Source organism: Streptomyces sp. NPDC086989 (assembly GCF_044745505.1).
GTDB lineage: Bacteria > Actinomycetota > Actinomycetes > Streptomycetales > Streptomycetaceae > Streptomyces.
Window position 1 is genome coordinate 115,773 of the sequence record NZ_JBIVAL010000008.1, and the last position, 56,917, is coordinate 172,689.

General features: G+C 71.1%; 47 protein-coding genes and 1 pseudogene (1 of these 48 running past the window's edge). 18 read left to right on the forward strand and 30 right to left on the reverse strand.

Annotation, left to right across the window (positions count from 1 at the left end):
- Positions 1 to 150 precede the first annotated feature (150 nt).
- Positions 151 to 2,901 carry an OmpL47-type beta-barrel domain-containing protein gene (locus tag ACIPK4_RS20775; protein WP_402314639.1) on the reverse strand — a complete coding sequence of 917 codons (2,751 nt, stop codon included), beginning with the start codon at positions 2,899 to 2,901 and terminating at the stop codon, positions 151 to 153.
- 306 nt (positions 2,902 to 3,207) lie between these two features.
- Complete coding sequence (locus tag ACIPK4_RS20780) at positions 3,208 to 4,623, reverse strand: helix-turn-helix domain-containing protein (RefSeq protein WP_402314641.1); 1,416 nt, start codon at positions 4,621 to 4,623, stop codon at positions 3,208 to 3,210.
- A 276-nt stretch (positions 4,624 to 4,899) separates the two neighbouring features.
- On the opposite strand from ACIPK4_RS20780, the gene ACIPK4_RS20785 reads away from it, so the two are divergent.
- Positions 4,900 to 5,286, forward strand: a complete 387-nt coding sequence (locus ACIPK4_RS20785) for a hypothetical protein (protein WP_402314643.1) — start codon at positions 4,900 to 4,902, stop codon at positions 5,284 to 5,286.
- A gap of 62 nt (positions 5,287 to 5,348) precedes the next feature.
- Here ACIPK4_RS20785 and ACIPK4_RS20790 read toward each other — a convergent pair whose 3' ends face one another.
- The 4 genes from ACIPK4_RS20790 to ACIPK4_RS20805 all read right to left on the reverse strand — a co-directional run bounded on the left by ACIPK4_RS20790 (position 5,349) and on the right by ACIPK4_RS20805 (position 9,232).
- Positions 5,349 to 5,666, reverse strand: a complete 318-nt coding sequence (locus tag ACIPK4_RS20790; protein ID WP_402314645.1) for a hypothetical protein — start codon at positions 5,664 to 5,666, stop codon at positions 5,349 to 5,351.
- A gap of 34 nt (positions 5,667 to 5,700) precedes the next feature.
- Positions 5,701 to 6,378 carry a DUF4232 domain-containing protein gene (locus ACIPK4_RS20795; RefSeq protein ID WP_402314647.1) on the reverse strand — a complete coding sequence of 226 codons (678 nt, stop codon included), beginning with the start codon at positions 6,376 to 6,378 and terminating at the stop codon, positions 5,701 to 5,703.
- A gap of 251 nt (positions 6,379 to 6,629) precedes the next feature.
- Positions 6,630 to 8,315, reverse strand: coding sequence for a serine/threonine-protein kinase (locus ACIPK4_RS20800; protein ID WP_402315189.1), 1,686 nt, complete (start codon positions 8,313 to 8,315; stop codon positions 6,630 to 6,632).
- A 395-nt stretch (positions 8,316 to 8,710) separates the two neighbouring features.
- A complete protein-coding gene (locus ACIPK4_RS20805; protein WP_402314649.1) occupies positions 8,711 to 9,232 on the reverse strand; it encodes a MarR family winged helix-turn-helix transcriptional regulator in 522 nt (173 codons plus the stop codon).
- A gap of 36 nt (positions 9,233 to 9,268) precedes the next feature.
- On the opposite strand from ACIPK4_RS20805, the gene ACIPK4_RS20810 reads away from it, so the two are divergent.
- On the forward strand, positions 9,269 to 9,682 hold the full coding sequence (locus ACIPK4_RS20810; protein ID WP_402314651.1) for a carboxymuconolactone decarboxylase family protein: 414 nt from the start codon (positions 9,269 to 9,271) through the stop codon (positions 9,680 to 9,682).
- A 94-nt stretch (positions 9,683 to 9,776) separates the two neighbouring features.
- Here ACIPK4_RS20810 and ACIPK4_RS20815 read toward each other — a convergent pair whose 3' ends face one another.
- The 5 genes from ACIPK4_RS20815 to ACIPK4_RS20835 form a co-directional block, all read right to left on the reverse strand.
- Positions 9,777 to 10,232, reverse strand: a complete 456-nt coding sequence (locus tag ACIPK4_RS20815) for a GNAT family N-acetyltransferase (protein ID WP_402314653.1) — start codon at positions 10,230 to 10,232, stop codon at positions 9,777 to 9,779.
- A gap of 231 nt (positions 10,233 to 10,463) precedes the next feature.
- Positions 10,464 to 11,063: a GTP-binding protein gene (locus ACIPK4_RS20820; protein ID WP_402314655.1), complete on the reverse strand. Its 600-nt coding sequence runs from the start codon at positions 11,061 to 11,063 to the stop codon at positions 10,464 to 10,466.
- On the reverse strand, positions 11,050 to 11,370 hold the full coding sequence (locus ACIPK4_RS20825; RefSeq protein ID WP_376193743.1) for a DUF742 domain-containing protein: 321 nt from the start codon (positions 11,368 to 11,370) through the stop codon (positions 11,050 to 11,052). The genes ACIPK4_RS20820 and ACIPK4_RS20825 overlap by 14 nt, the downstream gene beginning before the upstream one ends.
- Positions 11,371 to 11,423: 53 nt before the next feature.
- Positions 11,424 to 11,846, reverse strand: coding sequence for a roadblock/LC7 domain-containing protein (locus ACIPK4_RS20830; RefSeq protein WP_402314656.1), 423 nt, complete (start codon positions 11,844 to 11,846; stop codon positions 11,424 to 11,426).
- Positions 11,843 to 14,173: a nitrate- and nitrite sensing domain-containing protein gene (locus ACIPK4_RS20835; RefSeq protein ID WP_402314658.1), complete on the reverse strand. Its 2,331-nt coding sequence runs from the start codon at positions 14,171 to 14,173 to the stop codon at positions 11,843 to 11,845. Before ACIPK4_RS20835 ends, ACIPK4_RS20830 begins: the two co-directional genes overlap by 4 nt.
- Positions 14,174 to 14,871: 698 nt before the next feature.
- On the opposite strand from ACIPK4_RS20835, the gene ACIPK4_RS20840 reads away from it, so the two are divergent.
- Genes ACIPK4_RS20840 through ACIPK4_RS20850 form a run of 3 tightly spaced genes read left to right on the forward strand, consistent with a single transcriptional unit; the run spans position 14,872 to position 16,855 of the window.
- The gene (locus ACIPK4_RS20840) at positions 14,872 to 15,090 is read left to right on the forward strand and encodes a hypothetical protein (RefSeq protein ID WP_054226891.1); all 219 of its coding nucleotides are present in this window, start codon (positions 14,872 to 14,874) and stop codon (positions 15,088 to 15,090) included.
- The gene (locus ACIPK4_RS20845; protein ID WP_054226892.1) at positions 15,087 to 15,992 is read left to right on the forward strand and encodes a sigma factor-like helix-turn-helix DNA-binding protein; all 906 of its coding nucleotides are present in this window, start codon (positions 15,087 to 15,089) and stop codon (positions 15,990 to 15,992) included. The genes ACIPK4_RS20840 and ACIPK4_RS20845 overlap by 4 nt, the downstream gene beginning before the upstream one ends.
- Positions 15,989 to 16,855, forward strand: coding sequence for a hypothetical protein (locus ACIPK4_RS20850; protein ID WP_402314661.1), 867 nt, complete (start codon positions 15,989 to 15,991; stop codon positions 16,853 to 16,855). Before ACIPK4_RS20845 ends, ACIPK4_RS20850 begins: the two co-directional genes overlap by 4 nt.
- A 213-nt stretch (positions 16,856 to 17,068) precedes the next feature.
- On the opposite strand, the gene ACIPK4_RS20855 is transcribed toward ACIPK4_RS20850, so the two are convergent.
- The 4 genes from ACIPK4_RS20855 to ACIPK4_RS20870 form a co-directional block, all read right to left on the reverse strand.
- A complete protein-coding gene (locus ACIPK4_RS20855; RefSeq protein ID WP_402314663.1) occupies positions 17,069 to 19,069 on the reverse strand; it encodes an RICIN domain-containing protein in 2,001 nt (666 codons plus the stop codon).
- A 131-nt stretch (positions 19,070 to 19,200) separates the two neighbouring features.
- The gene (locus ACIPK4_RS20860; RefSeq protein ID WP_402314664.1) at positions 19,201 to 21,654 is read right to left on the reverse strand and encodes a trypsin-like serine protease; all 2,454 of its coding nucleotides are present in this window, start codon (positions 21,652 to 21,654) and stop codon (positions 19,201 to 19,203) included.
- A 151-nt stretch (positions 21,655 to 21,805) separates the two neighbouring features.
- On the reverse strand, positions 21,806 to 23,449 hold the full coding sequence (locus tag ACIPK4_RS20865; RefSeq protein ID WP_402314666.1) for a S1 family peptidase: 1,644 nt from the start codon (positions 23,447 to 23,449) through the stop codon (positions 21,806 to 21,808).
- Between the two features lie 89 nt (positions 23,450 to 23,538).
- On the reverse strand, positions 23,539 to 24,054 hold the full coding sequence (locus tag ACIPK4_RS20870) for a hypothetical protein (RefSeq protein WP_402314668.1): 516 nt from the start codon (positions 24,052 to 24,054) through the stop codon (positions 23,539 to 23,541).
- A gap of 466 nt (positions 24,055 to 24,520) precedes the next feature.
- On the opposite strand from ACIPK4_RS20870, the gene ACIPK4_RS20875 reads away from it, so the two are divergent.
- The 3 genes from ACIPK4_RS20875 to ACIPK4_RS20885 all read left to right on the forward strand — a co-directional run bounded on the left by ACIPK4_RS20875 (position 24,521) and on the right by ACIPK4_RS20885 (position 30,905).
- Complete coding sequence (locus ACIPK4_RS20875; RefSeq protein WP_402314670.1) at positions 24,521 to 27,883, forward strand: hypothetical protein; 3,363 nt, start codon at positions 24,521 to 24,523, stop codon at positions 27,881 to 27,883.
- Between the two features lie 148 nt (positions 27,884 to 28,031).
- Complete coding sequence (locus tag ACIPK4_RS20880; protein ID WP_402314672.1) at positions 28,032 to 29,966, forward strand: DNA/RNA non-specific endonuclease; 1,935 nt, start codon at positions 28,032 to 28,034, stop codon at positions 29,964 to 29,966.
- Between the two features lie 30 nt (positions 29,967 to 29,996).
- Positions 29,997 to 30,905, forward strand: a complete 909-nt coding sequence (locus ACIPK4_RS20885; protein ID WP_402314674.1) for a hypothetical protein — start codon at positions 29,997 to 29,999, stop codon at positions 30,903 to 30,905.
- Positions 30,906 to 30,935: 30 nt separating this feature from the next.
- Here the strand turns inward: ACIPK4_RS20885 and ACIPK4_RS20890 are convergent, their stop codons facing one another.
- Positions 30,936 to 31,559: a TOPRIM nucleotidyl transferase/hydrolase domain-containing protein gene (locus ACIPK4_RS20890; protein WP_402314676.1), complete on the reverse strand. Its 624-nt coding sequence runs from the start codon at positions 31,557 to 31,559 to the stop codon at positions 30,936 to 30,938.
- A gap of 103 nt (positions 31,560 to 31,662) precedes the next feature.
- Entirely contained in the window at positions 31,663 to 32,523 is an 861-nt protein-coding gene (locus ACIPK4_RS20895; RefSeq protein ID WP_402314678.1) for an MBL fold metallo-hydrolase, read from the reverse strand.
- A 355-nt stretch (positions 32,524 to 32,878) separates the two neighbouring features.
- Between ACIPK4_RS20895 and ACIPK4_RS20900 the strand changes: the two genes are divergently transcribed.
- On the forward strand, positions 32,879 to 34,546 hold the full coding sequence (locus ACIPK4_RS20900; protein WP_402314680.1) for a M4 family metallopeptidase: 1,668 nt from the start codon (positions 32,879 to 32,881) through the stop codon (positions 34,544 to 34,546).
- Positions 34,547 to 34,924: 378 nt separating this feature from the next.
- Here the strand turns inward: ACIPK4_RS20900 and ACIPK4_RS20905 are convergent, their stop codons facing one another.
- From ACIPK4_RS20905 to ACIPK4_RS20915, 3 genes and pseudogenes are all read right to left on the reverse strand, one after another.
- A complete protein-coding gene (locus ACIPK4_RS20905; RefSeq protein WP_402314682.1) occupies positions 34,925 to 35,746 on the reverse strand; it encodes an ATP nucleotide 3'-pyrophosphokinase in 822 nt (273 codons plus the stop codon).
- Between the two features lie 177 nt (positions 35,747 to 35,923).
- Positions 35,924 to 36,084 (reverse strand): annotated as a pseudogene (locus tag ACIPK4_RS20910) (MATE family efflux transporter); the annotation flags it as partial.
- 147 nt (positions 36,085 to 36,231) lie between these two features.
- Entirely contained in the window at positions 36,232 to 36,894 is a 663-nt protein-coding gene (locus ACIPK4_RS20915; protein WP_376203503.1) for a DedA family protein, read from the reverse strand.
- Between the two features lie 153 nt (positions 36,895 to 37,047).
- Here ACIPK4_RS20915 and ACIPK4_RS20920 point away from each other — a divergent pair, with 153 nt between their 5' ends.
- On the forward strand, positions 37,048 to 37,419 hold the full coding sequence (locus ACIPK4_RS20920; protein ID WP_402314684.1) for a BlaI/MecI/CopY family transcriptional regulator: 372 nt from the start codon (positions 37,048 to 37,050) through the stop codon (positions 37,417 to 37,419).
- Positions 37,416 to 38,354: a M48 family metalloprotease gene (locus ACIPK4_RS20925; RefSeq protein WP_402314686.1), complete on the forward strand. Its 939-nt coding sequence runs from the start codon at positions 37,416 to 37,418 to the stop codon at positions 38,352 to 38,354. The genes ACIPK4_RS20920 and ACIPK4_RS20925 overlap by 4 nt, the downstream gene beginning before the upstream one ends.
- A gap of 364 nt (positions 38,355 to 38,718) precedes the next feature.
- Here ACIPK4_RS20925 and ACIPK4_RS20930 read toward each other — a convergent pair whose 3' ends face one another.
- Positions 38,719 to 39,375 carry a phosphatase PAP2 family protein gene (locus ACIPK4_RS20930; RefSeq protein ID WP_402314688.1) on the reverse strand — a complete coding sequence of 219 codons (657 nt, stop codon included), beginning with the start codon at positions 39,373 to 39,375 and terminating at the stop codon, positions 38,719 to 38,721.
- Between the two features lie 556 nt (positions 39,376 to 39,931).
- Positions 39,932 to 40,768: an undecaprenyl-diphosphate phosphatase gene (locus ACIPK4_RS20935; RefSeq protein ID WP_376191761.1), complete on the reverse strand. Its 837-nt coding sequence runs from the start codon at positions 40,766 to 40,768 to the stop codon at positions 39,932 to 39,934.
- Positions 40,769 to 40,977: 209 nt separating this feature from the next.
- On the opposite strand from ACIPK4_RS20935, the gene ACIPK4_RS20940 reads away from it, so the two are divergent.
- On the forward strand, positions 40,978 to 41,379 hold the full coding sequence (locus ACIPK4_RS20940; protein WP_402314690.1) for a BlaI/MecI/CopY family transcriptional regulator: 402 nt from the start codon (positions 40,978 to 40,980) through the stop codon (positions 41,377 to 41,379).
- Positions 41,380 to 41,613: 234 nt separating this feature from the next.
- Here ACIPK4_RS20940 and ACIPK4_RS20945 read toward each other — a convergent pair whose 3' ends face one another.
- On the reverse strand, positions 41,614 to 42,648 hold the full coding sequence (locus ACIPK4_RS20945) for a helix-turn-helix domain-containing protein (RefSeq protein WP_402314692.1): 1,035 nt from the start codon (positions 42,646 to 42,648) through the stop codon (positions 41,614 to 41,616).
- 283 nt (positions 42,649 to 42,931) lie between these two features.
- Here ACIPK4_RS20945 and ACIPK4_RS20950 point away from each other — a divergent pair, with 283 nt between their 5' ends.
- The 4 genes from ACIPK4_RS20950 (at position 42,932) to ACIPK4_RS20965 (ending at position 46,755) form a co-directional block, all read left to right on the forward strand.
- Positions 42,932 to 43,369, forward strand: coding sequence for a hypothetical protein (locus ACIPK4_RS20950; protein ID WP_159044582.1), 438 nt, complete (start codon positions 42,932 to 42,934; stop codon positions 43,367 to 43,369).
- Between the two features lie 212 nt (positions 43,370 to 43,581).
- Positions 43,582 to 44,295 carry a hypothetical protein gene (locus tag ACIPK4_RS20955; protein WP_402314694.1) on the forward strand — a complete coding sequence of 238 codons (714 nt, stop codon included), beginning with the start codon at positions 43,582 to 43,584 and terminating at the stop codon, positions 44,293 to 44,295.
- A gap of 208 nt (positions 44,296 to 44,503) precedes the next feature.
- On the forward strand, positions 44,504 to 45,865 hold the full coding sequence (locus tag ACIPK4_RS20960; protein ID WP_402314696.1) for a chloride channel protein: 1,362 nt from the start codon (positions 44,504 to 44,506) through the stop codon (positions 45,863 to 45,865).
- A 245-nt stretch (positions 45,866 to 46,110) separates the two neighbouring features.
- Positions 46,111 to 46,755 (forward strand): GAP family protein, encoded by a 645-nt coding sequence (locus ACIPK4_RS20965; RefSeq protein ID WP_402315191.1) that lies wholly within the window; start codon positions 46,111 to 46,113, stop codon positions 46,753 to 46,755.
- 95 nt (positions 46,756 to 46,850) lie between these two features.
- Here the strand turns inward: ACIPK4_RS20965 and ACIPK4_RS20970 are convergent, their stop codons facing one another.
- From ACIPK4_RS20970 to ACIPK4_RS20985, 4 genes are all read right to left on the reverse strand, one after another.
- Positions 46,851 to 47,279, reverse strand: coding sequence for a nuclear transport factor 2 family protein (locus ACIPK4_RS20970; protein WP_402314698.1), 429 nt, complete (start codon positions 47,277 to 47,279; stop codon positions 46,851 to 46,853).
- Between the two features lie 124 nt (positions 47,280 to 47,403).
- Entirely contained in the window at positions 47,404 to 48,051 is a 648-nt protein-coding gene (locus ACIPK4_RS20975; RefSeq protein WP_402314700.1) for a lysophospholipid acyltransferase family protein, read from the reverse strand.
- 273 nt (positions 48,052 to 48,324) lie between these two features.
- Complete coding sequence (locus ACIPK4_RS20980; RefSeq protein WP_402314702.1) at positions 48,325 to 48,975, reverse strand: fasciclin domain-containing protein; 651 nt, start codon at positions 48,973 to 48,975, stop codon at positions 48,325 to 48,327.
- Positions 48,976 to 49,068: 93 nt separating this feature from the next.
- Entirely contained in the window at positions 49,069 to 50,661 is a 1,593-nt protein-coding gene (locus ACIPK4_RS20985) for a molybdopterin-dependent oxidoreductase (RefSeq protein WP_402315193.1), read from the reverse strand.
- Positions 50,662 to 50,969: 308 nt separating this feature from the next.
- Here ACIPK4_RS20985 and ACIPK4_RS20990 point away from each other — a divergent pair, with 308 nt between their 5' ends.
- Complete coding sequence (locus ACIPK4_RS20990) at positions 50,970 to 51,788, forward strand: methyltransferase domain-containing protein (protein WP_402314704.1); 819 nt, start codon at positions 50,970 to 50,972, stop codon at positions 51,786 to 51,788.
- A gap of 43 nt (positions 51,789 to 51,831) precedes the next feature.
- Here the strand turns inward: ACIPK4_RS20990 and ACIPK4_RS20995 are convergent, their stop codons facing one another.
- Together ACIPK4_RS20995 and ACIPK4_RS21000 are read right to left on the reverse strand one after the other, a co-directional pair.
- Entirely contained in the window at positions 51,832 to 51,996 is a 165-nt protein-coding gene (locus tag ACIPK4_RS20995) for a hypothetical protein (protein WP_402314706.1), read from the reverse strand.
- A gap of 52 nt (positions 51,997 to 52,048) precedes the next feature.
- Positions 52,049 to 54,091, reverse strand: coding sequence for a M4 family metallopeptidase (locus ACIPK4_RS21000; RefSeq protein WP_376191741.1), 2,043 nt, complete (start codon positions 54,089 to 54,091; stop codon positions 52,049 to 52,051).
- Between the two features lie 467 nt (positions 54,092 to 54,558).
- Here ACIPK4_RS21000 and ACIPK4_RS21005 point away from each other — a divergent pair, with 467 nt between their 5' ends.
- Complete coding sequence (locus tag ACIPK4_RS21005; RefSeq protein ID WP_402314708.1) at positions 54,559 to 55,956, forward strand: S8 family serine peptidase; 1,398 nt, start codon at positions 54,559 to 54,561, stop codon at positions 55,954 to 55,956.
- A gap of 113 nt (positions 55,957 to 56,069) precedes the next feature.
- Here ACIPK4_RS21005 and ACIPK4_RS21010 read toward each other — a convergent pair whose 3' ends face one another.
- Positions 56,070 to 56,917, reverse strand: the 3' portion of a protein-coding gene (locus ACIPK4_RS21010) for a purple acid phosphatase family protein (protein WP_402314710.1). 736 nt of this gene lie beyond the right edge of the window; only the last 848 of its 1,584 coding nucleotides appear in the window; its start codon lies off the right edge, out of view; it ends in the stop codon at positions 56,070 to 56,072.

Consider the following 56,917-nt stretch of genomic DNA (forward strand, 5'->3'; position numbering starts at 1 on the left):
CCCCGGGGTCTTCCCCGGCCCTTCCCCCTGTCACTGTCCCCCCGGGGGCAACGTGAGGGCGCGGTGGGGGGGGGGGGGCCCGCGGGGGGGGGCGGGGGGGGCCCCCCCCGGGGGGGGGGCCGGCCCACGACCGGATGGCAGTTGCGGTTGTCAGCTGAGGGTGAAGGGCGCCACGTGGGTCGTGGTGTCCGCTCCGCTGATGGTGAATTCGAGGTTGTAGTTGCCGTTGGGCAGGCCCCGCGTACTGACGGGGAGGCTGTAGCCGGAGACCAGCGGCGTGTACGGCATCCGGGCGCCGACGGTCCTGGTGACGGGGCCGGTGATACGGGTGGCCGTCACGGTGATGCCGGAGCTGGAGAGGTTGTTGCCGTTCGCATCACAGATCCGCAAGGAGATCACGACCTGACCGAGCAGGCGGACCGGCCGCGTCGGGTCGTAGAGCAGACAGATCCGGTAGGCGACGGTGTACGTGACGCTCTTGGTGGCCGGGTTCGTGGCGACGTCCTTGGCGTTCACCGTGAACGTGTGGGAGCCGAGGGTGGAAGTGTCGACGGCGCTGCCGTTGGGGGGCGTGCCGACGCAGCTTGCCAGTCCGGAGGTGGCATCGGTGCACGAGTAGGACGCCGTGACCGCCTGGCGGTACAGGTAGGTGCCTGCCGCCGGACGGACGATGGTGATCACCGGTGCCACCGTGTCGAGGCGCACCGTGATCGTCTGCGGCGCGGAGGTGTTGCCGGCGTTGTCGGTGGCGGTGTACGTCAGGGTGGTCACACCGTTCACCGTGATCGGGACGGCGGCAGTGGCGGCGGAGACGACGGTGGATGCGATCGGCTGGGCGCCGGCGGCGCTGTAAGTGATCTTCTGGACCCCGGAGGCGCAAGCCCCTTCGGTGGCGCTGATGTTGACGGTCGCCGGGCTGGTGGTGTTCCAGCCCGCTCCGTTCGCCGCGGGCGAGACGCTCGCGGAGACGGCCGGCGCGGTCGTGTCCGGGTCGTAGGTGAACGCGTCGGCGGACGTGGTCGGGCTGGTGCCGTTCGGGGTGGTCACGGTGACGTCCACCGTGCCGCGTGCCTGTGGGGGCACCTGAGCGGTCAGCTCCTCCGGCCCGGTGACGTTCACGTTCGTGGCGGCCACGGAGCCGAACTTGAGGGTGGTGCCGCTGGTGGGGAACTCCGTTCCCCGTACGGTCACGGTGTTGACGCACTGCGCGAGTTCGGGCGCGTGGTTCGGGGTGACGCCGGTGACGGTGGGCGGGGACAGCGTGACGCGGTCCATGGCGGTGCCCCAGTCGCCGCCGAAGATCCCGGTGTTGCCGGTGGCTCCGATCTGCTGCACCGTCCAGACGTCCTTGGGGTTGCTCGGGTCGCGCGCGGTGCCGGAGTAGTCGCCCCAGCGGCTGTCGCCGCTGCAGCGGCAGGAGTAGGCCTCCGTGCCGGCGGCGTAGAAGTCACCGAAGGTGGTGGACGGGAAGTTGCCGCCCGGAACTCCGATCGCGACCCCGCCTGCGAACAGGGAGGACGAGGAGGCGGTGAATCCCGCGAACAGGTCGTCCTCGTCGTTCAGGGTCAGCGAGCCGTAGTAGATGTCACCGCCCACGAGGCCGAGGTTCAGGTTGGTGGACAGGGTCTGGGTCCCGCCGGTCGCGATCTGGACGAAGCGCTGGCAGGCGTGGACCGCGGTGTCTCCGACGGGGGTGCAGCTGACGTTGAAGACGCCCCACAGGCGGTTGTTCTGCCAGGCGACCGACAGCATCCGGGCGTCGTTGGTCTCGATCGTCGCGTCACCTCCGGTGGGCTGGACCGCTGCCGGCGGCGGATCGGCCGAACCGATGGCGACGGTGTTCACGGTGCGGTTGACCGGACTGACACCGGGCACGCCGGTGATGGTGGTCACCACGACGTCGGTGCCGTCGTGCTTCATCGAGAGCTGGTCGTTGATCCCCGACAGCGAGGTGGCCGGTACGGCGTCGTCCAGGGCGGTGTCCTGGGCGAACGTCGTGAGGCTGATCGTGCCACCGGCCAGCAGGTCCGCCTTGTTGACGACCACGGTCACCGCCCCCAGGAACGGCGGCGGCGCGGGCGCGCTCATGTCGAAGTTGTTCCAGCCCAGCGTGACCTTGTCGTTGGTGTAACCGAGCAGGGGCCGGTCCTGCAGGACGTTGGAGGTGTTGCTGCCGATGTTGTAGACGGTCCAGTGCCCCCGCGGGTCGGAGGTGTCGCTGACCGCGACGTCGTTCTCGTCGCCGCCGGGCAGGAGTCCCTCGTACGAGGCGAAGAACCGGCCGGATCCCGCGTCGTAGTGCACGCGCGGGTCACCGCCGGTGTCCGCAGCGAACCCGAAGAAGGTGCCCAGGTCGAACGGGGAGCCCACGGCGTGGCCGGCCTTGTCGTAGATCTGGCCGGCGCGGTTGACGAACTCGACGATGTAGGTGGGGCCGACCGCGAGATTGGTGTCGGATGGGGCGGTTTGGGAGGCGACGTCGTTGTCGCCGTTCCCGAGGGTGCGGAAGGTCTTCAACCGCTCCACCACCGCCGAGGAAGGCACCGCCCTCCGTGGCGTCGCACCCTTCGGGGTCAGCTGTGCGGTGGTCACCGGCAGACTCGGCTGCCGCAGCGGTCCCACGGGCGCCCGCCGTGTCGGTGGGACGAGGTGCGGTCGCACCTGGGGCTCGGCGGTGCGCTTCGGGCGGGGCAGCGCGCTCACGTCCACGTGCAGCTTGGCCTCGGCACGCGACAGAGTCCCCTCGCCACCCGAAGGCGAGGGGCTGTGCGCCGGGGGCGGGGCCGTGGCCGGGACGCTGGGCCCCGGGTCGGCGGCCGCGCCGACGGGTGCGGCCACGGTGAGTGCCAGGGTGAGAGCGAGCACGAGCGCCCGCGGCCGGCCGAGCACGGCGCGGGTCATCCGTCGGTTCATTCGGAGGGGCGGTCGCAGCGACACGGGCCCACCCCTTCGACTGTTCTGCGGTAGCTGTTGATCACGGGCGGTGTCTATCGGAATGCCCCGGCCAACCGTCACGGTCGGCGGCGTGCCGTGCCGACGCTTCCCCCGCATGGCTCACCGCCCAGGCGCACGGTTGCGCAGCAGGTTCGTTTCTGCTTGCGGAGCTCGTTTCTGCTTGCAGAGCGGGGCAGTTCGGCGACGACGGCGACCGCGGGCGGGACCTCGCGGTCGGCCGTCACCCGGCACGCCCGGGCGCGCTGGGCGCGCTCAGCGGAAGACCACCGCCGCCGCGGCCCACTGGGCCGTGGTGGTCCCCGTGGCGGCACAGGTCTGGGCCGCCGGGACGACCCGGTAGGCGGTGGTGAGCCGGTAGGACGAGAGCTGGAGCATGGGCATCGGCGTCCACTCGGCGGTGAAGACCGGTGCGGAGCCGGTGTTGGTGCCGACCGCGCCCACCATGAGGTCCCCGGCGGCGCAGTCCAGCCGGGTGGAGCCGGTGCTGAAGGCCGTCCCGCCCGTCTCGCCGTGGGCCTGAGCGTATCCGACGGCCGCGCCGATGCCGCGGAACTCATCGACGGCGATGTGGTACTTGCTCGCGTGCGGGTACGTCGCGCGCAGCGAGTCGGCGGTGCCGAGAGGGTGGGCTCCGAAGGCGGCCAGGATCAGTGTCCGGTGCCGGGCGGCGTCGGTCTCGTCGCCGACGATGCGGAAAGTGTCGCCTTGCGTGTCGGTGACCGCGACCGGGCCGGGGCAGGAACTGGTCAGCATGATGCTGACGACCAGGGCGTCCCCCTCGGTCACCGGCGACAGGACGGGCAGTACCACGTCGGTACCGGCGAGGATCTCCTGCCCGGAGGCGATCCGGCCCACCCAGGAGGGCGGTTCCCCCTTCGCCGTGCGGACCGCTCCCGCCTTCGGTGCCCGCAGGGAGGGGCGCGGGTTCGCGGTGGGGGGCGGGCAGGGCTGCTCCTCCACCGGGAACCCGGCCTTGGCCCCGACCGGGGCGCCCCCGCTCAGCGCCAGCACCGCGCCGGCCCCGAGACAGGCGCCGAGCACCAGGGTCGCGACGTGCGCGGCGAGCCGCTGCCGTGACAGTCCCCGCCGCCGTCTCGACCGCTCGTCCGGCTCCCCGCGAGTGGAAGCCTCAGCGCCGGTACAGCCGGGCCCGTCGGTACCACCAGGCCCGTCGGTACCACCGGGCCCGTCCGGACCGCCGGGCCCGTCCGGACCGCCGGGCCCGTCCGGACCGCCGGGCCCGTCCGGACTGCCGGGCCCGTCGGGACCACCCGTACTGGACGGCCCACCCGGCCCGTTCGGCTCTCCCGTAATACCGTCCGGACCCCCAGGCCCACCTGACCCCTCCGGTGTTCCCGGCCAGGGCTCGGGCCGCCCGTCCTCCGGGGCCAGGCGGAGCCGCGTCCAGTCCTCCTTCCACCCCGGAAGTGCCGTCTCCGGCACGCCCAGCGCGCGCAGCAGACCCGCCACGCGGTCCCACGGCGGCAGCGCCGTGCGGTCCGTCTGCAGCGCGTGCGCGATGGTGGACCGGGGCAGCCCCGTGCGTCGCTGCAACTCCCGTAAGGACAGCCCCTCCACCACTTTGAGTGCCCGGAGTTCACCGATGAACTCCGCGACCGACTCCGGCCGCCGCCGCGGCCGCTGCTGCTCATGCCCCTGCATCGTCATGACTTTCCCCCGCTCCGTCCCCCGGACCGGCCTGTCCGAAGGTGTCCCACGGCGGCCGGGTGGCCGGATCCTACGAGGGTTGCGCCCGGTCCCGGAACGGCTCGACCGGCCAACTCCGTCGTGCCCCGGAGATCGTCCCGTCCAAGGCCGTCCAGGCTTGTCCCAGCACGTCGAAGGGCCTTGTCGGACACCGGCGCCGCTGCCGATGGTTGGCCCCGTCGCCGGACCCGGTGGAAGTGGACGGGCCCGGCATTCGTCTTCCGACAGGAGAGAACCATGAAGTTCACGCTCGGGCGCCGCGGCGCCATGGCAGCGACGGTCGCGGTCCTGACCGCCGGCGCGCTGGCCACGGGGATCACCACCGCCTCCGCCACCAGCGGCTGGACCCGCCTGACCACCGCGCACGGGGCGGGCATCTACGCTTACCACTCCGCGTCGTCCGGCAAGGTCACCCTCTCGGACGTCTTCAACGGCGACTACGTCGACGTCCTGTGCTGGAAGCGTGGCGACAACATCGCGAACCAGGGCAATGTCTGGTACTACATCGACAACGAGTGGCATGCGAGCGGCTGGTACGGCAACAGCGCCGGCTGGGTGTACGCGCCCTACGTGGACGACTCCAACGCATGGCGCACCGGCCTCACCGAGTGCAACTTCGGCTGAGTTTCCGACACCGGCCGGAACCGGGTGGCTCCGGCCGGTACGTCCCCTTTCCCCGCTGCCGGTCAGTCCACCCGCTTGGGCATCACGATCCGGCTTGCCCGCTCTCCCGGCCCTGAGATGAGGCACCACGTCGCGTGGTCCAGGATGCCGTCCCTGTCGGGTCGCGCATCCACCGTCTGCGGGAACGTCACCTCGGCAGCCAGCAGGTCGAAGTCCAGCGGTAGCTCCAGCTCGCATGCCGCGCCGCCGCGAGGGTCCACGATGAAGCCCTCGCGGCCCGGCACGAAGTGGTTTCCGTGGGCGAGCAGCAGCTGGACCACGGGAAGCAGGTTGCCGTAGGGCGCCGCGCTCTCCGGATCCCCAGGAGCGATCTCGATCATCCTGTGACTCTCGATCATTCCCGACCGATACGGATCACGAGGGCTTCTTCGCCGAATACGCGGTGACCGTGGCCTTGTTGTCGCACAGGGCGAACACTCCGTCGTCGAGGGCGGTCTGGTGCGCGCCCGCGCCCGGGACCCCGACGACGAGCGTGGGGTACGAGGCCGGGGTCGCGCCGGACTCGCAGTATCCGTCGGCCTCGCCCTGTACGTTGACGAAGGTGATCTTGGTCCAGGCGCGGGCACCCGGGGCCAGGGGCACCGCGGCAGCCGCGCCGCTGTGGGTGGTGGCGAGCGGCGCGTTCTTGCCGGGGGACCCGTTGCCCGCACCCGCGACGGTGGGAAATCCCTGCACCGTGCAGGTGCTCTTCGAGACGTTGGCGACGGCGATGACGGCGGCACCGGTCCCCGTGCCGGTCGGCCGCACGGCGGCCTGGCGGGCCTCCGCGATCTTTACGTCATCGATCGTGCAGGGCTTTGTCTGACCGCCGGACACAGTGGGGGAGGCCGGGGCGGGCTTCGCCTGGCCCGTGCTGCCGGAGCTGCTGCCGCCCGCGGCCGCCCCGGGAGCCGGTGACTGCACGGACTGCGAGGGTCCGTCGGCCGCCGGGCCAGCCTCGCCAGACGGTGTGCAACCCGTCATCAGGGCGGCTGCCGCGGCCGCGACCACCAGTGCGGCCGCGGACCGTCGGATGCGTGCTGTGTACTGCATGGGGAGCCTCCCGAGGATTGCGGCCGGTCGCCCGCCGGCCCGCACGCAGACAGGCACGGCGAAGCGCCCCACAGGAGTTCCCGCGGCTACAGCGCCGTACCGCTCCGGTGACACAACCATGACGTACCGGCCCCGCCGCAAGCCGCCGCGCCGACGGGGCAAGAGCTCCCGCAGACGCGCATGCAGACGGACCTCACGCGGAGGGGGGCAGGACTCCAGGCCCGCAGCGCGGGACTCCTGGCGGCCGGACGCTAGCAGGCGGGGGACGAGCCCTTCTGGCCGGTGAGGTCGCGGTTGTACAGCCACCCGGTGGTGTTCGTGCCGTCCACGCGCACGAACGTCCACTGGTTGCCGTACGAGTTGACCACGTAGCAGTGGTACCAGAGCTTCGTGCCGTCCTTGACCAGGGCGCCGGCGGGGCAGTTCTGGTACGGCGCGGCCAGCAGGTGGTGGTCGCCGGATATGTAGCCGTAGGTGCCCGGCTTCGGGTCCTTGTGGGTCCAACCGGCGCAGCCCGTCGGTACGGGGCTCGGCCTGGCCGGGACGGGCGAGGCCGCCGCCGAGGAGGGCGGTGCCGTGTGCGGCTTGTTCGAGGTGGCGGCGGACGGCTTGGCCTTCGGCCCGGAGCCCGAGGGAGAGGGAGAGGGCTGCTGGGTGTCCGGGCCCGGCAGGCCGCCGGCCGCGGGCGAGCCGCTGCCGGAAACCGGAGTCGGCGCCGCCGCCCGGTTGCCGCCGCCCCCTGTCGTCAGGGCGTACGCGATGCCGCCGGCAGCGAGTACCGCGACGGCCGCCGCGGCCACCGCAACTCGGCCGCGGCGCCGCGCCCGGCCCGCGAGCGCGGAGTGCTGTGCGGCGGTCGACTGCAGGCCGGGCGGAGGGAACCCGGTGTAAGGAGTCGGGACATGGGGTTGGGGAAACGATACGGCGCCCCCACCGCCATCGCCGGCACCACCGATGACCGGCGGGGGACCGAAGCCGACGGGCGGCCCCACGACGGGCTGCCCCACGACGGACGGAGCCGTCGGGCCCGGCATCCGGGCGGCGGGACCCGCCTGCACTCCCGGCTGCACTCCGGCGGCGGGACCCGCCTGCACTCCGGCGGCGGGACCCGGTTGCACTCCCGGCTGCACTCCGGCGGCGGGACCCGGCGGAGCGGGCTGCGCCCCGGGCCCGCCCGCCGCCACCTGCTCCAGCATCGCGCGGGCCTGGTCGGCGGTGGGCCGGCTCGCCGGCTCCTTCGCCATCAACGCCCGCAGTACCGGGGCGAGCGGTCCTGCCCGCCGGGGCTCCGGCAGGGGCTCCGCGACGATCGCGGCCATGGTCGACCACGCCGAGGTGCGGCGGAACGGCGACACGCCCTCCACCGCCGCGTACAGGGTCATCCCGAGCGACCAGATGTCCGAGGCCGGGCCGGGCTCCTTGCCCTGGGCGCGCTCCGGCGGCAGGTAGTCGAGCGAGCCGACCAGCTGACCGCTGCGGGTCAGTTTCGCCATGGCCTCGTCCTCGGAGGCCTCCATGGTGGCGATGCCGAAGTCGGTGAGCACCACCCGGCCGTCGCGCTCCAGCAGCACGTTCGCCGGCTTGACGTCGCGGTGCAGGACGCCCGCCCGGTGCGCGGCGTCGAGGGCCTCCATGAGCTTGGCGCCGATCGCGGCGGCCTCGTACGGGTCGAGCGCGCCGCGCTGCGTCACCACGTCGTCGAGGGAGGGTCCGTCGACGAGCTCCATGACGATGACGGGCCTGCCCTGCTCCTGGGTCACGTCGTGCACGGTGACCACCCCGCCGTGGCGGATGCGGGCGGCGGCCTGCGCCTCACGTTCCATCCGGGTGCGCAGACCGGCCAGTTCGGACTCGCTCGCGTCGGTGTAGGTACGCAGCACCTTGACGGCGACCTCCCGGGCGAGCAGTTCGTCGACGGCCCGCGCGACCACTCCCATGCCGCCGCGGCCTATGACGGCAGTCACCCGGTAACGCCCCCCGAGTACCTTGCCGACGAGGTTCCCGTCGTTGTCTCGCCCCTCTTGGCCCGCTGGCACCACACGCTCCGTTCCGCGACCGGTCACTCGCGACGATGTGACCGGACACCAGCGTAGAGGCAAGATCGGCGGCCATGCCGTGCGGGCCATGCCCGTGCCTGTACCCGTACCGGTACCGCACCGGTACCCGTGCCGTACCCGTGCTCACGTCCGGGTCCGCGCCTGAATCCGGAGGCTGACCGCTCGCCACCTCCCTGTGGCCGACCGCCCGTCGTGTCCCGGCCCGTTTCGCGCACCGACGGGCCGCGGCCGTCAGGGACCGGACCGCGCTCGCCGCGACGGCCGGGGCTCGGTCGTCACGCCCCGCCGAGCCAGCTCGTGGCGTCCAGCCGGTACGCCGTCTCCGCCGGTACGACGGTCCGCAGCGCGGCCTCCATATCGCGTACGCGGTCGATGCCGAGGGTCGTGGCCCACTCCGCCCTCAGCTCGTCGAAGATCGCCGCCGATCGGGCCAGGGCGTCGTAGCCGCGTGGGGTAAGGCGCACGAGCTTGCGGCGCGCGTCGGCGGGGTCATCGGTGCGCTCGGCGTAGCCGACGGCGAGGAGGCGGTCCACGGTCTTGCCCGCGGCCTGCTTGGAGACCCCGAGTCGGCGCCCGATGTCGCTGGCCGTGGCCCCTTGCGCGCCGATGGCCTGCATGGCGAAGCCGTACGCAGGGCGCAGGTCGGGGTGGCCCTCGGTGGCGAGGCGGGCGTGCAGGCGATCGATCAGGGTGCGGAAGCCGGCGAAGAGGAGGAGCGGCAACTCGTATCCCGGTTCATATCCCTTGCCATCATCGACAACCTGGTTTACGTTTTCCTCGTCAGCGTGGTCAACCATGTTGTCCATTTTAATCCATCCCAGTCTGGAGCTTCCTTGCGCACCGACCTGACCGGCCGCACCGCGAACGCCGTGGCCCTCCTGAAGGACTCGCCGCACACCCTGGACGGCTTCCTGAAGCTCAGCGAGATCTTCGAGTCCACGACGCTGGACCCGCACTCCCGTGAGACCGTCATCCTGACGGTCGCCGCCCGCAACCAGTGCCACTTGTGCGTGGACATGCACGAGGCGAAGCTGGCCTCCCTGGGGCCGGCGCCGGACCCGGAACGCCTCGTGGCCGTGGCGCAGTTCACCCTCCAGGTCCTCGCCTCGTCGGGTGCGGTGAGCGACGAGGAGCTGGAGCGGTTCCACGCCTTCGGCTACACGCGCCAGAACGCCCTGGAGGTGGTCCTGGGCATCGGCACCTACACGGTGTCGACGCTCGCGAACCGGCTCACGCGCGCCGCGTGAACGCGTACGCAGGCGGCCCGGGTGGTCTTGGCGGCCCCGGCGGCTCATGCGGCTTTGGTGGCCGGTGTGAGGTGGCCGGGAGCGGAGCCCGGCCTCAGAGGCCGGGAGCCATGTCGTACGTGACCCACATGGTGCGGGTGGCCACCTGGTCGTACTTCGACCGTGCGCGGTGGTTGTCGTCCGCGGTGATCCACCGGACCACGCTCCAGCCGCGCGCCGCGGCAAGTTCGCGCAGCGCACCGAGCAGCTGGTCGGCCGCGCCGGAGCCGCGGTGTTCGGGTGCCACGAAGAGGTCGTCGAGGAAGCAGCCGACCGTCGCGGAGAGCGGCCGGGAGAACGGGCGGTAGTGGGCCAGGCCGATGAGCCGGCCGGCGGCGTCCTCGGCGACGAGGGCGCTGACCTCGTGTCCGGGGTCGGTCACCCAGGCCCACACGGTGGCGGCCGCTTCCTCCGTCTGCTCCACTTCGTAGAAATCGGCGTAGCCGCGGTAGAGGACGCGCCACTGCGCGAAGTCCTCGGCGTGCACGGCGCGCACGGTGATGTCGGACATGTGGCGGGGCTCCCGTGAGCGAAGGAATGGGGCGGGAGGAGCGTCGGCGCTCCTCCTCGGGTGGTGCAGTGCATCGATCATGCTGGAGCTCGGCGGGCGCGGCAGCTGCCGACGCGGAGCAAAACGGCCCGCCGGAGCACCACGGTGTACGGGTGGCCCGGTGGGCCGAGGCTGCTAGGGAGCACCTGGTGGGCGGCGCGGCCATGCGGGGGCGCCGCTTCCGACGCCCGGTCAGGCGCTCGCCGACGTCCGCGCCTCGGCGATGACCGCGTCGAGCAGGGTCAGCAGGGCGTCGCGGGCGTCGGAACGGGAGCGGGCGTCCAGCAGGAGGACGGGCGTGGCGGGGTCGCGCAGGTGCAGGGCGGCGGCGATCTCCTCCGCGGTGTACGGCTGCTCGCCGTGGAAGCAGTTCGCGCCGACGACGAACGGCAGGCCCCGGCTCTCGAAGAAGTCGATGGCCGGGAAGCCGCGGTCCAGGCGCCGCGTGTCGACGAGCACGAGTGCACCGAGGGCCCCGTTCAGCAAGTCGTCCCACATGAACCAGAACCGCTCCTGGCCGGGTGTGCCGAACAGGTAGAGGACGACTCCGGCGTCGGCGAGGGTGATCCGCCCGAAGTCCATCGCGACGGTGGTCAGCGTCTTGGACTCGATGCCGTCGAGGTCGTCGACACCGATTCCCGCGCTGGTGAGGCGCTCCTCGGTACGCAGCGGCTCGATCTCGGAGACCGCCTCGACCAGAGTGGTCTTGCCGACTCCGAATCCACCGGCAATGAGGATCTTGACAGGGGATGGTTCCCGGGCAGGGGCATCGGAGGTGTCATATCCGGGCAAGGTTGTCCCTGATTTTCATGAGCAGGTGGACATTGGTGGTCTCGGCCCTCTCCAGGGGCGGCCGGTGGCGGACGAGCCCCCGGTCGGCGAGTTCGCCGAGGAGAAGCGTCATCGGAGTGAGACGCATCTGCATGCGTGCGGCGATCTCGGCGACCGCCAGTCCGCCCGAGGGCGCGCACATGGCCAGGATGGCGCGCCATTCGGTGGGCAGGCCGCTGAGGGCGTCGTCCTCGGTGACCGCCGCCACGATGGTGGTGTCCATGGTGAGGACGGTCTGCGGAGCGGCGGCCGTACGTCCGTCGGTCAACGCGTACAGCCGGGTCCGGCGGAGGCTTCGGCGACGCTGCGGCTCGTCCGGCATTACGACGTCGACGCCGGTGCCGACGTCGGCTGCGAGGAGCGGTCGGGGGTGCCCAGCCATTCGCCGAGCGCCTGGGCGGTCCGCACCGCCTCGCCGCCCAGTTCCCCGAGGCGTGCCTTGCGGGACGTCACCACGATGAGCGTGCTGCCCTCCCCGCACCCGACGATGCAGAGGTAGCGGTCGCTCATCTCCACCAGCTGGCGGATGACCCCGCCGCCGCCCACCTCCCTCGATATCGCCTTCATCGTGGCGGCGATCCCGGAGGACGCGGCCGCGATGCGCTCCGCCTGGTCCCGTTCGAGCAGGTAGGCGCTGAGCTTGATCCCGTCGTTGGACAGGAGCACGGCTCCCTGGATGCCGGCGATCCGGCTCAGGTTGTTGTCCAGGACGCTGTAGATCATGTCGTTGGCTGTCGTGGTCATGGCTGATCCTGTCTGAGCTCTGCTTCCACTTTCTGGGTCCCCTCTTCGTAGTCGGCCCAGGCGTCGGCCACCTCTTCGGGTGTCGCCGCGTCCGGGCCGGCGTCCGGTTCCGGGGCGCGTGGCCCGCGGAGTTGCCGGGTGAGGTGGGTCTGAGGGACGCGCTCGGGCAGGGGCGGCCGCCCGCCCTCCCCGTCTCCGACGCGAGCGGGCAGCGCCCGTCCGGTCTGCGCTCGCCCGGTCTTCGGCCGCACGGGCTCGGGTGCGACGGCCGGCCGGACGTCCAGGGCGCGTGCCCGTACGGGGGCGAGGACGGCGGCGGGCTCCGGATCCCTGCCGGGCCTCGGCCCTGGCTCCGGATCCCGGTCAGGTGTCGGCCCTGGCTCCGGATCGTGGTCGGGTGCGGTCCCGGGCTCCGCCGCAGGCACTGGCAGCCGCTCGCCATCCCGTTCGGCCGGCACGAGCAGCTCGCCGGGCAGGTTCACCACGGCCGCGGTCCCCCCGTACACCGAGCGCCGCAGCGTGACCCGGGCCTGGAGCTGGTCGGCGAGGTGGCCCACCACGAAGAGGCCCAGCCGGTGCGCGTTCTCCGCGAGGACCGAGTACGGCGGCGCGGTGTGCAGGCGCCGGTTCATCTCCTCGTACCCGGCAGCCGCCACGCGTGGTCCGCGGTCCTCGATCTCGATCGACAGCCCGTCCGCCGCCAGTTCGGCGCGCACGACCACCTTCGAGCGCGGCGGCGAGAACCGGGTCGCGTTGTCCAGCAGCTCGGCCAGGAGGTGGCTGATCTGACTGATCACGTGCGGCTGCACGCTCGCCTCGTCCAGCGCATGGCGTTCGATCCGCCGGAAGTCCTCGACCTCGGCAGCGGCTTCCCGCAGCAGGTCGGCCAGGCGCATGGGCTCGGTGTGCGGGTCCGGGATCTCGCCCCCGGCGAGGATGAGGAGGTTCTCTATCTGGCGCCGCATTCCCACCGTCAACTGGTCGGACCGCATCAACTGGGCCAGGAGCGCCTCGTCGTGGCCGAAGGCGTCCTGGAGTTCCTCCGTCAGGCTCAGCTGACGGCTGACGAGGTTTCCGGTGCGTGAGGCGATGCCCGAGGCGAAGAGGCCGAACCCGTGGCGCTCGGCCGCGAGCTGCCGGTGTCCGTCGACGGACACGGCGACGACCCGGGCGAAGGCGTCGCTGATCCGCCCGACCTCGTCCTCGTGCCCGCGCACGGCCGGCAACGCCTCGGCGTCGACGGCCTGACCGCTCTGGAGCCGGTCCACCACCCGGGGCAGCGTCTCCTCGGCGATGGCGACCGTACGGGTGTGCAGGCGGCTCAGCCTGCGCAGCACCGACCGCGTGGTGAGGACGACGACCGCGATGACCAGCAGGAGGGCGCCGCCGCTCCCGCCGACCAGCCAGTACACCTCGGTCTCCAGCTCGGAGGCCTTCGCATCGGCGTGTGCGAGCACGCTCCGCGACCGGTCGGCGTTGAGTGCGGCCAACTGCGGTGCGAACGCGTCGTGCGCGGCACGCCAGCCGGCGACATCGGCCGGCAGTTTCACTCCGGACGCGGTGTCCTGGTGGTTGCTGACGACCGCGTTCTCGATGCGGATCTTGGTGCGCCAGGCGTCCGAGGCGGTGAGCTTGTCGTACGAGGCCTGTTCCGTGGGTGACAGGTACGGCACGATCCAGGTGTCGTACAGGTACCGGTGGGTGCCGAGGGCATCGAGCAGCCCGGAGAAACCGGTGGACGCCAGCTCCTTGGACGGCCCGGCCAGGGCGAGGAGGGTGTCCTCGCGCGCGACCATCTCCGCCGCGGAGAACAGGGCGACGGCGGGCCTGCTCTCCTGGGCGAGGTCCGCGTCGTCTGCGTGGCTGAATTCATACTGGTAGGCGCGGATGATGTCGTCGATGAGCCCGGTGTAGTAGTCCACCACCTGGTCGGCGCTGCCGTTGTGGGCGTCCGCGCGCTTGCGGAACGCGGTCAGCTGCTCGAGGCGGACGCTCACCCCGTCGAGCCGGCCGTCGGTCTGCCCGGAGGGTTGCGCGCCGCCGCTGCTGCCGCCGGCGGCCTGCCGGAGCGCCGCCGCCGCACGGTCCGTCGCCGCCCGCTTCTCCCGGAGGTCGTCCTCGGGGACGGAAGTGCCCGCCCACCGCGCCGCCGTGGTCGCCCGCTCCGCCTGGAGCCGGGTCATGAGCCCGACCAGTGGTACGCCGATCCGCTCGCCGGCTTCCACATCGGTGCGCAGGTGCTCGGACTGGGTCAGCAGCCGCTGGGCGGTCACGGTCACCTGGGCGGCCATCGCCACGGTCGGGACGACGGCCAGGCAGATCAGCATCGTCCGCAGGCGGACGGTGCGGCGGCGCCGAAGTGGCGGCCGGCTTGGTGGACCTTCGGGTTCCATCGGAGACATCGGTCCTCGGGGGCGGTGGAACGGGGAGGGACCCACGGACGGCCGAGCTCGGTCCTCGGGAGAGGGCATGGGGGAACTGCTCACGCGGCCCCGTGGGGTGAGGGTGCCGACCGATCATATCCAGCCATTCCGAATATACGGAGAGCTGACTTCCCTGATCATGCAGGGCAGGGCGTGTGTCGGTGGTGTGGGCTACCGTCATGGCGTCCCGCGGGACGCTCCGTTCCCGCCTGGCCCCTACGTCAGGTCAGGCGGGAACGTCTGAGCTGAGCCACGCCCCTCTTATCGGCACGGAGGCACGGCTTCTTCCGGATGGAAGACCGACACCGAGGTGTCCTGTGTCCATTGGTAGGGGTGCGCGCGTGGAATGCAAGGAAAACCGGGAACTTTCGCTGTTCCGTGGGACTGATGTGTTGCCACCTGGGCAGGAACGGTCGGCCTTGTTCACGGAACCGACATTTCGTGGACGCCATTGTTCCGCGAATCCATGATCACGTGGCGTAGCGCCGAGGTGACGGTCCATGATGTGCCTCTCAACTACCGGCTCGGCACCTGGTAGTTGGGGTGACTTCGACGCGGGCCCCGGATGGCCGCGCACCCTCGACCGATACCTGGAGGTCTGCATGGACCGAAAGCACGTAGTGATCCTCCTCGCCTTGCTCATAGTGCTCACCTGGAGCGTGGCGATGACCATGATGGGGCAGGTCGCCGCGATCACCGCGCTGGCACCCGCCCTGGGCCTGACGGTCCAGCAGGTCTTCCACGTGACGCGCTCGCGTGCCGCGACGGCCTCGGGGCACCGCGTGACGGCGGTGCCCGACAAGGAGGACGACGCCCCGTGAGCACCCCCCTCGAGCCCGAGTACTCGGCCTCCGGGCCGGTCCCCGGCGGGCGTCCGGGCCGTAAGCTCGGCCCGATCGCCACCGGCGTGAGCAGCACCCACCGGGCCTGGCTGGAGCCGACCCGCGACCGCTACCTCGCCAGCGGTCTGACACTCGCCGAAATGAGCGGCCGGGTCCCGCTCGCGAAGTCCAAACTGTCCGAGCTCATGCGCGGTGTCGGTCTCTATCCGCGGTGGGAACTCCTGGAGGGGATCGCCGGCGTCCTGGAAATGCCGGTCTGGCCCCTGCAACGCCTGTGGCGGCAGGCGGCCCTGGACGCGCAGAAGAGCCGGGAGTGGATCGAGAGATCCGCGGGCAGTCCCCCGGTGACCACGAGCGCGGTCGTACCGCCGCTGGAGCACGGCGCGTTCCGCGAGACCGTCGAGGACTCCTACCGGCGCTACTGCCAGGTGTTCCTCTTCGACGACCCGTGCGAGGCCGCTGTCGCGGACACCTTCGACCTGCTGTGGCTGTCCTGGAACGGCGCCTTGGCCAGCCCGGACATGCGCAACTACGCGTGGAAGATCCTGCGGGCCACCGTCATGGCGAAAACCCCGCACGTGGACGGCCGCCCCGACCTCGGCCACGCCGCGTTCGACACCGTCGCCCTGCGGACCATGACCGACGTGGCGGCCGGCATGGCGCAGATGGCCGAGAGCCTGGAGCTGTTCAAGGCGATCAGCCGACTGCCCGAAGTCCCGCTCGACGTCGTGGTCCTGCGGAGCCTGTGCGGGTTCACCCCCGAGGAGACATCAGGGCTGCTCGGGCTCTCCAAGCCCACGGTGCAGTCCTCGGAGCGCTACGCCGAAAGGTTTCTCGACAACATCTTCAACCCACCCGACACCGAAGGGCCCACCGAATGACCCCCGTACAAGACCTGCTCTCCCGGGCGCTCCTCGTCCGTGAGCGAGCTGCGGTGCCCCGGGACGTCGTGCAGCCCCCGGCCGTCCCCTGCGACACCGACCCCCGCCGGAGCGCCCCACCGGCGGACGCCGCCCACGGCTTCAACGCCGCGGCCGAGGACCTGCGCGTCCTGTGCGAGACGCTCGTCAGCCACACCCCGGCCGAAGCAGTTGCGGGTTTCGTCACCGAGCAGGTGCCCGAGCCCCGCAGCGCGCTGGTCCTGGCCTGCGTGCTGCAGCTGACCGAGAGCGATGACGGGGCTCGGTTCTGGTGGCAGTACGCGGCCGGTGCGGGCCAGGCGGCCGCCGCGTACTGCCTGTACCTGCACCACCTGTCCCTCGGCGAAGACGACGCGGCCAGCTGGTGGCACGGCCAGACCGACGACGTCCAGCCCCCGCCCCAGGACCCGAAGGACCGCATCACCAGCGCCTCCACCACCACGATCCTGCGGGTCCTGCACCACCTCGCCAAGCAGATCACCCGCACCCGCTCCGCCACCGTCACCGGGCTCATGGACTACGTGCCCAGCGCCGTCGCCGCGGCCTACCTCCGCGAGCCCGACATCGAACTGCCCATGCCCGGGCCCGGCTTCTCCGGCAAGGTCAGGTCGCTGCTCGCCGAGGCCTACGACCCGCCCAGGCCTCCCGGCAGCCTGCCCGAACGCCCCGAGCGCCGGGCACGCTCCGGGCGACGGCGTTCCGGTCCTCCTCACGGGCCTGTCGCACCCGCACCCGCTGCCGTCCGGAGTGATCACTGCCTCATGAGCGCCTTCGAGTCGCCCTTCGAAGACGACGCGACCGCCGAGCCGAGGGGCGGCCCGTGACCGAGCAGGTGCCGGCGAACTAGCGCGGAGGGCGGAGCGGTGAGCACAGTGCGGCGGGAGGTGTACGTCATGCATACGTGATCTGCGGCGCCGCTCCCCGAACAGGGCTTGATCATCCGGGGAGTCGGAGCAGACCGGGGCATGGAGGAGCCGGCCGCCCCGTGTGTTGACGGGACGGCCGGCCTTCGGAGGGCGCCCGGGGGCACCAGTCGGTTACAGGTACCAGCTCTGACCCGGGTAGGCGGGGTCGGAGGCGTGTGCCCACTGCTGGGCGGGGGCGCCGTCCTCCTTGCTGGAGTTGTTGATCTCCAGCGTCTTGCCGCTGTTGACGTTGCTGATGTCCAGGCTCACGGTGCTGCCGGCCTGCTTGACCGTCCACTGCATGGTGGGGATGTCGTGGCAGGTGTACTGCTGCGCGCGGGCCCCGTTGTCCTTGCTGGAGTTGATGATCTCCAGGCACTTGCCGCTGTTGACGTTGACGATCTGGTAGACGCCCGCGGTGGCGGTGGGACGGTACTCCCACTGCGCGCCGGCCTGTCCCACACAGGACCACTGCTGGGCGAGGGCGCTGTTGTCCTTGCTGGAGTTGACGATCTCCAGGCACTTGCCGCTGTTGGCGTTGCGGATCTGACCGCGGGCGGGCACGACGGGGGAGGGCCAGGCGTTGGTACCGGCGGCGAGGGCGCCCTGACCGTTGCCCTTGTAGAGGCCGAAGCGCTGCTGGTTGCTCCACAGCCGGCCGATGTCGGTCTTGCCATCGCCGTTGAAGTCACCGGCCAGAATGATCGGCGTGTTGTTCCAGGTGGTGTCGGGCCACATGGAGACACCGGCGTCGAGGCCGCCCGCCGTGTTGCCGCTGTAGCGTCGCAGGGCACCGTCGGGGGCGATGGCGACGACGTCGTCGCGACCGTCGTTGTTGAAGTCACCGGTGGTGATCTTCTGGATGCCCGTCCAGGTGTTGTCCGGCCACATCGTGCGGCTCTGCTCGTTCAGCACGCCGTTGGGGCCGGCGGAGTAGGCGTGCAGGGACCCCTTGCTGCCACCCGTGCCCCACACGGCGAGGATTCCGTCGCGGTCGGAGCCCGTCATGCGGTACCTGTCGAGCTGGAGCATGGAATTCCAGTTGGTGCCGTCCGGCCACATCGCCTTGCCTTCCGCAAGGCTGCCGTCCGGTCGCCCCGCGTACAGGCGGAGCCCGCCGCCGCTCCAGACGGAGGCGATGTCGGTGATGCCGTCGCCGTTGAAGTCGCCACCGATGATCTTCGTGGCGCCGCGCCAGCTTCCGTCGGGCCGCCACATCGGGCGGCCGTATTCGAAGGTGCCGTCGGGACGGCCCGCGAAGGTGTGCAGGTTGCCGTCGGCGGTGACCGCGGCGACGTCGTCACGCCCGTCACGGTTGAAGTCACCCGAGGCCATCACCTGCGTGACGTTGGGCACCAGCGACTGGAGCAGCACCGCGGGGGTGGTCTTGGCAACCTGGTTGACCCAGGCCGCCACGTCGTCCACGCGGACGTCGAGTGCGCCGGTGCGGGTCTCGGCCGCATCCATGCCGAGACAGCCGCCCTGCCAGGAGCGCGAGTTGACGGCCGCCAGCTCCACGCTGCCGTCCTTCCGGCGCACGGCCGGTCCACCGGCGTCACCCTTGCAGACCACGGCGTCACCCGACGCGGTCAGGCCGAGCACACTGCCGTCGAGGGTGGCCACGGTGAAGACGCCCGTGTGTGCCCTGTCCGGGACCCACTCCGTCTTCGTCCGGCCGAAGCCCAGCGCGGTGAGCTCCTCGCCGGCCACGGGAGCCGTGGTGGCGACCTTCACCGGGGCGACCCCGACGACCGGCCAGCCGAGTTTGACCATCACGAGGTCCCGGTCCGCGTGGGGAACCAGCTCCACGGCGTCGACCACGGTGCCCGTGGACTGGGTGAGATCGGTGCGGCCCACGGTCACCGTGATCTTCATCCCGGGCTTGCCGGCCGGGACGGGCGCGGAGCCGCTGCGGAAGCAGGACGCGGCGGTGAGCACCCACCGGGCGTCGACCAGTGCGCCTGAACAGGACGTCCTGTCGTCGATGTTGAGCTTCGCCGCGAAGGCGTAGCCGGTGTTCGGGGCATCGCTCCCGCTCAGGGCCGTGGCGGGACCCGCGGTGAGGAGACCGCCTCCCACCGCGGTGGCCAGTAGCGTGGCAGCCCACGCGAGGCGTGAACCGGTTACGGGCATGGTGTTCCTTCTGGTGTGTGACGCGGCGGGCGGCGCAGGAACCTGCGCCGCCCGCCGCGTCGCGGGTGTGACCGGAGTCCGTCCGCGCCGGGAAGGTGGTCCCGGCGCGGACGGGCCGGCGGTGCGGGGTGTTACCGGGTGGCGGTGGCGCTGAGGTCGGTCGGCGCGGTGAGCGTGCCGGGAACCGGACGCCAGGCGGTCCAGTCGCCTACGGTGGTGTCGAGGGTCGTGCTCTGGACCGTGCCGGCGGCGCCGATGGCGTAGACGCTGATGTTGCCGGCGGCGGAGGTGCTCGAAAGGCGGGTCAGTCCGCTGCCGCCGATCCTGGTCCAGGACGGCTGGAAGGCGCCGGCGAGATAGTCGCCCGCCTGGCTGTAGAGGGCGCCGTCGGAACCGATGACCTGGATCTGGACCGTGGCACCGGCGCGGGCGACCGTGATGTCCTTGGCGCCGGTGAAGCCGCCGGGGATGTCCCCCCAGTTGTTCCAGGTGTTGCTGCGGGTGTCGAGGTCGCGGCCGTAGACCTTGCCGCCCGCGATGCCGTAGAGGCGTACGTACGGGCCCGCCTTCACGGAGGTGAGGCCGGTCAGCCCGGTGAATCCCGGGACGGCGGTCCAGTGGGTGTTCCACCGGCCGGCGTTGTAGTCGCCGACCTGCGTGTGGAGGTCGCCGTTGGATCCCACGATCTGCACGTACAGCACGTTGTCGATCATCGTGGCGGAGACGTCCTTGACGCCTGCCGCGCCACCCGGCACCTCGGTCCAGCTGCCCCAGACGCTGGTGGAGGGGTTGTACTCACGGTCGTAGACTCGGCCGCCGGCGACACCGACATAGCGGATCGTGCTGCCCGTGTCGACGCTGGTCAGGTTGGTGACCGCGAGCCCGCCGACGGTGTCCCACCGGGGCGCGAAAACACCGGTGGCCAGGGCGCCGTTCTGGATGGCCAGCGCGTTGGGCGCGGTCGCCGCCAGCGTCACCCTGGAAGGTGCGGCCAGGATCGCGGCGGACACGTCGGTGGTGCCGGAGATGCCGCCCCTGAGTTCCTGGAACGCGCTCCAGATACCGGTACCGGTGTCGAGCCGGGCGTTTTCGACCCGGCCGCCGGCGTCGGTCGCGTAGAGCTCGACGGCGTTGCCCGAGGGAGCGCTGGTGACGTTCGTCAGACCGGTGCCGCCGACCCTGCTCCACGCGTCGTTCCAACGGCCGGCGTCGTAATTGCCGAACTGGGTCCACACGGCGCCGTCACCGCCGACGATATGCACCTGGACGTTGTTGCCGATCATGCTGGAGGCAATGTCCTTGACGCCGCTGGCGTTGCCGGGAACCTCGCCCCAGCGCGTCCAACTGCCGTCGCGGGTGTCGAAGTCGCGACCGTAGACGCGTCCGTCGCCGACGGCCTGTACGCGCACGATGGGGCCGGCGGGCGCGCTGGTGACGCGCGTCAGCCCCGACGCTCCGACCGCGGTCCACAGGGCGTTCCAGCGGCCGGCCCGGTAGTCGGCGACCTGCGAGTAGAGGTTGCCGTCGGCGCCGACGATCTGCACGTGGACGCTGGCTCCGACCAGAGAGGCGGCGATGTCCTTGGCGCCGGCGGCGCCACCGGGCACCTCGCCCCAGCCGGACCACCTGCCGTTCGATGCCAGGTGGAGATCCTGGCCGTAGACCCGGCCGTCGACGATCGCGTAGGCGCGCACCACGTCGCCGTCGCGGACGGTGACCACGCGGGACACGTCCTTGCCGTCGACCTTGGCCCAGGACTGGCCGTACTCCCCGTAGCCGAGGTCCCCGAACTGGGACCACATCGCTCCACCGCCACCGGCCAGCAGGGACACCTGGCCGCCGGTGCGCGGAGCGGTGATCGTCTCGATCCACGCCATGAGGTTGTCGGTGCGGGCGGAAATGGCGCCGGTACGGGTTTCGCCGGGATCGGTGCCGAGGCAACCGCCTTGCCAGGAACGGCTGTTGACACCGACGAGTTCGCCGGCCGAGTTGAAGAGGGGGCCGCCGGTGTCGCCCTTGCAGAGGGCGTCGGTGCCCTTGCCCGTGAGGGAAAGGGTGGCCCCGTCGGACGTGTTCAGCGTGAACGCTCCGGTATGGGGCTTGCCGGGTACCCAGTCGGTCCTCGTCCTTCCGAAGCCCGCCGCGGTCACATCGGCGCCCGCCGCCGGAGCCGTCGCGGCGAACTTGGCGGTGGGGACGCCGACGGCCGGGGTGGCGAGGCGGGCGAGGAGCAGGTCCCGGTCGGCGGCGCCGGCGGAGACTTCGACGATCTCGCGGCTCTGGCCGTCGCTCAACGTCGCGGTCGCCTTCAGTGCGGGCTTTCCGGCCGGGACCGCCACGCCGGGAGTGGCGGAGAAGCAGCTTGCCGAGGTCAGGACCCAGCGCGGGTCGACCAGTGTCGCGGTGCAGCCGCGACCGTTCACTTCGTCGCCGAGTGCCAGCCGCACGAGGGAGGCGTACGGTCCGGCGGGGGCTTCCGGGCCGGTGACGGCCCGGGCGGTGCCGGCGGTGACCAGACCCGCGGCGACCGCGGCCGCCGTCAGCGCGAGGCCGGCCCGCGCCGAGCGGGGGTGGAGAACTGACATGCGGAGCATCCTTAAGCAGCAGGATCAGGTTCGGGGTGCGCGGGGCGCGCGCGAAGGGCGGGCCCGGCTCGTCGGCCCTGACGCCCACGGCGGCGGCGGCCCCGTGACCGGGATCGCGGAGCCGCTGCCGTCGCGGGAACGGGGAGTCGGATCAGCTGTGCAGGGTGGCCGTGATGGCGAGCGCGCCGGGGGCCCCGGGCAGACCCTCCAGGGGCACGGTCGCGGGAGCGCCCCAGGTGCGATCGGTGTGACGGGTGATGTGGACGACCCTGCCGTCATCGGTGGTGACGGCGAGCTGGAGTTCACCGTTGACGGCTGCGGTGGACAGGGCCTTGGCGTTGATGCCGCCGAGGTAGGGCTTCAGGTCTCCGAACGGGCTCCACGTACCGTCGAAGTTGCGGAGCGAGTGGTACTGGTGCGCGCCGTTGTCGGTGGCCACGGTGAAGTGCGTCCCGTCGTCGGCACCGGCCATGCCGATGGCGGTGATGGGTCCGGTGCCGCTTGCGGCCTGGGCCACGTTGCCCCAGCCCAGCCAGTTCCCATTGGTCCGGCGGATGCTGTGGTAGGGCTTGCCGCCGCTGACGAGACCGACCTGGAGCTCGCCGCGGACGCTGGCGGTCGCGGCGGCGGTGACGTTGCCGAGGGATCCGCTGCTGATGTCCCGGAAGGGGGTCCAGTTGCCCGTCGCGTCGCGTACGGTGTGAAAGGCCTTTCCGTCGGCGACGGCCACGACGTGGAGGTCGTAGCCGATGGAGACGGCTGAGACCTGGGTGAGGTTGCCGAGGGTGCTGGCCGCGGCGAAGACGTCTCCGAACCGGCCCCAGGTGCCGTCCGCCTTGCGGATGGTGTGGAAGAGGCCGCCGCTGGTGCTGATGGCCAGGACGTGCGTGTCGCCGTTGATGCCGGCAGCGGCGGAGCTGCGGATCCCGCCCAGGCCGTTGACCTTGGACTGGACGTCGGTGAACCCGGTCCACGAGCCGTCGGGCAGGCGAATGCCCTGGTAGAGGCTGCCACCGGACTGGACGAGAGCCTCGGTCTGCCATCCCCGAGTTGTCGCACGGTATCCGTCGATCCACTCACGCAGGTCGTCGACGCGGGCTGCGATCGCGCCGGTGCGGGTTTCGGCGGGATCGCCGGCGTAACAACCACCCTGCCAGGAACGGCTGTTGACGCCGACAAGCTCGCCGGCAGCATTCAGCAGCGGACCGCCCGTATCGCCCTTGCACAGGGAGTCGGTGCCCTTGCCGGTGATGGTGAGGCCGGTGGCATCCGCGGCGTTCACGGTGAACGAACCGGTGTGGAGCTTGCCGGGCACCCACTCGGTCCTGGTCCGCCCGAACCCGGCCGCCGTGACATCGGCGCCGGTCACCGGTGCCGCGCCGGCGCGCTTGACGCTTGCGGGGGCGGCTGCGGGGGTGGCCAGGCGGGCGAGGATGACATCGCGGTCGGCGCGCGGGGCGATCTCGGTGATCTCGACGGTCTTGCCGTCACCGAGGGTCGCCGAAGCCTTCAGCGCCGGCTTGCCGGCGGGCACCGTCGTACCCGGGGTGGCCGCGAAGCAACTGGCTGCGGTCAGGATCCAGTTGGCGTCGATCAGCGTGCCGGTGCAGCCACGGCTGTTGGCCTCGTCGCCGATGACCAGCTTCGCGGCGAAGGCGTACTGGCCGGCGGGCGCCTCGGGGCCCACGACGGCCTGAGCCGGGCCGGCGGATACGAGGCCCGCGGCGACGGCCGTGGCGGTGGCGGTGACGAGCAGGCCCGTCACTCGTGAAGGGAGGAGACGCGTTTCAGGCATGGTCTTCTTTCAGAGCAGGAAAAGTGAGCCGACACGTCGGCAGTGAGTGTGCTTTCTGTTCGACGCGCGAGGGTGCGACCCTGCAGGGGCTACTTGGAAGTCCTGATCTCCAGAAGCATGAAATCGCGGCCCTGGTCGTCCGCGGTCTCGCCCACAGCGGTCCAGGCGTTCTTGTCCACGGTGAACGTCTTTTCCTCGGTTCCGGCCGACATGTTGACCTGGGCGGCGTAGTTGTTCCCCTTGACTCCGAAGACCGACGGGATCTCCAGGCTCAGATATCCCTTGTCCCCGGTGACCCGGAAGCAGACCTTTTCGTTCTTGTGGGAGAACACCTCCATCAGTTCGGGCGCACCCGTGCACTCGGCGAGGAGGATGTGACCGTCGCCGCTCTTCAGCTTGATCTTCTTCTCCGCGAGGATTTTATCGGCGTTCGGATAGGCGAAGTCCTCGATGGCGTACCCCGGGCCCTCGTCGGCGATCGACTTCGTCGCGATGCCTTCCGTACCGACCTGGCCGGTCACGCCGCCGACGACAGCGGCCCAGGCCAGAGCACCCGCGCCCACAGCCGCGCCGACGATCCGCAGGATAGCGCTACGTGCCTTCATGTTCATCCTTAGTGTCGAATCCAGGTGATTCTCGAACGCGCCCACATGCGCGGCGATGGAAAGTCGCCAGGTCATTGAATTGGTGTGCACATGGTTTTGTGCACACCTCAGGGCATGGCTGATAAACGCAGTCGAAAGGGGAATGCGACGGCGTTTTGCAGTGGCTGGCGATCTCCTGAATGAAACCAAGCCATTCGCCATCCAGCCAAGCGAATAAATGGGGCGTTCAGGTAGATATCGCCCATCAGGGGCGTGACTTGCGCCACTTCGCACAATGGTTGTGGCGGTTTTGCGAAAACATGAGGGTGAGATTCAGCCATCTTTCGGCGGTAGTGCCGGTTGAGCTGAAGCCAGGTGTGTTCCGGGCGTGTGTCCTGCTTAAGGTCAGTTCACCGCCGTCCCGGTGAGATTTCCCGGGCGTGATTTGACCTCGGCCTCGAGGAATCAAAATCAGAGAGGTTCTTCCGTGCAGGAAACGTTTTGGAGCCGACGCCGGTTCGCCACCGCCGTCGCGGCGGGCGCAGCCGCCGCTTCCACACCCTGGCTGTTCACCACGCCCGTACGGGCCGCCACGGCCACCGCCACCGCCACCGGCGCCGGCCCGGCCGGCGACGCCCTGGCCCTCCCGGACACGGAGCGCGCCAAGGCCGTCAAGGCATGGATCCTGGGCGGACGTTCGGTCAAGGAGGCGGCCGCCTACGCGCTGAGCGGCACCGACCAGGAGATCACGGCCTTCCTCGCCGAGGAGCTGCCGAAGGCGACCCGGATCGACAACCGCGTCGCCGCCTTCACCTACCTGGGCTACGGAGGCAAGAGCGTCCGAAGGGACGTCAGCGCAGCCCTCAGCGGTGGGGACGAGGCGATATCCACGTTCGTGAAGGACGGGTTCCGCCCCTCGGTCACCGAGGACATGCGGGTCTCCACCCTCAGCGTCATGGCCAACGGCGGAAAGAGCGTCAAGCGGGACGGCAACGCCGCGCTGAGCGCCGGCACCGACCAGGCGCTGGAGCAGTTCCTGCTCACCGGCCAGTACGACGCCAGGCTGGAGGACATGCGGGTGGACATCATCCGCAGCCTCGCCACGGCCGGCCCGGAGCTCAAGAAGTACGCGAACCGGGCCTTGAGCGGCACCGCGGACGACGTGCAGTGGTACCTGGACACCGGCCAGCACATCGCACGGGCCCGCGACCAGGAGTCCGCGACCATTGGCCAGTTGGTAGCCATCGTCGTGCGCGAGAGCGCGCGGGCCCGGGAGCAGACGGACCTTGCCGTTGAAGCCTCCGAGCGTGCGACGACCGCCGCGAGCAAGGCCAAGGAGAAGGCCGAAACGGCTGCGGCCGAGGCCGAGAAGGCGAAGGACGACGTCCGCAGGTCCGCCGAGGCGGCCCGCCAGGCCGCCACCGCCGCCGGAGGCGCCGCGTCCGCCGCCCGCACCGCCATCGCCGCCTCGTCCGCCGCGGTCCAGGCCTCGCAGCGGGCGTCCTGGGCGGCCACGGCAGCCTCCCAGGCGGCGGCCGCTGCCGGATCGGCCGCCACCCGCGCCTACAACGCGGCGATCGCCGCGTCGAAGGACGCCTCGAAGACCAACGAGGCGAAGAACGCCGCCGTCGCCGCCCGCGATGCCGCCGCGAAGGCGTACTCCGCGGCCAAGGCCGCTGATGACGCCGCCGTCGCCTCGGAGCAGTCGGCCAAGGCCGGTCTGGCCTCCGCGGACGCCGCGCGCGACGCCGCAGCCGCCGCGCGGGCGTCCGCCCAGGCGGCCGAGGCCTCCGGCGTCGCCCAAGGCGAGGCGGCCGAGGCCAGGCGCCAGGCCGACATCGCCTCCAGTGCCGCCAATCAGGCGACCAACGCCGCTTCCACCGCCCAGGCGCTCGCTTCGACCGCCGCACGGGCCGCACGTACGGCCAACAGCGCGGCCAAGTCCGCCGCCGGGCACGCGGAGCGGGCCGCCGACGCCGCGGAGGAAGCCGTCAAGTATGCCGGTCAGGCCATCGACTTCGCCAACAAGTCGACCGCTTACGCTGACGAGGCGGTCAAGGCGGCCAACGTCGCGACGAAGGCCGTCGAGGACGCGATCGCGGTGGAGAAGAACGCCCGCGCCGCCGAGGCGGCCACCCTGGAGGCCGACAAGCTGCAAGGCATGAAGGAAGCGGCGCAACTCGCCCAGGTGGACAAGAGCGAACGCGCGGCCGCCCTGAACAAGCGCACCCAGGCGCAGCAGACCGCCCAGGCCACCAAGGACCTCCTGGCCAAGGCGGAGCAGGCGCTCGGCCACGACGACCTCGCCGTAGCCGCCACCCTCGGCCGCCGGGCAGCCGTCGCACTGCTGGACTCCCGGGGGACCTGGACCCGCCAGGCCGCCCGTTTCGCACTCGCCGGATCCGACGAGGACGTCTTCTCCTGGATCGACCTCGACCGGCAGCTCGCCGAGTCCCAGGACGATCGCGAGACCATCCTCTTCATCGCCCAGGTCGCCGAGCCGGCCGTCGCGAAGGCGGCCGTTCAGGCCCTTGCCGGCGGCATCCCCGCGGAAGGGGACTTCAACACCTCCGGCGTCATCAGGTCACGTGCCGAGGACAACAGGGTCAACATCCTCAAGATCCTGCACGAGAAGCCCGGAAGCGCCGTCACCAAAGCCGCCAACGACGCGCTCAACGCCAACACCCCCGAAGCCCTCCAGAAGTTCTTCGACGAGGACCTGGCCAAGGCCGTCGAACAGGACGACGCCGTCTCCACCATCAAGGTGGCGGCCACCGGGGACCTGTACTCCAAGGCCTATGCCGAGGTCGCCCTGGAGGGCCCCGCCTGGATGCGCCGGCGCTTCGTGCAGTCCGTCCAGCACCGGGCCGCCCAGCTCGACTACGACTCCCTCAGCCACGCCGCCGCCATGCAGGCGACCATCGCGGCAGCGGCCAGGATCGCCCAGGAGGCTCAGCGGGACGCGGCACTCGCCTCCCAGGTCGCGGCAGTGGCCCGGGATGCCGGAGCCAAGGCCCAGGAGTGGGCGCAGAAGGCGCTGGACTCGGCGAAACTGGCCGACGGCTACAAGGACCAGGCCCGTCAGCACGCGGACGCGGCGGACAAGTCCGCCGCCGATGCCCAGGCTTCCGCGAACAAGGCCAAGGACGCCGCCACCACCGCCCAGAGCGCCTCCCGCGCGGCGAACCTCTCGGCCAACCGTGCCATCGACGCGGCCCGCAGCGCACTGGCCTCCGCCTACAGTGCCCAAGCCTCCGCCGCCAACGCCCACCAGGCCGAACTCGCCGCGGGCCGGGACGCCAAGGCGGCTGCCGCGGCCGCCGCCGAGGCACGCCAGATCGCCGCGGACAAGCGGACCGCGGAGGTGAAGGAAGCCGCGCGCCTCGCCGCCGAGCAGGCGCAGAAGGACCGGGACGCGAACCGCAACCCCTCCGACACGCCGGCCAATGACACGGTCAACCCCAAGGGGACGCAGCCGGGGAAGGACGAATGGTGGAACGACGCCAAATGGTGGGCTGACAGCGCCGACAAGGTCAGCACGGCTGCCGGGCTGCTGGCGACCGGCTTCGCCGTCTCGTGCGTGTTCTTCCCGGCGGCACCCGTTCTCGGCAGCATCGCCGCGGTCTGCCTCGGCGTCTCCGTCGTCGCCGCCGGCGTCAGCGCCATCGCCACGGGAATCGAATACGGCTTCACCAGCGGTGAGTTCGTATCGTCCGCCGGTCGTACGGCGCTGGGTCTCGTCACCCGCGGCGGCGGACGCGTCGCCACCACGGTGGCCAAGCCGGTCATCCGCACGGTGGAAAAGGCCACCAAGTCCGTATCCAAGGTGCTCTTCGACCTCGTCGCCTGACGGCTGATCCCTCACCGATTCCCCCTCGCCGGCCGTGTGCCGGCGCATTCGCCCCGGTGCTGCCCGGGACGACTTCCCACAGAGAGAAGACATGAATTCAGCACGCAGGAGACGAATACTCCCCGGCCTCCTCCTCGCATTGAGCCTCATGGCGACCGGCACCGCCGCCGCCGACGGCCAGGGCCACGCCCCTGGCGCCGCAGGCAAGGTGTCGGCGGAGGAGGCCCCCGCCCGCACGGCGGGCGGCATCGACGCGAACCGTCCGACCGGTGTTCCCGCCCCCACCAAGACCCGTCCCGCCACGATGGACTCCCAGGAGAACTGCGAGCCCACGCCCGCCGGCTCCCGCGAGCGCAAGGCGGGTGCCGTGCGGGCATGTGTCACCACGAGCGCCACGCCGGTGACCCAGGTCGGGCGGAAGTTCCTCGCCGCTGCCGCCGCGCCGGCGGCGGCAGCGGCTGCCGTTCCCGACCCGGGTAGCTGCTCCATCACCACCCCCGGGACGTGGTGGTACGGCCGCTTCGGGTACTGCGTGTACAGCCTGACGGTGCTCTACACGCTCAAGGACGGCAACGGCAACGTGGTAGGCACCGGAACGCTGAACGTTTCGAGCAGTGCCGTCCTGCCCGACAAGGGCACGAAGTGGAAAGAGAAGATCTCGGTCACGATGACCGGCGCGACCGGGGCCGTCACGATCCTGAACGTGAAGTTCAGGGCTGAGTGCTCGGCGGGCTGCAAGGTCACCACCGCGGCCCCGTGGTACACGAAGGGCGCCCTGATCCCGGGGCAGCTCATCAGCGGCGACGTGGCCTACGAATCCACCCCGGCGGCCGGCACGGCAGTCGACTTCACGACGTCGTACAAGATGTACGTGACCTCGCCCGGCGCCCAGATCACGGACCCGAGCGCCTCCTGGAGCAACCCGGAGAAGATCCGCTGCGACGACGCCGTCCGGGACACGGCCACCGCCGGCACGCCCGATCCCGGCTGCGTCGTGCCCAGCGTCATGCCGGTCGTCAGGATGAGCGACCAGCAGGCCCCGTCCGGCGCGGGGGCCGCGGCGGCCGGCTACCTGTGGGCCCAGAGCAACCTCGCCGGCTGGGGGCGAGACAAGCCGCTGACCCGGGCAAAAGGCGACATAGCCGGCCGGACGGCCCGGACCTGCGGGACCTTCCAGGCCCGGACGGACTTGGTTGCGGGCGACAGCTGCGGCGAGTTCCCCCTCGGGGTCACCCGTGAAGGCGGCATCGACGGCGCTCAGTGCGCCGAGGTCCTTCCCCGGCACAGCACCCGCGGGGGATGGGTCACCGACGTCCTGGACGGCGGCACGGGCAGCCCCTGCGCCCGCGCTCACGTCCCGCTCGCGGACAAGCAGGCCGGCGACGGTCAGCTCTCCGACGGCTTCACGAACCAGCGAGTCCTGGACGGCGACCAGTTCAAGCTGGACATCAGCGGTTCGACCGCCGAGCCCCAGGCCGTCTGCCTCCAGAACGCTCCGGCCGGGCACGTGCCTTCCGGCAACGGATGGATCAAGAACACCACCGAACCGGTCCCGCACGTCAACAAGACCGTTCCACTGAGCCCGGCCGGGTTCCGGGCGACCCAGGCGCAGGCCTGCCTGGGCACCACGACCGTCGAGGGCAGTCCGGCAGAGGGAGACATCACCGGCTGGCAGGACGCGCAGGAGTTCGCCCGCAGCCACCCGCCCGTGGCCGGGCTCGCCCGGTGCCATCTGATCGCCAACGTCCTCGGAGGACCCGGTGAGAAGAAGGACAATGGACCGGTCAATCTCGTTCCCTGCTGGCAGGCCGGAATGAACACCGGAACGCCGAGCATGCGGACCTACGAGGCCATGACCCAGAAGTCGGTGAAGCCCGTGAAGGACGGCGGCATCCTGGGCCCGAACGATGCGGTCTTCTACCAGACGACGCCCGACTACCTGGACAGCACCAGCACCATTCCCCGGGGAGTCTGGATGAGCGCTAGGGTCGAGCGGTCGGACGGCACGTCGCAGCCGCTGTTCCCCGACATCTACGTACCCAACACCCAGAAGAACACCGGACTGCTGAACCTAGGAAACTAACCCGCTCAACGTGCGCCATCGGGAGCCAGCATGAGACGTACCACCCCGCCGCGGCCTTTCGACGTCACCGCGGTCTTCCCTGACCTGGCCCCGCTGGCGCGCCCGGCGATCCGGTTGCATCCCCGCCCCGGGTCTGCGACCCCGCATGACAGTTCGGTCGGCGGGCCACTGCTGTGGCCCGCCGGCGAACCGTGGCCGTACTGCCCCGAGTCGCACGAATGGCACGACCCGCGGACCGACGAGTGGCACGAAGGCCCGAACGCCATGCTGCCCGTGGCCCAGCTGTACGTGCGCGACGTACCCCTGCTGCGGCCGCCCGGGCAGGCGGACCTGCTCCAGATGCTGTGGTGTCCGTTCGAGCACGAGCCGGACTACAAGCCGCCGACCGTGCTGTTCTGGCGATCAGCCGCGGAGGTCACCGACATCCTCACTGCGCCCCCCGAGACGTGTGCCGTCGAGCACGACGAGTACGTGCCCGAGCCGTGCGTCCTCGCGCCGGAACAGATCACCGAATACCCCCATCCCATGCAGTTGAGCAATGAGTTGCAGCGGCAGCTGGAGGACTGGAGCACGTGGCAGGCAGCCAGTGCCGGTGTGGACAGCTCCTACGCTCCCTATCCGGACGCGTTCTACAAGGAGGAGCTGTCCATCGCCCCCGGCTGGAAGGTCGGTGGCTGGCCCCCGTGGGGTCTCACCGATCCCATCGCCCGGTTCTGCGCCGTCTGCGGCGCCGAAATGGCCCCGCTGCTGACCGTCCCCTCGAAGGAATGGCACTCCCGCCACCTCGGTTGGGTGCCGTACGAGGACCAGGCCATCGCCGCGGTCGACCACTCCGGCGTGGTGAACTCGCCCAGGATCCAGGTCTCCGGCGGCAACCACCTGCAGCTCTACGTGTGCCCGGAGTCCCCGGACCATCCGCACACCGACCTGATCCAGTGAGGCCACCGCGCGCCGGCAGACCGGCTGGAGTCACAGGCTCGTGAGGAGGTCGTCGAGGGGGGCCGGTACCTGTCCGGGGTCGAGCGCCTCGGTGAGGAGGCGGCCGTAGCGGATCTTGCGGCCCTTCTTCGTGCCGAGGAAACGCCGCAACTGCTCCTGTCGGGACCGGCCGTGCTGGGCGGGCTGGCGGAGGAACGTCCGCCAGGCGCGGAAATCGCCTTCCGCCCCGACGATCTCCTCGACCTCCGCGGTGCCCAGCGCGCGGATCAGCTCGTCCTCGAGGTCCCGCAGGCAGACGAAGAAGCCGTGGTCCGGCGCCCCCGCCCGCCGCAGTCCGCGCTCGTAGAACGGCTGCTCGCGCTCGTCGCACAGCCCCGCCAGGCGCAGCCCGAGGCCGGGCGGCCCGAGGAGAGCCGCGTAGCGGCCGATGTTCATCGCCCCGCCCATCGGTACGACGCACACGCCCTCGGAGGGCAGGTCCCGGCCCCGCCGCCCTGCCAGCGCGTCCACGGCGGCGAGGTCGCTCGGCCCTTCGAGCAGCACCGCCGTGCGCACGCCCATGCGTACGGCCAGCTCACGGGCCGGCTCCTCCGGGCCTCCCGTCGCCCAGTCGCCGATCGCGTCTCGCAGTGCCTGCGTGTCACCGTCCCCCATGAGGGCGAGTCTGCACGTCCGTGGAGGTTGGGGCACGCGATATTCGGCGCCCCCGCCCGAGCCCGGCCGGCCGCCCGCCAGGACGGGGCGGCCGGCCCGCAGCTCAGTCCTGGTACACCACGATGAACGCACCGCAGGGATGGGAGCCCGACCGGCCCGCCGTCTCCACGAGGGCGCGGCGCAGCTCGTGCAGGTGAGTGGCGGCGAGTTGGAGCGGAGGCTCGTCCGGCTGGTGGGTGGTACCCCGCGGGTAGTCCTTGTCCGGTTGCGTGGTCATCTCGATGTGGCAGCCGAGGACGTGGGTGATCGGGCGGCTCGCGCAGAAGTCGACGAGCCGGTCCACCGTCTCGGCGTAGGCCGCCCGGTCCTCCACGTAGAGCCGCCCGGGGTAGAGCGAGTCACCGGTCAGCAGCAGACCCGTGTGCCGGTCGTAGAAGACCAGGCCGGCGGCCTGGTGGCCGGGGCCGGGGACGAGGTCGAGGACACGTCCGCCCAGGTCGAGCTCGCCGATGCGGTGCGGCCAGTCGTCGAGCCCGAAGTGGGCCGTGACCTCGTCCAACCCCGGGCCGACGATCGTGGTCTGCGGTCTGTCGGCGAACTGTCCGTCGCCCGCGACGTGGTCGCCGTGGCCATGGGTGTGGGCGACCGTCAGCCCGTACCGTGCGCGGGGATTGTGCAGCAGCCAGTCCTCGATCAGGGCGTCGACGGTCGCGCGCAGCGGGAAGTGGGCGGGGTCGGCGGTGGCGCCGGTGTCGATCAGGAGCGCCCGCTCGTTGCCGAAGAGCAGGAAGAGGAACGGCGCCTCGTAGTGCACCGACTTGTTCTGGCGCAGGATCACCGTGTTCGCGGTGTACGCGTGGACCTGGATCTCGGGGGCGGGATCGTGTTTGGGGGACGGCCAGCCCGCGTGCCACACGGCATCCAGGCTGCCGGGGACCGGGGCGTCGGCGAGGAAATCGATCACGACCCCAACCTACCGCCGCCGTCCTCGGCCGGACACGTCCCGGTGTGCCTTCCAACAGTTCCCGCACCACGTGGTCAACACGGAGCCGGCGAACGGACCGGCCCGCGGTGGAACTTCCTTTCCTGCGTGTTGCGGATCCCTGTGGCAACTGTGTCGTCTGTGTCGGCGCGTTACGGAGTCTTGTCCTTCCCGTGAAGACACGGGCGGCGAATCCGGCATGACCGGCCGAACCGCCATTTGTGCCCCGTGACATGTCCACGGCTTGCTGAGAGTCTCCCTCCCCATCAAGGCATTCCTCCTTGCAGAGGTGGACGGCGATCCCGTCCAACTCCCCACGACTCTCTGGAGAAACCGAATGTTCTCGCTTTCCCCCGCAGGCAGCAGGGCACGCCGCCTCGCCCTCGTGTCCGGCGCAGCCGTCCTCACCGGCACCCTGCTCGCCGCCGGCGCCTCCGGTGCATCAGCAGGTCCCGTTCCGGAGCGTGTCGACAGCACCTCCGTCGCGGCCACCGCCCTGTCGCTCGGCCTCGGCGGCGAGGAGCAGCTTGTCGTCAAGGACGTCATCAAGGACGCCGACGGCACGGTCCACACCCGCTACGAGCGCACCTATGCCGGTCTTCCGGTCCTCGGCGGCGACCTCGTCGTCCACCGCGGCGCCGACGGCGCCGTCAAGGACGTCACCAAGGCCACCGAGTACGACATCAAGGTCGCCTCGGTCACGCCGAAGCTGAGCCCGAGCGCCGCCCATTCCGCTGCGGTCCAGGCCGCGGAGGCCGCGAACACCACGGGTGCCGCCACCGGCGATGCACCGCGCAAGGTCATCTGGGCCGTGGGCGGCAAGCCCGTCCTCGCCTACGAGACCGTCGTCACCGGCACCCAGCACGACGGTGTCACGCCGAGCCGCCTGCGCGTCATCACCGATGCCAACACCGGCCAGAAGCTGTACGAGATCCAGCTGATCGACGACATAGCCGACGGCATCACCGCCCAGGGCGGATCCGTGGCCGCCAAGCCGGGTGGCGCCCAGGTCGGGGCGGTCGGCTCCGGCGCCAGCCAGTACAGCGGTACCGTCAGCCTCAACACCACCAAGTCGTCGAAGGGTTACGACCTCGTCGACGGCGTGCGCGGCGGATCCAGCACCGTCGACCTCAAGCACCGCACGGGCGGCACGGGCACCGTCTTCTCCGACACGGACAACGCGTGGGGCAACGGCAGTCCCGCCAACAACCAGACCGCCGCCGTGGACGCCGCCTACGGTGCCGCCCAGACCTGGGACTTCTACAAGAACGTCCTGCACCGCAACGGCATCAAGAACGACGGGCGGGCCCCCGTCTCCCGGGTCCACTACGGCAACGCTTACCAGAACGCCTTCTGGGACGACCAGTCCTTCACCATCACCTATGGCGACGGCGCGAGCAACCAGCACCCGCTGACCCAGCTCGACGTGGCCGGCCACGAGTTCAGCCACGGCGTCACCTCCGCCACCGCGAACCTGCAGTACTCCGGCGAGTCCGGCGGCCTGAACGAGGCGACCTCGGACATCTTCGGCACCGCGGTGGAGTGGAACGCGAACAACGCCCAGGACCGGGGCGACTACCTGCTCGGCGAGAAGATCGACATCTTCGGCAACGGCAAGCCGCTGCGCTACCAGGACAAGCCGAGCAAGGACGGCCGCGGTTCGGCCGACTACTGGAGCGCCGGCGTCGGCAACCTCGACGTGCACTACTCCTCCGGCGTCGCCAACCACTTCTTCTACCTGTTGTCCGAGGGCAGTGGCGCGAAGGACATCAACGGCGTGCACTACGACAGCCCGACCGTGGACGGCTCCACCGTCACCGGGATCGGCCGCGACAAGGCGGTTCAGATCTGGTACAAGGCGCTGACCGCGTACTTCACTTCCACCACCGACTACCACGGTGCCCGTGCGGGCACCTTGAAGGCGGCGACCGACCTTTACGGCGCGAACAGTGCCGAAGTCAAGGCGGTGGACGCCGCCTGGGCCGGCGTGAACGTCAAGCCCTGACCCCTGAACCCGGGCCCTGAACCCGGGCCCCTGAACCCGGGCCCCTGAACCCGCGCAGCGCCGCACCGGTGTGAAACCGGTGCGGCGCTGCCGCGCTGCGCCCAGACGGCTCAGGCGTGTAAGAAATTCGGCGGTGCGGTCGTGGCCTCGATCGCCCTGAACATCGCCGTCGCGATCGCCTCGCCCGGCGAGGCCGGCGCCCAGGACCAGCGCGACAAGGAGATCGCCCACTCGCGCACCACACCCGGACCCGTCAGGAGGCCCGGGCGGACCCGGCGAGGTCGCGTAGTCCACGATCACCGACGGGCCGACGGGAGTCACGAAGCGCTCGAACGGCCCGGTACGGCTGGCATCTGCGCGCCCGGTCCGCGGGGTGGGTCAGGCTGCCGGTGCCAGCCGAGTGGCGGGTGGAGCGAGGGCGGGAGCACCGTCCGGGACGGGTACTGCGGCGAAGATCGCGTCCTGCTGGTCCTGCAGCTCCTTCTTGCGTGCGGGGCTGGTCGACGGCAGCCGCTGCTCCTCGTACAGCTTGTGCGTCTCCTCCTGCGCGAACTTGCTCGCCGGAGTGTGGAACTGCACCTCGAACAGCTGCCGCGAACCGGGCGCTCGCCAGCCCGTGTTGAGTCCCCTGTAGCCCTTCTCGCGACCCCAGGTGTTGGACCACTTGGTGGTGTCGTCGCCCCAGGCGGACAGCACCTCCGAGGCGATGGTGACGCCGGTGACGTAGCGGTCTTCCGGCCACTGGAGGGTGTAGCGCACCGCGTCACTCAGGCGTGCCAGGACGTCGTCGGTGTTGCGTTCCGGATGCTCCTTGAGGTCCGTGGCGACTTTCCGCTTGAGCGAGTCGGGAGACTTGAGGCGGTAGTCGAAGCCGACGAGTTCGGCCTGGCTGAGATCGGCGGCAGCCTGCACATCGCGGCTGATCGAGGGCTCCGCCGCGCGGGCACGCGCAAGGTACGCGTCGACCTTGCGGTTGTCCGCGGAGTTGAGGCACAGGCCGTCGCGCTTCCAGCCGTCCGGGTCGTCGTCGCACAGTCGGGCACCGGCACCGGCACCGGCACCGCTGAGCATGGTGGTGGAGTGCTTGCCCGTCGTGCCGGAGGGGGTGGCGGCGTGAGCGGTGAGCCCGGTGGTGGCCGTGGCCAGGGCGAGAGCGGCGGCCAGTACGGCGGCCGCCCGGCCCGGGTGGTGCGTGCTCATACGGCTGAAGTGTCCTTCTCTGGGTGCGTGGCACCGCCTGCACCGCATGAACGGGGCGGGCGGTGATCGTCGCAGGACACAACGGGAGAAAGGCCGGAGAAGTACCGGGAGAAATCCCGGACACGGGGCATTGGCGTGATGGCGCCGCTCGGTGGCGGCATCGTGCGGTTACGTGACCGCGGCGGCGGCTGTCTGGTTGCCGACGGAGGTGACGAGGCCGGCTCCCATGGTGCGGAGCTGGTTGAAGTGGAGAGGGCCAGGCCGCCGGCGGCGAGTTCGCGGGTACCGATGAGACCCGTCATCACCGTGTCGGTGGTGGTCAGGGCCGCCTGCGCCAGCTCGTCGCCGCCTACACCGACACGGTCAACCTGCTGGACGCGGGCCGGCTCACGGGCAGCGGCCCCACTGCAGAGCTGGTACCCGGCTGCTGAGGGCGCCGCCAGGGTGGCGCGGGAGGGCAGCCGTCAGGTGCGGGAGGGCAGCCGTCAGGTGCGGGAGGCGCGGCGGGAGCGCAGGATTTCCAGGCCGACCGGGATCAGGGACACGGCGGCGATGACGGCGATGATCGGCAGCAGGTAGTGGTCGACGTCCGGAACGGAGGCGCCGAGGGCGTATCCGGCCAGCACCAGGCCGACGGTCCACAGCAGGCCACCCAGTACCTGCCAGAGGGTGAACGTGCGCGCCGGGACGTTCAGAACCCCGGCGAGCGGGTTGAGTACGGTCCGCACGATGGGCAGGAAGCGGGCCAGGACGATGGCCTTCGCGTACCCGTAGCGTTCGAGGATCTCCGCCGCCCGGGCGGCGCCTTCGCCGACCTTGCGGGACTTCGTCCGGCTGAGGAACGCGGGCCCGGCCTTCCGGCCCAGCAGATACCCGGTCTGCGCGCCGACGAGGGCGCCGCCCGCGGAGGCGAGGAGGACCCAGGGCAGGGACAGGTGCCCCGGAGAGGTCCCCGAGCCTGCGCACAGCAGTCCGGCCGTGAACAGCAACGAGTCCCCGGGCAGGAAGAAGCCGACGAGCAGGCCCGTCTCGGCGAACAGGACGACCGCGATGCCGATCGTTCCGAACGTGGCGAGGAGGGACTGGGCGTCGAGCAGGTTCACGGCGAGGTGCACGGTCGGCGGTGTGGCGAGCTGGGCGAAGGGCATCGGCGCAGTCCCATCGATAATGGAGGTCGGGGTGAGGCTCACCGCCGCGGGCAAGAGGCTGCCGGATCGCGCGGGTGTCGTCCACCCTCTCTTGTCTACAAGACAGTAGTCCGTCTACCTCACTGTAGACGATCTCTTCGAGGGGAAGGTCCCATGACGGACAGCGCGAGCGAACGCCGGCCGGCGGGTGAGCTGGAGTCCAGCGTCCTGGCGGCATTGTGGGCGGCGGGAAAACCGCAGTCCGCGGCCCAGGTGCGAGCCGCGATACCGCAGCCGCTGGCCCGGACCACGGTGGCGACGCTGCTCGCCCGGCTGCAGGAGAAGGGCGTCGTCGACCGGAAACCGGGCGGGCGGGGCTTCCTGTACTTCCCGATGGAGGACGCGCACGGCCTCACCGCCCGCCGGATGCACCGTGAGCTCGACCAGGACGGCGACCGCAGTGTCGTACTGGCGCGGTTCGTCGCAGGGCTCAGTGAGGACGACGAGGCGGAGCTCAGGCGCCTGCTGGAGGGAGGCGATCGGTGATCGCCCTGCTGCTCGTCCCCCTCGTGCTGCCCTGGGTCCTTCCGCCGCTCGCCCGGCGCGTGGTCTCCCGGGTGAGGCCGGACGTCGCGCTGTGGACGATCACCACCGCCGCCGGCGCGCTCGCCGTCGGGGTCGTGGCGTGCCTGGGCGTCCTGCTGCTGCCCCTCGCTCTGACGGTCCCGTCCGTGGCCGCCCTCGTGCACCTGGTCCGGCCGCTCCCAGCGGGTCCGGCCCCGCTGGCCCTCGGAGTGTCCGCGTTGTCCGCGGGGATCGTCGCCGTGACCGGCGTCGCCGTGGTCCGGCAGGGACGGTCCGAGGTGGCGCGCCTGCGCAGTGCCCATGGCGATGTCGCCCACCTTCCGCAGGTCGCGGGGGTGTGCGTACTGGATGATCCTCGCCCGGACGCCTACGCGCTGCCCGGACTGACGGGCACGGGCCGGGTCGTGGTGACCAGTGGCATGCTGCGCTCCCTGGACCCGCACGAGCGCGAGGTGCTCCTGGCCCACGAACGCGCTCACCTCGCCTCGCGCCACCACCTCTTCCTCGCCGTCGCCCACCTCGCCGGCTGGTGCCACCCGGCATTGGCGGCGGTCGTCCCGCAGGTGTCGTTCGCCGCCGAACGTGCCGCCGACGAGGCCGCCGCCCGCGCCACCGGCGACCGGTTGCTCGCCGCTCGGGCCGTGGGGCGCGCCGCGCTGGCCACCGCCCGTGTCGGCGGTCGGCCCGGGGGGCCCGTGCTCGCGGCGGCCGCTGTCACCGGGCCCGTGCCCGCCCGGGTGAAGGCCCTGCTCGCACAGGCGCCCGCCCGGCGCATCGCCCCTGCGGTGCTGGCCATGGCCCTGCTGTGCGGCACGGCGGGAGCCTCTTCCCTGGCCGGGGCGGTCTGGCTGCACCGTGGTGTCGAAATCGCCCAGGGGGAACACCCCTCCGACTGACGTCGATGTCCGTGCGATCCCGTCACCTGCCGGCCGTTGCAGGCCCTTCATGGCGTCCGCCGTGTCCCGGAGGTGGTAGTCGCCTCCCGCGGAGAATCCGGTCAGCCGTCGGTGAGGTGGTGGTGGGCCGTCAGAAGGTGACGGGCCCCGGACAGCCGTGGGCCCGCAGGGCCTGGCAGACGTCCCGGCCGAGCCCGTCGGGCGGGCCGACGCGAAGGCGACCGCGTCGGATCCTGCCTCGGCCGGCCGCAGCGCTCGGGCTCCGTTCCGTGCGGGCGCCGGGTCGAAGTCCTCGTCGCGCGTTCCCGCACCCGTACGTCCCGCAGCGTGATCGTCCTCGACGACGAGGATGCGCGGGTGCACGTCAGCCGTCGGCTGCGGGCCGGTCGCGGGTGCGGGACAGGTACGCGAAGGCGAGGAGGGACAGCCAGGCGGTGGCGAAGAGCCAGCTGCCGATGACGTCGGTGAACCAGTGGACCCCGAGGTAGACGCGGGTGAGACCGACCGCCGCACCCCACACCGCGATCCCCGTGACCGCGGCCCGCGACACCCGGGGACCGCGCAGGAACAGAACGGCGATCAGGAGTCCGGCGGTCATCGCGCCGGTGCTCGCATGCCCGGAGGGGAAGGACCAGCCGGCGGCGTGGGTCGCCCAGTCCGCAGCTGCGGGGCGGGGGCGGGCCACCAGCATCATGATCGCGTAGCGCAGGGTCTGACCCGCGCCGAGACACAGGAGCAGCGCGGCGGCGGTGAAGGCCCGCTGCCGGGTGGTGTGGCCGGCGTAGAAACCGGCCAGCACGAGCAGGACGTACGGGAGGAACCCGGTGCCGGTGGAGGTGAGGACGCGGGTGAGAGCCGAGGCGAGCGCCGGGCGGTGCTCCACGGACCAGCGGTGCAGGGTCACATCGGCGGGCAGCGGATGATCGGGGGTGCGTACGACCCACAGCGTCAGCAGGATGAAGAGCACGGTGGCGGCCAGGGCCAGCCAGCCGGCCCGGTGTGCGAGGCGGGCGCGGTTCACGTGGAGGCCGCACGACGGTGGCTGACCGCGAGTTCGGCGGCGGCGTGCACGGAAGCGGCCATGCGGTGGGGCCTTTCGAGGGAGCCGGGCGAAGGCGGCCGGGCGGAACACCCCGGGCGACTCCACCGCCCTGGACGGTCTACTGCACTGTAGACGATGGTGGGGTAAGGATGAGGTCAATGGCCGGGTCACCAGCCGCCCGCAGACCGGCCGGCGGGCTGGGGGCGGTCGTGCTTGCGGCCTGTGGGCCGCGGAGGAGCCCCGGACGGCAGGGCAGGTGCAGCGGAGCCCGCGCTCGTGTCCCGGTCGAGCCCCAGGGGCGAGCGCGTGCTGCGCTGTTGCCGGCGGGCCCGGTTGCGTGCTGCGGGTGCGTGCTGCGGGTGCGTGCGACGGGGAGGCCGCGATGCAGGACGACCCCGGGGCTGACGGCCGCGCGGAGGGCGGCCCCGGCCCGTCCCCGCTGCCGGTGGTCGAGGGCCGGCCCCCGCTCCGAGGAGCCGGAGTCCGCGTGGGTCCGTCCGGGTCGGACGGACCCACGCGGCGGCGGAGACCGCCGTCAGGCGGCGAGTACCCCGGTGCCGAGAAGGCCGAAGAGCAGGACTCCGATGATGATCCGGTAGATGACGAAGGCGTTGAAGGAGTGCTTGGCGACGAACTTCAGCAGCCAGGCGATCGAGGCGTAGGCGACCGCGAAGGAGACCGCGGTGCCGACAGCCAGCGGAACGGTGTCCACGCCGGCGCCGACGGCGTCCTTGAGCTCGTACAGGCCCGCGCCGGTCAGGGCGGGGATGCCCAGGAAGAACGAGAGGCGGGTGGCGGCGACGCGTTCGAGGTCGAGGATGAGTCCGGTCGACATGGTGGCTCCGGAGCGGGAGAAGCCGGGGAAGAGCAAGGCGAGGATCTGTGAACAGCCCACCAGCATGGCGTCCTTGAGGCCGGTGTCGTCCTCTCCCCGCTTGTGGCGGCCCATCTGGTCGGCGGCCCACATCAGGCCGCTGCCGACGATGAGGGAACCTGCGACCACCCACAGGGAGGCCAGGGTGCTCTCGATCAGGGGTTTGGCGGCCAGTCCCACGACGACGATGGGGATGGTGGCGTAGATGACCCACCACGCGAACTTGTAGTCGTGGTGGTACCGCTCCTCGCGGTTGACGAGGCCGCGTCCCCACGCGGTCACGATCCGCACGATGTCCTTGAAGAAGTACACCAGGACCGCGGCGATGGCTCCGACCTGGATGACCGCGGTGAAGGCGACGACGGCCTTGTCATCCACCGGGATGCCCATCAGCCCCTCGGTGATCTTCAGGTGGCCGGTGGAGGAGACCGGCAGGAACTCGGTTACTCCTTCGACGACGCCGAGGACCGCTGCCTGTCCGATGCCGATGGTACTCAATGCGTCCGTCCCTCAGGTTGTCCGATGGGGTGGTGAAGCGTCGACCGGGCCCCGGTAACTGCCGGGGCCGAGCCGGTCACCGCGATGGCGGCGGCGGGGGGCGTGTGAGGAGGAGGGCGGGCGTGGCACACTCGGGGAAGACCCTCATCGTCTACACGCGTGTAGAAGACGAGGGTGACTGTAGAGGATGAGCGAGGAGGCGGCCAACATTGGACGGGCACGACCCCGCCGGTCCCCTGCAAGAAGGGGAGCGCCGCCTGGCCAACGGGCGGCGGGAGGCCGAGGTGCTCGCCGTACTCCGGTCGGCGCCTCTGGCGCTCACGCCCCGGCAGGTGTTGGACCGCATCGGCGGCGACCTGGCCTACAGCACCGTGGTGACGATCCTGACGCGCTTGTACGACAAGGACGTCCTCACCCGTGCCGCGCACGGCCGGGCCTTCGCCTACGCCCCCGCCACGGACGAACAGGGCTTCGCCGCACGGAAGATGCACCGGGCGATGGAGGAGGCGCAGGACCGCGAGGGGGTGCTCATGCGCTTCGTCGACGACCTTTCCAGCGGGGACGAGGCGCTGCTGCGCCGCCTGCTGGGTGACCTGGACGCGGGCCGGTAGGCCGGGCCTGCCGCGCACCCGGCCACCTGCCTCCCGCTGCTCTTCCCGGAGGAGGACCCGGTGGAGCGATGCACAGGAGCGCCAGTGTGTGCCAGCCGGCACTGCTGAACCCGGCGGCGTCACCCGCACCGAACCAGCGCCCCGTCCACGTCCGGCCCCATCTCGAAGCCGAAGGCGAACGGCAGCCGCGCAGGCACTGGGGCATCAGCCTCCGCGGTCCGCGGCGGAGGGTCGTCATCCCCCAGGCGGTACCGGCGTCTGCGCGGGGGAGCCGTGGGTCAGCCTCCCGGCGGATGCGCAGAAGTCGGTGACGCGCAGCGCACGGAACTCGGTGGGGCTGATTCCGTAGGCCTCGCGGAAGGAACGGCTGAAGACCGCCGGCCCGCTGAAGCCCCAGCGGGCGGCTATGGCGCTCACGGGGTGGGCGCTGCGACCGGGGTGGGCGAGGTCGCCACGGCACTGTTCGAGGCGGCGTCGGCGTATCCGGGCGCGGACGCTCTCGCCCCGGTCGTGAAAGAGCTGGTGGAGGGTGCGCACCGATATGTGGTGGTGGGCGGCGACCGCGGACGGATTCAGCTCCGGGTCGCCGAGGTTGTGCTCGATGAAGGCATGGATCCGCTGCACGAGCGCCTGCGTACGGACCTCGGCAGGAAGGTGGTCCTCGGCGTCCAGGTACTGGGCCAGGCAGGCCGTCGCGAGGTCGACGGCGACCGCTCCGAGACGGCGTAGCTCCTCCGGACTGCATTCGGTGCCGTGGTCTTCGAGCGCGTTCATGAAGGATGACAGGATCGCGGCCATGCCCCAGTCGCCCGGGATGCGGCGGGCCAGTACCTGGTCGAGGCGCTGGGTGCGCAGTGGCATGACGGTCCGGGGCAGCAGCAGGATCGTCGCCTGGACCTGGCCGCCCGTGGCGGGCATCTGGTTGTCGGAGGGGCGCGAGGTGTCCCAGAGCATGAGGTCACCTGCTCCGACGGTGCACTCGTTCCGGTGCTGCGACAGCGATGTGGCTCCCTTGCGCAAAAGGGCCAGCTGGTACTGCTCCGGGTCGCCACGCCGGATCATCGCGGCCGTGCGCCGGGAGCGCAGGGGTGACAGGGAGAACTTCGACGCACGGATCTCCCCCAGGTCCAGCACCGCGGCCTCGCCATGGAACTCGGCGGGCCGCTCGCTGCTGAGCGCGGCGGGCATCACCTCGCGCGAGACGATGTCCGAGTACCAGTCGAACCGTTCTCCCGCTGGTACCTCGCCCGTTGACAACACCGACCACATCCAGCGCCCCCTGTCGGATCCCTTCGACCAGACCCAGGATGCAGCGGGTACCCCGGCCGACGCACGGAGATCCCGCGGGCGTTTCGCGTGGCGAGGGGACGGACGAGCGCGCGCAAGGTCAAGCAATCCCGCACGCCGCGTCAACTCCGTCGCGCGGGCCGTTGGCATCTTCTACGAGGGAGTTGCGGCAGCGACAGGCCCTCACTCGCGTGACGACCCGGACTGCCGGATGCCCCTACCCAGTACCACACGCCTGGAACGTTTTGAATGGAGGACCATGAGCATGATCCGCAGGCTTGCGACGACCGCCGCGGCGGTCGGTATGGCCGTAACCGCACTCATCGGTACTGCCGGAACCTCATCGGCGGCCGCAGGCCAAAGCTTCCTGTACCGGGGTGAAGCCCTGCACGTCGGGCAGATGATCTATCGGTACTCGCCCCAAGGCTGGCAGATCCAGCTCGTCATGCAGAACGACGGCAACCTGGTCGAGTACCTCCGGTTCGACGACGGCAGTCGCTACGCCTGCTGGGCGACGAACAGCTGGGGTTCCGGGAACAACAACTGGGCGGTCTACCAGACGGACGGCAACTTCGTGGTCTACAACAGCAGCGGCGGCGTTGTCTGGGCCTCGAACACCAAGGGGGGTGCCGGCTCGACCGTCGACATGAACTCCAACGGCGTCCTCTACGTCGGCACCAGGGCCATCAACAACGGCTGCTGACCTCAGAGGGAAGATCCGTCCGCGGGCCGTCGCAAGCCCGCGGACGGATCCGGTGTTCCCGTCCTCCCGGGCGGCTGGGCCGATACATCGGCAGGTGTGTGAATCGGGGAGCGTGTCGCTCGTGTCGTCCGGCCGCCCCGGTCTACGGTGGATTCGAGGTCCAGGCCCGTGCCGACCCGTGTGCTGCCACCGAGCCCAGGAAGTAATCGGCCGTGACCGGACAGAAACCCTCCGATACCCACCGCACGGGCGATCCACGCGAGCCGGAGCACCTGCCCCACCCCGCTGTCCTCGTCGAGAGCCGCTGGCCGATGGCCGCAGCGGTCATCGCCTCCGCGCTGCTGACCCTGCTTCTGCCGGACGACCTGCGTCTCGGGCCACGGTGGGCGATTCCGCTGGCTGAAGGGCTGCTCCTGGTCGCACTGATCTCGGGCGACCCGGTCCGGATCAGCCGACGCTCCACCGTCCTGCGCTCGACGTCGATCGCCTTGGTCGTCGTACTCGTGTGCAGCGCCATCTGGTCGACCTTTCAGCTGATCGACGATCTGATCCACGGCGGGACCGAGACCAACTCCGCCACTGCCCTCCTGTTGGCCGGCGGAAGCGTCTGGGCCTCCACCATCCTCGCGTTCTCCCTCCTGTACTTCGAACTCGACAGCGGCGGGCCGGCCGCCCGCGCACACCACATGCCCGCCACTCCGGCACTCGCCTTTCCCCAGCACCTCAGCCCCGAGCTGAACGCCTCGCACTGGCGACCCCGCTACGTCGACTACCTGTACCTCGGGTTCACCAATTCCACCGCATTCAGCCCCACCGATGTGATGCCGCTCGCCCCGTGGGCCAAGAGCGTCATGACCCTCCAGTCCATCGTGTCGCTGGTCATCCTGGGACTCGTCGTGGCCCGAGCCGTGAACGTCCTCGCCTGAGGGGCCGCTCGGGTCGGCGGTCGGTTCCCTCTCGTGCCACGGAAGCACAGCACCGGTGTGGCTGCCACGGACCACAAGTCCGAGCGTGCCGCAGCGGCACGGAACCGCTCGTGCCCGCAATGATGCTCAGGACGGATCCACCGCCCCGGGCCAGGCACCCGACACCCGCGGGGTTCTGGACGGACCGGACTCCGAGGAGACGATGCACATGCCAGCCGGACCGCCCGCCGAGCCCGCTGGAGCACCGAACGACCCGCTGGCGATCGTCCGCACCCGCGGATACGTGTGGGTGTTGGTGATCTCGGCCCTGCTCGGCGTCCCGATTTCGGCCGCCGCCTTCGGCTTCCTGGCTCTGGTCTCCGAACTCCAGTCGCTGGTCTACAGCGACCTGCCGAAAAGCCTCGGCTTCCAGGACGCTCCCGACTGGTGGGCGATCCCGCTGCTCGCGGTGGCAGGCGTACTGGTCGCCCTGACGGTCCGGTACCTGCCCGGCGGTGGTGGCCACAAGCCGGCCGAAGGCCTCAAGACCGGCGGCACACCCTCGTTCGCCGCCGTGCCGGGGGTGGCGGCCGCCGCGCTCGTCTCGCTCAGTCTGGGTGTCGTCCTCGGCCCGGAGGCCCCGCTGATCGCGCTCGGCGGCGGGCTCGCCGTCGGCGCGGTCAAACTGCTGAAACGCGATGCGGCACCGAGCGCCGTGGCCGTGATCGGCGCGGCCGGCAGCTTCGCGGCCATCAGCGAACTGCTGGGATCCCCCCTGGTCGGAGCCTTCCTGCTGATGGAGGCCACCGGGCTGGGCGGCCCCATGATGGGCGTGGTGCTGGTGCCCGGCCTGCTGGCCGCGGGCGTCGGTTCGCTGATCTTCACCGGTCTCGGCGCCTGGACCGGCCTCGGCACCTACTCGCTGGAGCTGAGCCACGTGCCGACGGCGGGCACGCCCACCCTCGGCGAGTTCGCCTGGGCGATCGTCGCGGGCGTCATCGCCGCACTCCTCGGGGAGGCGATCCGCCGTACCTCGCTCGCGCTGCAGGACCTGGTCGATCGTCACCGGCTGCCGCTCACCGTTCTCATGGGCCTCGCCGTCGGCGTGATCGCACTGCTGTACGCAGCGATCACCAAGCGGCCGGTCACCGGTGTGCTGTTCTCCGGCCAGGACGCGCTCGGCCCGCTGCTGGCGGACAGCGCGGGCTACACAGCGGCCACCCTGATCGTCCTGCTCGTGTGCAAGTCACTGGCCTACTGCGCCTCGATGAGCGCATTCCGCGGCGGCCCGGTCTTCCCCGCCGTGTTCGTGGGAGCGGTCGGCGGCCTCGCGCTCTCCCACCTCCCCGGTATGGGAACCACCGCAGGATTCGCCCTCGGGATCGGCGCGATGACGGTCGCGATGCTGAAACTGCCGATGACGTCCGTGATGCTGGCCAGCCTGCTGCTCGGCACGGACGGTCTGACCGTGATGCCGCTGGTGATCGTCGCTGTGGTGGTCGCCTACGTCGGCACGCTCCGGCTCGCCCGCCTTCCCGCGGAGCCGCCGCCACCCGAAGCCCGCCCACGGCCGGCCGCGCCCGCCGTGTAGCCACCACCGCCGTGCGCACGGCGCCCCCGGGCCCCGGCCGGCGGCCGCACGGAAACCCCCGGGCCCCGGGCGGCGTCTTTCGGGGGCACCGGCGTGGCTGGCTTGACCCGTCGGGTCGGGGGTTGCAGAGTCGGCACGCCGCGCCCCGCGGAGGCCGGCATCCCTGCCCACTCCACCGGGACGCCCGTGCAGAATGCCCGTCCGGGGATCCCGGGTGGCCCTGACCTCCGGGAGCGATCGTGCCGATGGTCGTCGACCTGGTCGTCATCGGCACGGCCATCACCCTTGGACCGCTGCACAACAGTGCCTTCATCCTGCTGCTCGCGTCGCACCGTGGCGTTCGCAAGGGCCTTGCCTTCCTGCTGTCCTGGCTGGCCGACCTGGTCGCGGTGGTCGCCTGTGTGGTGCTGCTGACCGGCGGGTCGCCTCCTTTCCACCACAGCACACCGTCGACCGCCGCAGTCGCCGCCAAGCTGGCGATCGGCGTCGGCCTGGTGCTGTTCGGCGGCTACCGGTTCCGGCGGCCGCCCCGCCCGCACCGGCCGCCGAGCTGGGCCAGCCGTGTCGACCACGCCTCCCTCGGTACCGCCGCCGCACTCGCCTGGCTGCTCCAGCCGTGGGCCCTGGTCGGCGCCGGCGCCGCCACGGTCGTCGAAGCCGACCTCTCCTCCCTCTCCGACTGGCTCGCCCTGACCGGCTACTGTCTGCTGGCCACTCTCAGCCTCCTGGTCATGGAGCTGTACACCGTCTGGGCGCCGACTGCCGCCCAGGCCCGGCTGAGCGCCCTGCGGACCTGGCTCGAGCACCACCAGGACCAGCTGATCGTGACCCTCTCCCTGCTGGCCGGACTCTGGCTGACCGCCAGCAGCGTGTACGCACTCGTCGCCTGATGCGTCGCCTGATGCCCGGCCGGACCGAGCCGGCGGCCCGGGGGCCGGCTCCGCGCGCCGGTCGCGCGGGCGGAGCCGGGATCCGCCGGGGTCCGTCAGGCGAGGCGGTCGGGCAGGGGCGCGAGGGTGAAGTTGTCCCAGATGAAGTTGTCCATCTGGTGCTGGTCACCGCTCAGGTTGACGACGCGGTCCACCTGACCGTCGGCATTGAAGTGCCAGACCAGGGCCCAGGTCGTGTCGACCTTGCCGGTGCCCGTCGTCGTCCAGCCGCGGTGGATGTCCACGACGTAGTCGTCGTTGCTGCCGAAGAAGATCGGCTCGGCCTGGAAGCCGGCCTTGCCGAGCTGGTCGAAGAAGCAGCGGACTTCGGCGACGCCGTGCTTGGTACCGGACAGCGGATGCCGTCCGGGGATCGTCCACTGGATGTCCGGTGCGAGGACGGCACTCATGCCCTCCACGTCACCGGCCGCGTAGGCGGCGAAGAAGTTCTCGACTGCCTCGACCTTGGGATCTTTCGCGTTCATGAACTCACTTCCGGCGTAGGTGCGTTGGGCGACCATCCTCGCAAGATCGACTCGGCGGCCACCAGTGCTTTCTGCATCGTGGGACCTGGGCGGCGGCGCACCCCCACCGTGGCCGGTCGCGCAATCACCGGCTGCTCCGGGCGCGGTTCGCGTTCTGCCATGCGGCGTTGACGGCATCCTGGAGGCGGAGTGTCGTTTCCGGGACCGCGCCGCGAAGGTGCAGCGGTGCGCCGATGTGTACGTGCAGGTCCGGTCGCCGCAGCGGCGCGGTCACGGCTCCGGCGAGTTGTTTGACCGGGCCGCCGGAGCACAGGCGGCGGGCGCCGACCTGGCCGATCGGTACGAGCGGAGCCCCCGTCATGCCGGCCAGCCGCGCCGGGCCGCTGCGGAAGGGCCCGGGCGCGGCCTCGCCCGCGTCGGTGCGTTCGGGCAGCCGGCCTTCGCCGTAGAGCAGGACGCAGCGCCCGGCCGCAAGGGCGGCGGCTGCGACGTCGAGGCATTCGCCGGCGCGGGCGGTGCCGCGCCGGACCGGGATGTGCCCCTCGCGGCGCAGCGCCGCTCCGAGCAGGGGCAGCCGCCACAGGCCGGCGGCGGCCATGACGACCGGCTCGATTCCGTACCGGCGCAGCGCTGCGACCACGACGGCCGGATCGGCGAGCGAGGTGTGGTTGGCCACCAGGATGCTGCCGGCGTCGGGACCCGATGCGGCTTCGGAGGTGACGGTCAGTCTCCCGGCAAGGGGGACGACTGCTGCGGCGAGTCGGCTGAGCATGGACGGCCTCGTTCTTCTGGGGCACTGCGCTGACGCCCTCATCGTCGGCTGCCGCCGAGCGCGGGTCATGAGTTGCCGTACTCACCCCTCCGCGCTGCCGACCCCAGAGCTGGTGGGTAGGACCGGACAGGTCGAGGGCCGCCCTCGCCGACCGTCAAGGTGCGCGCGGCCGTACGAGCACCCGGCCCGCCGGGGGATCCGGGGCAGAGGGCGCCCCTGCCTCCTCGCAGGAGTGAGGCAGGGGCGCGAGACGTTCCCGGCTCTGGTCGAGGGTTACTTGGGCATCAGGACGGTGTCGATGATGTAGACGGCGGCATTGGCGGTTTTCACGTTGCCGCAGACCACGGAGGCGCTGTCGTTGACCTCGTAGGACTCACCGGAGCCGCTCGTGGTGACCTTGCCCTTCTGCAGGGTTTCGAAGGAGCCGTTCTCCAGCTGCTTGGGGCTGAGCCTCTGGCCCACGACGTGATAAGTGAGGATCTTGGTGAGAGTCGCCTTGTCGGCCAGCACCTTGTCGAGGTCCGCCTTCGGAAGCTTCGCGAAGGCGTCGTCGGTGGGCGCGAAGACGGTGATGTCCTGGGCGTTGTTGAGGGTGTCGGCCAGGCCGGCCCGCTTGACGGCCGCGACCAGGGTGGACAGCGCCGGGTTGTTGGACGCGGCAGTGGCCACGGGGTCCTTGGCCATGCCGGCGAAGGAACCGGCCCCTTCCGCGGGGACTCCGGCACAGGCCGGGCCGAACGGCCGGTCCGTGGTCACGGCGCCGTCCGCGGAGGAGCTTGCGCCGGTCTTGGCCTCGTCCCGGGCGGCCGCGGTGGGTCCGGCCCCGGTGTTGCTGCCGGAGTCGGAGCACGCGGCCAGGGAGAAGGGCAGCAGAGCGGCTGCGGCGACGGTGACCGCGGTACGGCGGATCTTCATGCTGTTCATGGTTGTTTGCTCCTTGAGCGTCTGTCGGGTCAGAGGTGTGAAGATGCAGCGGTGGTGCTTCCGGCCCGGCCCTGTGCGGACGGGGCCGGTGGTCTAGGGGACGGTGACGAAGACGCTGTGCCAGCCGCTCGCACCGTCGGGGATGGTGCGGGCGCGCTGCTCGGTCTGCACCTGGCCGGTGCCGTCGGTGGCGCGGACGGTGATGTCGTGGCCGCCGGGTGTGGCCTGCCAGGGCCAGGACCACTGGCGCCAGGTGTCGACGCCTGCGTGGGCGGCGAGGTCGGCGTCGTGCCAGGGCCCGTCGTCGATGCGGACTTCGACGCGTGTGATGCCGCGGCGCTGGGCCCAGGCGACGCCGGCGATGGTGACGGTTCCGGCGGAGGGGCGGGCGAAGGGCCTGGGGGTGTCGATCCGTGCCTGGGTCTTGACCGGCGCCCGGCGGGCCCAGTTCCGCTTCACCCAGTAGGGGTCGTAGGCGTCGAAGGTGGTCAGTTCGATGTCGGTGATCCATTTGCAGGCCGACACGTAGCCGTACAGTCCGGGGACGATCATGCGGACCGGGAAGCCGTGGTCGAACGGCAGGGGTTCGCCGTTCATGCCGACGGCGAGCATCGCGTCCCGTCCGTCCATCACGTCTTCGACCGGAGAGCCGAAGGTCATTGCGTCGACGGAACGCGCCACGAGCTGGTCGGCCCCTCCCCCCTGGGACGGGGGCCGGACCCCCGCTTCCCGCAAGAGGTCGGCCAGCGGGACGCCGAGCCAGCGGGCGGTGCCTGCATAGGGGCCGCCCACCTCGTTGGAGACGCAGGTCAGGGTGATGTCGCGCTCGATCAGCGGGCGGACGAGGAGCTGCTGGAACGTGTACGTGCGGGGACGGGTGACGCCCTTGCCGTGGATGCGCAGACGCCAGGTCGAGGCAACGACCTCGGGCACGTCCAGGGCGGTGTCGACGCGGTAGAAATCGCGGCTGGGGGTGGTGAAGGGGCTGATGCCGGGCACGTTCAACCAGGCGCCGGCCGGGACGGCAGGAGCCGGGGAGGCCGGCTCGGGCAGGACGAGGCCCTCGCGGGACGCGACGGCGCCCTGCCCCTGACGTCCTGAGAGGAAGCAGCCGACCGCACGTGCGGACGCGGCCGCGACGGCACTCACGCCGACCGCGGTCAGGAAGCCGCGCCTGCTCCACCCGCTCGCCCCGGTCTCGCCGCCCTCGGACGCCGGGGCGCCCGAGGGCGCTGCTCCGGAGGCCAGGACGTACAGGGTGAGAGTGCCTGCGACCGCTCCGGCGAGCGAGGGGAGTGCGTCGCCGGTCCCGGTGGAGTCGGGCCGGCTCAGGGCCGCGGCGGCGCCGACGAAGCCCAACAGCAGGACTCCCGCGGCACCGGAGCGGCGGTGGCGCAGGCTGAACATGCCCAGGACGACGGCGATGACCGACAGGAGGACGAGGATCCCGAGCTGCAGGACGGCCTTGTCGTTCTCGCCGAAGTTACGGATCGCGAATTCCTTCACCGCGGCCGGGGTCCGGTCGATCACAGCGCCGCCCACCACCGTCACCGGTCCGGAGGCGGGACGCACCAGACCGGCTACCGGCTCGGCCACGGCAAGCGCCGTGAAGGCGGCCAGAAGCCCGGCCAACGCGCCCTGGGCGGCGCGGGAAAGGGTGTTGCGGAGGCTGCTCACACGGCGGATTCGGCAGCACCGGTCCGGCGGATCGGTGAGGTCCCCCGAAAGAGTGAGCTGCTCGTTCCCCCGAGCATCGGTTTCCCAGAGGGGGAGAGCCGCGTCGGCGACGACGGCTTCGTGAGCGTGCGCCCGCCACCTACATGACGTACCCCGCACTACATGACGTACCCCGCACGGGATCGTCGTGGAGCCGGCCAGGGCGCCCGATACTGCCGTCGACGGATTTCGATCAGGCGGGGCGGTGCGGAACGGAACCGGTGCGCCGCGGCGGCGGCCGGTGGCGCCGCATGCGACCGGTGCAGGGAGGCAATGCGGTGTCGGACGCGGAGCAGTACGGCGATCAGCTCTTCTCCCACGCACACCCCGCCGAGAAGGCCCGCCTGGAGGCGCTGGCGCAGGCTCTGGACCCGGGGACGTTCCACCGGCTGGAACAACTGCCTCTGCCGGAGGACTCGCGGTGTCTGGAGGTCGGGTCAGGACTGGGCACGGTCGGGGAGTGGCTCGTCCGGCGCCTTCCGGCGGGGTACGTGGTCGCCGCGGACCGGGATCCGGCGCACCTGCGAGCAAGGGACGTACCGGGCCTGGAAGTCCGCCGGTTCGACGTGACCGCCGACGACGTCCCCGAGGGGTCCTTCGACCTCATCCACGCCCGCTGGGTGCTGTCCCACCTGCCCGCCCGGCAGAACGTGCTGGAACGGATGGCACGCTGGCTGGCACCGGGTGGCTGGCTGGTCATCGAGGACCTCGTGATGTTCCCGCTGGAGACCTCGCCGGAGCCGCAGTACCGGAAGGTGAGCCTGGCCATGTGCGATGTCGTGGAGCGCCGCATCGGTACGGACTGCCGTTGGGCCCGCACCCTGCCCGAGCTGCTGAGCGCAGCCGGGCTCACCGACGTACACGGTGACACGCGCACCAGCCGGGTCGGCCGCACGCCCATGGGCCGCTTCTGGCGGCTGAGCGCCGAACAGCTCGGCGTCGACCTCCAGCAGGACTTCGGCATCACCCCTGATGAACTCGCCGCATTTTCGGACCGGGTGACCGCCGCGGACTTCACGGCCCCCGGCCTGGCCACCGTCACGGCGATCGGCCGCCGAGCCGGCCGGCGTGAGCGTCCGCACGCCGCACCACGATGACGGGGTTCGGGCTCGTCCGGCCGTCGGCGAGGACCGCAGCCGGCTACCGGGCCAGGCCGGGCGCAACAGCGGCCTCGCCGACCTCGATGCCGCAGGTCTCGGTCTCCGTCTGCTGATGGCCTGAACCGCAGCGCTCCGTGCACAGCACGACGCCCCCGTCCTCCTGTGTCCTGGAGGCGGGGGTGTCGGCGTACCCGGGTTCAGGCACTGTCCAGCTTCAGCTCATGCGCGGTCAGCCGCTCAGAGACGGTCGGGCGCGGTCAGAAGGTGAGCTTGAAGTCGGTGATGGTGCCGGTGTCCGCGGCGCCCTTGTCCTGGACCTTCAGCTTCCAGGTGCCGTTGGCCGCGACGGCCGAGGCGTTGACGGTGTAGGTCTTGTCGAGGTTCGCCGTGGAGTCCGAAGAGGAGTTCTGCAGGCGGAACGCCGTCCCGTTGGGCGCCACGAGGTCGATCTGGAGGTCACCGATGTAGGTGTGGGTGATCTTCACGCCGACCTTGAGGGTGCTCGGCGCGTTGCCGGTGACACCGGTGACGCTGACCGACGAGGTGACCGCGGGGCCGGGGGAGTCCGGGATGGCGACCTGCGTGGTGCTCTCGAAGACGTTGCCCGGGGTGGGGGTGCCACCGTTCGAACGGGCGCCCACGTTGACGGCTGCCCAGGCGTCGGTGACGTTCTTGACCTCGGCGCTGCCGGCACCGTACAGCTCGGTCGCCGCGGCGATCGTGCCGTCGCGGGCGCCCTTGTAGTCGGTGCTGGAGTTGAACTTGGTGGTGAGCGCCTTGTACCAGATCAGCTGCGCCTTGTCCCGGCCGATGCCGGTGACGGGCAGACCGTCGGAGGTCGGCGAGTTGTAGTTGACCCCGTTGATCGTCTTGGCGCCCGAGCCCTCGGAGGCCAGGTAGAACCAGTGGTTGGCCGGGCCCGAGGAGTAGTGCACGTCGAGGTTTCCGACGCCGGAGTACCACGCGTCCGCGGAGCCGCCGTCCTTGCTCGGCTTGTCCATGTAGCGCAGCGGGGTGCCGTCGCCGTTGATGTTGATCTGCTCGCCGATGAGGTAGTTGCCCGGCGCGCTGGGGTTGTTCGCGTAGAACTCGACGGACGTACCCATGATGTCGGAGGTCGCCTCGTTCAGGCCGCCCGACTCGCTGCTGTACTCGAGGCCGGCGGTGGCGGCGGTGACGCCGTGCGTCATCTCGTGCCCGGCGACGTCCAGCGAGGTCAGCGGGTCGTTGTTGCCCGTTCCGTCGCCGTAGGTCATGCAGAAGCAGCTGTCGTCCCAGAACGCGTTGACGTACGCGTTTCCGTAGTGGACCCGGGAGTAGGCGGCGACGCCGTCACCGCGGATGCCGGACCGGCCCAGGACGTTCTTGTAGAAGTCCCAGGTGACGCCGGCGCCGTAGGCGGCGTCGGCGCCCGCCGTGGCGGCGTTGGAGTTGGCCCCGTTGCCCCAGGTGTCGGTGGTCTGGGAGAAGAGCGAGCCGGTGCCGGACGTACCGCGGTTCAGGTTGTACGTCTTGTGGCCGCCGCGGCCCGCGTCGTTCAGCGTGAAGTTCGAACCGGACTTCGAGGTGCCGAGGGTGACCTGACCGCTGTAGTGGGTGTTGCCGACACCGGTCTCGATGCCCTGCCACTGGTGGAGCTTGGCGCCGGTCTTGGCGTCGGTGATGACGTGGAGCTGGTTGGGGGTGCCGTCGTCCTGGAGCCCGCCGATGACGGTCTCGTAGGCGAGGGTGGGCACGCCCTGGGCCATCCACACGACCTTGCGGGGTGCGGCGTCGGCCTTGTCGGCCTTGGAACCGACCGCCTTCGCGGCGTCGAGGGCCTGCGCCGAGGCGGCCGCCGGAGCGTCGGCCGGGGCGGAGGTGGAGACGCCCGCCAGCTGTGCGGTGGAGGCCTTGCTGACGCTCTGCGTCGTGTTGGCCGCCGTACGGCTGACGATCAGGTCGCCGCCGAGGACCGGGAGTCCCTCGTACGTGCGCTCGTACCGGGTGTGGGTGGTACCGTCCTGGTCCTTGACCACATCGTGGACGAGGAGCTTCTCCTGGGAGGTGAGGCCGAGCTCCTTGGCCGTCGCGGCCGTGGTGCTCTGGGCCTTCGCTATGAGCTCGGCGCGCTGGGACGGGGTGAGCTGTACGGGCAGTGCGCCCGGGTTGCGAACGGGCTGGCCCGTGGGGGCGGTTGCGTTCGCGGATGCGTCGGACTGCGCGCTGGCGCTGCCCGCCTGGACACCGACGGTGAGCAGGGCGGCTGCGGCGAGCAGGGCACCGGTGGCGGTGGCGTTACGACGATGCGTGGAATTCACGCTGACTCCTTCTGCCTGTGGGGGGTTTCCGGGCGGCTGGGATGAGGCCGGCCGGGCAGAGCGCGGCGGAGCTGGTTCGCGCTGGGGATGGGGAGAGAGTGCCAGCGATCCCGATCTTTGTCAGGAGCGCGTCATGAATCAGCCGAACGGAGTCCGGATTTCGCCGTTGGGTGTTCGCTGACCGGACACTCCGGGTGGGCGCTCGGCCGCCCCGGATGCACCCGAAAGCGCTGACCTGCGCAAGGACTTGTACCGGCGGAGGTGCGCAGCCGCTGCGGGCGTTCGCCGGTGGCCGGTGGCCGGTGGCCGGTGGGCCGTCTGGTGGGGGCCGCCGTGGAGGCGGCGTAGTGCGCATTCAGGTAAAGCGTTCGGCATCAAGCGTCAAATACCCTTGTCCTGCACATGACTTGCCGGGTGGGATCACGGAAGCCGCTCCGCGCGGCAGCCACCCCCCCAGGGAGTCTGCAATGCATCCAGTTCGTCGTACGTGGCCGCGTTCCGCAGCCGCCACGGCCGCCGCCTTCGGCCTCGCGCTCACCGCGATGGCGGCCGTCCCACTGACCGGTACCGCGACCGCCTCCGCGCCGCACACCACAGCGGTCCCGCACACCGTGGCCCGTCCGGCCGTCGCGGGACACCAGCTGATCCGTTCCGTGGGTAGCCCGCTCTCCATCGAGGAGTGCCGGACCAAGTGGAAGATCGCCTGCTACACCCCGCTTCAGTACCGCGAGGCGTACCACCTGAACCCCCTGTACAAGGCGGGCATCACCGGCAAGGGCCGCACGATCGTCATCGTGGACTCCTTCGGCTCACCGACCGTCCAGCACGACCTCGACGTCTACAGCAAGCAGTTCGGGATACCCAGCACCAAGGTCGAGGTGGTCAAGTGGGGCAACGTCCCCGCGTGGGACCCGAAGAACGCCGACATGCTGGGCTGGGCCGGCGAGACGACCCTGGACGTGGAGATGGCGCACGCGGTGGCGCCGGACGCGAAGATCGTCCTGGTGGAGACGGCGGTCGCGGAGACCGAAGGGACCACCGGTCTGCCGGAGATGATGGACGCCGAGAAGTACCTGATCGACCGGGGCATCGGCGACGTGATCACGCAGAGCTTCGGTGCGACCGAGGACACCTTCCCCGGTTTCGAAAAGGGTGACTTCTCCAGCATCAAGAACCTGCGCTACGCCTTCGAGGCCGCCGCGCGCAACCACGTCACCGTGCTCGCCTCCTCCGGCGACGGCGGAGCCACCGACTACAACGCCGGCGGCAGCGCCCTCTACGACCACCCGGTCAACTCCTGGCCCTCCTCGGATCCGCTGGTGACCTCCATCGGCGGCACCCAGCTGCACCTGAACGACGCGGGCGGGCGGACCGCCCCCGAGAGCGTCTACAACGACAACGGCGCGGGTGGCGGTGGCCAGTCGCACGTGTTCAAGCGTCCGGCCTTCCAGAACGGGGTCAAGGGCATCGTCGGCGCGCAGCGCGGCACCCCGGACATCTCGATGGCCGCCGCGGTCGACGGCGGCGCGTGGATCTACACCAGCTACGACCCGGCGTCCGCCGGCTGGGACGTCTCCGGCGGCACCAGCGAGTCCAGCCCGCTGTTCTCCGGCATCGTGGCCCTGGCCGATCAGGTTGCGGGCAAGCGCCTGGGGAACATCAACGAGGCGCTGTACTGCCTGTACGGGCGCTCCGCCCATGACCCTTCCACCGGCCTCGTCGACGTCAACGACGGCACCAACAACAGCTACGCGGGCGTCACGGGCTACACGGCGGTGAACGGCTACGACATGGCCACCGGCGTCGGCACCCTGGACGCGGCCCGCTTCGTACCCGCCCTCGCCCGCGAAGGACGGCACGGCTGACCGTTCCCACCGGACACCATCCTCCGGGCGGCACGCGAAGCCGGCCGGCAGGAAGCCCCAGGCTGCCGGCCTGGGGCTTCGTCCGAGTCGGACGGGGTTGCGGCGCTTAGAGCCTAGCGGCCGCGGCCCCTCTGGATCTCGAAGTGGTCGATCCGCTGGCCCGTCTCGGCCAGTGCGCTGACCTTCAGTTTCGGGGAGCGGCCCGTCTCGACCTCGACCGCGAGGAAGGAGTAGTTGGTGTACCGCACCCGCGACCACTCGACGGTCTCGGCCGCTTTCGACCCGCCCTTGACCCACCGGTAGGACTCGACGCCGTCGCGGTCCGCGACGTGGCCCTCGTACGAGTCCGGCACCGGAAAGCTGTACAGCGAGCGCCCCGCCGCGCCCGCCGTGACGTACACGATGCCGTCCTGCGTGGGGTCGGTGCGCTCGCCGATGGGGACCTTCCGGCCGACCTTGTTGCCCTTGATCGCGTCGGTCCGTTCGTACACGTGGTTGTGGCCGTTGATGACCAGGTCCACCTGGTGCTTCTCGAACAGCGGTACCCAAACGTCGCGCACCCCGCCCTCCGAGGCGTGTGCGCTGGTGGTGGAGAACGCGCAGTGGTGGAAGAAGACCACGATGAAGTCCACGTCGCGGTGGTGGCGCAGTTCGCCCAGCCGCCGGTCCAGCCAAGCGGTCTGCTTTCCGCCGCTGATCCCGAAGTTGGCGGGGATCTCGTACGAGACGTCGTTCGCGTCGAGTGCCACGACACCGACGTTGCCGTGTACGAACGAGTACACGCCGGGCTGGTTGACCGGGTCCGGTCCGTTGTCGGGCAGGGACCAGCGGGCGTTCTGGCCGCCGTAGCCCTGGGGCGAGTACCAGGCCTCCATGTCGTGGTTGCCGGTCGTCACCATCCACGGCACGGTCTTGGCCACCGTCTCCGTCTGGGCCAGGAACTGGTCCCAGGCCCGCGCGT

Excerpts from the sequence above, each read along its gene's own strand:
- ACIPK4_RS20840 (WP_054226891.1), top strand. The coding sequence starts at position 14,872 with ATGGACCGAAAGCACGTAGTGATCCTCCTCGCCTTGCTCATAGTGCTC.
- ACIPK4_RS20790 (WP_402314645.1), bottom strand. The coding sequence starts at position 5,666 with ATGATCGAGATCGCTCCTGGGGATCCGGAGAGCGCGGCGCCCTACGGC.
- ACIPK4_RS20775 (WP_402314639.1), bottom strand. The coding sequence starts at position 2,901 with ATGACCCGCGCCGTGCTCGGCCGGCCGCGGGCGCTCGTGCTCGCTCTC.
- ACIPK4_RS20880 (WP_402314672.1), top strand. The coding sequence starts at position 28,032 with ATGGCGACCGGCACCGCCGCCGCCGACGGCCAGGGCCACGCCCCTGGC.
- ACIPK4_RS20830 (WP_402314656.1), bottom strand. The coding sequence starts at position 11,846 with ATGACCACGACAGCCAACGACATGATCTACAGCGTCCTGGACAACAAC.
- ACIPK4_RS20795 (WP_402314647.1), bottom strand. The coding sequence starts at position 6,378 with ATGCAGTACACAGCACGCATCCGACGGTCCGCGGCCGCACTGGTGGTC.
- ACIPK4_RS20915 (WP_376203503.1), bottom strand. The coding sequence starts at position 36,894 with ATGCCCTTCGCCCAGCTCGCCACACCGCCGACCGTGCACCTCGCCGTG.
- ACIPK4_RS20900 (WP_402314680.1), top strand. The coding sequence starts at position 32,879 with ATGTTCTCGCTTTCCCCCGCAGGCAGCAGGGCACGCCGCCTCGCCCTC.
- ACIPK4_RS20815 (WP_402314653.1), bottom strand. The coding sequence starts at position 10,232 with ATGTCCGACATCACCGTGCGCGCCGTGCACGCCGAGGACTTCGCGCAG.
- ACIPK4_RS20950 (WP_159044582.1), top strand. The coding sequence starts at position 42,932 with ATGATCCGCAGGCTTGCGACGACCGCCGCGGCGGTCGGTATGGCCGTA.
- ACIPK4_RS20860 (WP_402314664.1), bottom strand. The coding sequence starts at position 21,654 with ATGTCAGTTCTCCACCCCCGCTCGGCGCGGGCCGGCCTCGCGCTGACG.
- ACIPK4_RS20785 (WP_402314643.1), top strand. The coding sequence starts at position 4,900 with ATGAAGTTCACGCTCGGGCGCCGCGGCGCCATGGCAGCGACGGTCGCG.
- ACIPK4_RS20890 (WP_402314676.1), bottom strand. The coding sequence starts at position 31,559 with ATGGGGGACGGTGACACGCAGGCACTGCGAGACGCGATCGGCGACTGG.
- ACIPK4_RS20865 (WP_402314666.1), bottom strand. The coding sequence starts at position 23,449 with ATGCCTGAAACGCGTCTCCTCCCTTCACGAGTGACGGGCCTGCTCGTC.
- ACIPK4_RS20945 (WP_402314692.1), bottom strand. The coding sequence starts at position 42,648 with ATGTGGTCGGTGTTGTCAACGGGCGAGGTACCAGCGGGAGAACGGTTC.
- ACIPK4_RS20905 (WP_402314682.1), bottom strand. The coding sequence starts at position 35,746 with ATGAGCACGCACCACCCGGGCCGGGCGGCCGCCGTACTGGCCGCCGCT.
- ACIPK4_RS20835 (WP_402314658.1), bottom strand. The coding sequence starts at position 14,173 with ATGCTGATCTGCCTGGCCGTCGTCCCGACCGTGGCGATGGCCGCCCAG.
- ACIPK4_RS20980 (WP_402314702.1), bottom strand. The coding sequence starts at position 48,975 with ATGAACAGCATGAAGATCCGCCGTACCGCGGTCACCGTCGCCGCAGCC.
- ACIPK4_RS20975 (WP_402314700.1), bottom strand. The coding sequence starts at position 48,051 with ATGCTCAGCCGACTCGCCGCAGCAGTCGTCCCCCTTGCCGGGAGACTG.
- ACIPK4_RS20960 (WP_402314696.1), top strand. The coding sequence starts at position 44,504 with ATGCCAGCCGGACCGCCCGCCGAGCCCGCTGGAGCACCGAACGACCCG.
- ACIPK4_RS20855 (WP_402314663.1), bottom strand. The coding sequence starts at position 19,069 with ATGCCCGTAACCGGTTCACGCCTCGCGTGGGCTGCCACGCTACTGGCC.
- ACIPK4_RS21005 (WP_402314708.1), top strand. The coding sequence starts at position 54,559 with ATGCATCCAGTTCGTCGTACGTGGCCGCGTTCCGCAGCCGCCACGGCC.
- ACIPK4_RS20780 (WP_402314641.1), bottom strand. The coding sequence starts at position 4,623 with ATGACGATGCAGGGGCATGAGCAGCAGCGGCCGCGGCGGCGGCCGGAG.
- ACIPK4_RS20970 (WP_402314698.1), bottom strand. The coding sequence starts at position 47,279 with ATGAACGCGAAAGATCCCAAGGTCGAGGCAGTCGAGAACTTCTTCGCC.
- ACIPK4_RS20885 (WP_402314674.1), top strand. The coding sequence starts at position 29,997 with ATGAGACGTACCACCCCGCCGCGGCCTTTCGACGTCACCGCGGTCTTC.
- ACIPK4_RS20870 (WP_402314668.1), bottom strand. The coding sequence starts at position 24,054 with ATGAAGGCACGTAGCGCTATCCTGCGGATCGTCGGCGCGGCTGTGGGC.
- ACIPK4_RS20805 (WP_402314649.1), bottom strand. The coding sequence starts at position 9,232 with ATGGTTGACCACGCTGACGAGGAAAACGTAAACCAGGTTGTCGATGAT.
- ACIPK4_RS20965 (WP_402315191.1), top strand. The coding sequence starts at position 46,111 with ATGGTCGTCGACCTGGTCGTCATCGGCACGGCCATCACCCTTGGACCG.
- ACIPK4_RS20920 (WP_402314684.1), top strand. The coding sequence starts at position 37,048 with ATGACGGACAGCGCGAGCGAACGCCGGCCGGCGGGTGAGCTGGAGTCC.
- ACIPK4_RS20850 (WP_402314661.1), top strand. The coding sequence starts at position 15,989 with ATGACCCCCGTACAAGACCTGCTCTCCCGGGCGCTCCTCGTCCGTGAG.
- ACIPK4_RS20800 (WP_402315189.1), bottom strand. The coding sequence starts at position 8,315 with ATGGGAGTGGTCGCGCGGGCCGTCGACGAACTGCTCGCCCGGGAGGTC.